This is a genomic window from Candidatus Cloacimonadota bacterium (assembly GCA_020532085.1).
In the GTDB taxonomy this organism is placed as follows: Bacteria; Cloacimonadota; Cloacimonadia; order Cloacimonadales; family Cloacimonadaceae; genus Syntrophosphaera.
This window is the reverse complement of the sequence record JAJBAV010000001.1, coordinates 173,015-230,685: the sequence shown is the minus strand read 5'-3', so window position 1 is coordinate 230,685 and position 57,671 is coordinate 173,015. Positions and strand designations below refer to the sequence as shown.

General features: G+C 58.0%; 38 protein-coding genes and 1 tRNA gene (2 of these 39 running past the window's edge). 31 read left to right on the top strand and 8 right to left on the bottom strand.

The window, feature by feature from the left end; all coding sequences use genetic code 11:
* The 7 genes in view from ftsH to manA are tightly spaced (at most 43 nt apart) and all read left to right on the top strand, a layout consistent with a single transcriptional unit that may run on beyond the window.
* A protein-coding gene (gene ftsH / locus LHW45_00890; GenBank protein MCB5284141.1) for an ATP-dependent zinc metalloprotease FtsH crosses the window boundary here: on the top strand, positions 1 to 405 show its end. 1,779 nt of this gene lie to the left of the window's left edge; the window shows 405 of its 2,184 coding nt (coding positions 1,780-2,184); its start codon lies off the left edge, out of view; it ends in the stop codon at positions 403 to 405.
* Positions 406 to 428: 23 nt separating this feature from the next.
* Positions 429 to 1,784 carry an MFS transporter gene (locus LHW45_00885; protein MCB5284140.1) on the top strand — a complete coding sequence of 452 codons (1,356 nt, stop codon included), beginning with the start codon at positions 429 to 431 and terminating at the stop codon, positions 1,782 to 1,784.
* Positions 1,781 to 2,470, top strand: a complete 690-nt coding sequence (locus LHW45_00880; protein ID MCB5284139.1) for a polyphenol oxidase family protein — start codon at positions 1,781 to 1,783, stop codon at positions 2,468 to 2,470. Before LHW45_00885 ends, LHW45_00880 begins: the two co-directional genes overlap by 4 nt.
* Positions 2,463 to 3,749 (top strand): FapA family protein, encoded by a 1,287-nt coding sequence (locus LHW45_00875; protein MCB5284138.1) that lies wholly within the window; start codon positions 2,463 to 2,465, stop codon positions 3,747 to 3,749. Before LHW45_00880 ends, LHW45_00875 begins: the two co-directional genes overlap by 8 nt.
* Positions 3,750 to 3,761: 12 nt before the next feature.
* Positions 3,762 to 6,914 (top strand): DPP IV N-terminal domain-containing protein, encoded by a 3,153-nt coding sequence (locus LHW45_00870; GenBank protein MCB5284137.1) that lies wholly within the window; start codon positions 3,762 to 3,764, stop codon positions 6,912 to 6,914.
* Positions 6,915 to 6,957: 43 nt separating this feature from the next.
* Entirely contained in the window at positions 6,958 to 7,830 is an 873-nt protein-coding gene (locus tag LHW45_00865; GenBank protein MCB5284136.1) for a tetratricopeptide repeat protein, read from the top strand.
* Positions 7,831 to 7,832: 2 nt separating this feature from the next.
* Positions 7,833 to 9,035 (top strand): mannose-6-phosphate isomerase, class I, encoded by a 1,203-nt coding sequence (gene manA, locus LHW45_00860; GenBank protein MCB5284135.1) that lies wholly within the window; start codon positions 7,833 to 7,835, stop codon positions 9,033 to 9,035.
* Here the strand turns inward: manA and LHW45_00855 are convergent.
* On the bottom strand, positions 9,026 to 10,630 hold the full coding sequence (locus LHW45_00855) for a hypothetical protein (GenBank protein MCB5284134.1): 1,605 nt from the start codon (positions 10,628 to 10,630) through the stop codon (positions 9,026 to 9,028). The genes manA and LHW45_00855 overlap by 10 nt on opposite strands.
* Positions 10,631 to 11,421: 791 nt before the next feature.
* Between LHW45_00855 and LHW45_00850 the strand changes: the two genes are divergently transcribed.
* The 9 genes from LHW45_00850 to LHW45_00810 all read left to right on the top strand — a co-directional run bounded on the left by LHW45_00850 (position 11,422) and on the right by LHW45_00810 (position 22,468).
* A complete protein-coding gene (locus LHW45_00850; GenBank protein MCB5284133.1) occupies positions 11,422 to 12,336 on the top strand; it encodes a hypothetical protein in 915 nt (304 codons plus the stop codon).
* A 234-nt stretch (positions 12,337 to 12,570) separates the two neighbouring features.
* Complete coding sequence (locus tag LHW45_00845) at positions 12,571 to 13,251, top strand: ABC transporter ATP-binding protein (protein MCB5284132.1); 681 nt, start codon at positions 12,571 to 12,573, stop codon at positions 13,249 to 13,251.
* Positions 13,232 to 14,467 (top strand): ABC transporter permease, encoded by a 1,236-nt coding sequence (locus LHW45_00840; GenBank protein MCB5284131.1) that lies wholly within the window; start codon positions 13,232 to 13,234, stop codon positions 14,465 to 14,467. The genes LHW45_00845 and LHW45_00840 overlap by 20 nt, the downstream gene beginning before the upstream one ends.
* 2 nt (positions 14,468 to 14,469) lie before the next feature.
* Positions 14,470 to 15,546 carry a YihY/virulence factor BrkB family protein gene (locus tag LHW45_00835; protein MCB5284130.1) on the top strand — a complete coding sequence of 359 codons (1,077 nt, stop codon included), beginning with the start codon at positions 14,470 to 14,472 and terminating at the stop codon, positions 15,544 to 15,546.
* The gene (gene purH, locus LHW45_00830; GenBank protein MCB5284129.1) at positions 15,543 to 17,087 is read left to right on the top strand and encodes a bifunctional phosphoribosylaminoimidazolecarboxamide formyltransferase/IMP cyclohydrolase; all 1,545 of its coding nucleotides are present in this window, start codon (positions 15,543 to 15,545) and stop codon (positions 17,085 to 17,087) included. Before LHW45_00835 ends, purH begins: the two co-directional genes overlap by 4 nt.
* A gap of 52 nt (positions 17,088 to 17,139) precedes the next feature.
* Positions 17,140 to 17,233, top strand: a tRNA-Ser gene (locus tag LHW45_00825).
* 55 nt (positions 17,234 to 17,288) lie between these two features.
* The gene (sppA, locus tag LHW45_00820; GenBank protein ID MCB5284128.1) at positions 17,289 to 19,007 is read left to right on the top strand and encodes a signal peptide peptidase SppA; all 1,719 of its coding nucleotides are present in this window, start codon (positions 17,289 to 17,291) and stop codon (positions 19,005 to 19,007) included.
* A gap of 35 nt (positions 19,008 to 19,042) precedes the next feature.
* A complete protein-coding gene (locus LHW45_00815) occupies positions 19,043 to 20,560 on the top strand; it encodes an Rne/Rng family ribonuclease (GenBank protein ID MCB5284127.1) in 1,518 nt (505 codons plus the stop codon).
* A 291-nt stretch (positions 20,561 to 20,851) separates the two neighbouring features.
* Positions 20,852 to 22,468: a T9SS type A sorting domain-containing protein gene (locus LHW45_00810; protein MCB5284126.1), complete on the top strand. Its 1,617-nt coding sequence runs from the start codon at positions 20,852 to 20,854 to the stop codon at positions 22,466 to 22,468.
* Between the two features lie 315 nt (positions 22,469 to 22,783).
* Here the strand turns inward: LHW45_00810 and LHW45_00805 are convergent, their stop codons facing one another.
* The 5 genes from LHW45_00805 to efp form a co-directional block, all read right to left on the bottom strand.
* Positions 22,784 to 26,974: a S8 family serine peptidase gene (locus LHW45_00805; protein MCB5284125.1), complete on the bottom strand. Its 4,191-nt coding sequence runs from the start codon at positions 26,972 to 26,974 to the stop codon at positions 22,784 to 22,786.
* A 9-nt stretch (positions 26,975 to 26,983) separates the two neighbouring features.
* A complete protein-coding gene (locus tag LHW45_00800; GenBank protein MCB5284124.1) occupies positions 26,984 to 27,889 on the bottom strand; it encodes a PorV/PorQ family protein in 906 nt (301 codons plus the stop codon).
* Positions 27,890 to 27,902: 13 nt separating this feature from the next.
* Positions 27,903 to 31,013, bottom strand: coding sequence for a M6 family metalloprotease domain-containing protein (locus LHW45_00795; GenBank protein ID MCB5284123.1), 3,111 nt, complete (start codon positions 31,011 to 31,013; stop codon positions 27,903 to 27,905).
* Positions 31,014 to 31,206: 193 nt separating this feature from the next.
* Positions 31,207 to 31,416, bottom strand: coding sequence for a hypothetical protein (locus LHW45_00790; protein MCB5284122.1), 210 nt, complete (start codon positions 31,414 to 31,416; stop codon positions 31,207 to 31,209).
* Between the two features lie 46 nt (positions 31,417 to 31,462).
* On the bottom strand, positions 31,463 to 32,026 hold the full coding sequence (gene efp / locus LHW45_00785) for an elongation factor P (GenBank protein MCB5284121.1): 564 nt from the start codon (positions 32,024 to 32,026) through the stop codon (positions 31,463 to 31,465).
* A gap of 158 nt (positions 32,027 to 32,184) precedes the next feature.
* On the opposite strand from efp, the gene LHW45_00780 reads away from it, so the two are divergent.
* On the top strand, positions 32,185 to 33,306 hold the full coding sequence (locus LHW45_00780; protein MCB5284120.1) for a hypothetical protein: 1,122 nt from the start codon (positions 32,185 to 32,187) through the stop codon (positions 33,304 to 33,306).
* A gap of 1,189 nt (positions 33,307 to 34,495) precedes the next feature.
* On the opposite strand, the gene LHW45_00775 is transcribed toward LHW45_00780, so the two are convergent.
* Positions 34,496 to 36,520, bottom strand: coding sequence for a peptidyl-prolyl cis-trans isomerase (locus tag LHW45_00775; GenBank protein ID MCB5284119.1), 2,025 nt, complete (start codon positions 36,518 to 36,520; stop codon positions 34,496 to 34,498).
* 189 nt (positions 36,521 to 36,709) lie between these two features.
* On the opposite strand from LHW45_00775, the gene LHW45_00770 reads away from it, so the two are divergent.
* From LHW45_00770 to LHW45_00710, 13 genes are all read left to right on the top strand, one after another.
* A complete protein-coding gene (locus LHW45_00770) occupies positions 36,710 to 37,141 on the top strand; it encodes a prepilin-type N-terminal cleavage/methylation domain-containing protein (protein MCB5284118.1) in 432 nt (143 codons plus the stop codon).
* Positions 37,142 to 37,156: 15 nt separating this feature from the next.
* Positions 37,157 to 38,215 (top strand): type IV pilus twitching motility protein PilT, encoded by a 1,059-nt coding sequence (locus LHW45_00765; protein MCB5284117.1) that lies wholly within the window; start codon positions 37,157 to 37,159, stop codon positions 38,213 to 38,215.
* Positions 38,215 to 38,670 carry a prepilin-type N-terminal cleavage/methylation domain-containing protein gene (locus LHW45_00760; protein MCB5284116.1) on the top strand — a complete coding sequence of 152 codons (456 nt, stop codon included), beginning with the start codon at positions 38,215 to 38,217 and terminating at the stop codon, positions 38,668 to 38,670. Before LHW45_00765 ends, LHW45_00760 begins: the two co-directional genes overlap by 1 nt.
* 77 nt (positions 38,671 to 38,747) lie before the next feature.
* Positions 38,748 to 39,284, top strand: a complete 537-nt coding sequence (locus LHW45_00755; protein MCB5284115.1) for a hypothetical protein — start codon at positions 38,748 to 38,750, stop codon at positions 39,282 to 39,284.
* A 30-nt stretch (positions 39,285 to 39,314) separates the two neighbouring features.
* Positions 39,315 to 41,201: a hypothetical protein gene (locus tag LHW45_00750; protein ID MCB5284114.1), complete on the top strand. Its 1,887-nt coding sequence runs from the start codon at positions 39,315 to 39,317 to the stop codon at positions 41,199 to 41,201.
* Between the two features lie 31 nt (positions 41,202 to 41,232).
* Positions 41,233 to 42,303 carry a pilus assembly protein PilM gene (locus LHW45_00745; GenBank protein MCB5284113.1) on the top strand — a complete coding sequence of 357 codons (1,071 nt, stop codon included), beginning with the start codon at positions 41,233 to 41,235 and terminating at the stop codon, positions 42,301 to 42,303.
* A 10-nt stretch (positions 42,304 to 42,313) separates the two neighbouring features.
* On the top strand, positions 42,314 to 42,919 hold the full coding sequence (locus tag LHW45_00740) for a hypothetical protein (GenBank protein ID MCB5284112.1): 606 nt from the start codon (positions 42,314 to 42,316) through the stop codon (positions 42,917 to 42,919).
* Positions 42,916 to 43,467 carry a type 4a pilus biogenesis protein PilO gene (pilO, locus tag LHW45_00735; GenBank protein MCB5284111.1) on the top strand — a complete coding sequence of 184 codons (552 nt, stop codon included), beginning with the start codon at positions 42,916 to 42,918 and terminating at the stop codon, positions 43,465 to 43,467. Before LHW45_00740 ends, pilO begins: the two co-directional genes overlap by 4 nt.
* Position 43,468: 1 nt before the next feature.
* Complete coding sequence (locus LHW45_00730) at positions 43,469 to 44,014, top strand: hypothetical protein (GenBank protein MCB5284110.1); 546 nt, start codon at positions 43,469 to 43,471, stop codon at positions 44,012 to 44,014.
* A 32-nt stretch (positions 44,015 to 44,046) separates the two neighbouring features.
* Positions 44,047 to 45,471, top strand: a complete 1,425-nt coding sequence (locus LHW45_00725) for a hypothetical protein (protein ID MCB5284109.1) — start codon at positions 44,047 to 44,049, stop codon at positions 45,469 to 45,471.
* Between the two features lie 11 nt (positions 45,472 to 45,482).
* The gene (locus LHW45_00720) at positions 45,483 to 47,741 is read left to right on the top strand and encodes a hypothetical protein (protein MCB5284108.1); all 2,259 of its coding nucleotides are present in this window, start codon (positions 45,483 to 45,485) and stop codon (positions 47,739 to 47,741) included.
* Positions 47,742 to 47,853: 112 nt separating this feature from the next.
* Entirely contained in the window at positions 47,854 to 49,563 is a 1,710-nt protein-coding gene (gene tadA / locus LHW45_00715; GenBank protein ID MCB5284107.1) for a Flp pilus assembly complex ATPase component TadA, read from the top strand.
* 18 nt (positions 49,564 to 49,581) lie between these two features.
* Positions 49,582 to 50,835, top strand: coding sequence for a type II secretion system F family protein (locus tag LHW45_00710; protein ID MCB5284106.1), 1,254 nt, complete (start codon positions 49,582 to 49,584; stop codon positions 50,833 to 50,835).
* Between the two features lie 348 nt (positions 50,836 to 51,183).
* On the opposite strand, the gene LHW45_00705 is transcribed toward LHW45_00710, so the two are convergent.
* A complete protein-coding gene (locus LHW45_00705) occupies positions 51,184 to 53,283 on the bottom strand; it encodes a M3 family metallopeptidase (GenBank protein ID MCB5284105.1) in 2,100 nt (699 codons plus the stop codon).
* A gap of 1,135 nt (positions 53,284 to 54,418) precedes the next feature.
* On the opposite strand from LHW45_00705, the gene LHW45_00700 reads away from it, so the two are divergent.
* Positions 54,419 to 57,671: the 5' portion of a lamin tail domain-containing protein gene (locus LHW45_00700; protein ID MCB5284104.1), read on the top strand. Its footprint extends 20 nt past the window's final position; 3,253 of the gene's 3,273 nt are visible here — the first part of the coding sequence; the start codon lies at positions 54,419 to 54,421; its stop codon lies off the right edge, out of view.

Genomic DNA, 57,671 nt, shown 5'->3' with positions numbered 1-57,671 from the left:
GCCAAAAAGATGGTCTGCTCCTGGGGCATGAGCGAAGCCTTCGGGCCGATGACCATCGGCAAGGAGCAGGGCGAAGTGTATCTGGGCAAGGAACTCATCGGCCGCGACACGCACAGCAACGAGACGGCGCAGCTGGTGGACAGCGAGATCCGCGGCTTCATTTCCCGCGCCTACGATCGGGCGCTGGAGATCCTGAAAAAGCGGCGCGGGCTGCTGGAAAAGCTGGCCGCCGAGCTCTTTGAAAAGGAAACCCTGGGCACCGAAGAGATCTTTGAATTTGTGCTGGCCGACATCGGCGGGGAAGACCGGGAGCAGGTGCTGGCCAAATTCAACAAGGCCAAAGAGATGCGTTTCGAGCACAGCGAGAGGCCGGAAACGGTAGAATCGCCCTCCGGTCAGGCTTGAGCGAAGGGGAGCGGAAAACCGGTATGAGCCTGGCGCGAGGTGGGGCGGTCAAAGCGATGAACTGGCTGCTGAGCAGAACGCGGGAGCGCTTCATCAGCCTCACCGTGCGCAACTACCGCCTCTTTTTTTCCGGGCAGCTGTTTTCCGTGATCGGCACCTGGGTGCAGCGTACCACCATGAGCTGGTTCATCTACCGGCTGACGAATTCAGCATTCCTGCTGGGTTTGATCGCTTTTCTGAGCATGATCCCCTCGCTGTTCGTGAGTCCCTTCGCCGGGGCCTGGGCGGACCGCTGGGACCGGCGCAAAACCCTGATCCTCACGCAATCCCTCTTCATGCTGCAGGCCAGCCTGCTGGCCGCGGGCGTGCTGAGCGGATACATCAACGCGCAGCGCTGGTGGCCGCTGATCGTGCTGGCGCTGTGGCAGGGGATCGTGGAGGGCATTGACGCGCCCTTCCGGCAAAATTTCGTGCTGGACCTGGTTTCCAAGCGCAGCCTGCTGCCCAACGCCATCGCCACCAACTCCGCCATGTTCAATTCCGCCCGCTTGGTGGGGCCCTCCATCGGCGGGGCGATGATCGTGGCATTCGGCGAAGGCATCTGTTTTCTGATCAACGCCGTTTCCTATTTGGCGGTGATCGCCTCGCTGCTGGCCATCCGGATCAGCTATCCGGCCCTGAAACCCACCGGCGCGCCCATCCTGAGCAAGATCAAAGAGGGCTGGAGCTATTCCTGGCGCAGCCTGCCGGTGCGCTGGCTGATCGCCAACCTGAGCGTGTTCATGCTCTTCGCCATGAGCTACGGCTCCATCATTCCGGTGTTCGCGCGCGACGTGCTGAAAGGCAATGCCGGCACGCAGGGCCTGCTGCTGACCTTTGCCGGGATCGGGGCCCTGGCCAGCGCCTTTTACATGGCGGGGCGCAAAACCATCAAAGGCCTGCCCTTCATCACGGCGGGACTGGGCTGCGTGGCCAGCCTGGCGCTGATCGGCCTGGCGCATAGCCGCAGCCTTCCGCTCAGCCTGCTGTTCATGGTCTTCATCGGCTTGGGCATGACCATGCAGATGAGCTCCACCAACACCATCCTGCAAAGCGTGGCCGATCCAGGCATGCGCGGCCGGGTGCTGAGCGTTTACACCATGACCTTCCAGTCTGTGATGCCCTTCGGCAGCCTGCTGATCGGTTCGCTCACCCGCAGGCTGGGGCCGCAGACAGCGCTGAGCATCGCCGCCGGCATTTGCCTGCTGTGGTCGCTGAACGCGCTGCGCAAGATCCCGCAGCTGATGAAGCACATCATGCGCATGCTGGTGACCAACCACAACACCGAGATCTACCGGCCGTTGAAAGTGACGGTGGAATACCCCGGGGTGGAAGGATGAACACCTGGCTGCACCTGGGCGAAAAAACCCCGGACTATCGCGGTGTGATGCGGGACCAGGGTGATATCCGGATCGGGGACAAAGTGATCCCCGCCTCCAGCACCGTGATCGCGGAACAGATCGCCGGTGACGGCATCCACATCTGCTCGGATCAAGACAGCGGCGCGGGCTGGGGCCGGCATCCCCAGATCGCGGCAGCGGACGCGCTGATCACCAAGCTGCCGGGGCAGTATCTGCTGATCCGCACCGCGGATTGCTATCCCGTGCTGCTGACAGACGCCCAAAACCGTGCCGTGGCGGCCATCCACAGCGGCCGCGAAGGCACCCGGCTGAACATCGCCGGCAAGGCCGTGCGAGCGCTGGAGAAGCATTTCGGCATCAGGCCCGCCGAGCTCACCGCCCACATTGGCGCCGGCATCTGCGCGCGGCACTATGAGGTGGACGCGGCAACTTGGGAAAGTTTCAACGCCAGCCTCAAAGCCATGGGCTGCGCCGCGGATCCGGCTGGATTTCGCCATCTTGACCTGCGCCTGGCCATTTTCCGGCAGCTGATCGCGGCCGGGATCCCCTTTTACAACATTGAGCAGCAATTTGCCTGCACTTTGGAATCGGCTGTGCATCATTCCTACCGGCGGGACGGCACCCGCAACCGCCAGATGAACATTATCGGAATTGAACATGAGTAAGACCCTCACCAACCGGGCCGGCACCCTGAGGCTGGAGCTGCGTGATGACAGGCTTTCGGCCTGGCTGACCATCCGCTCCGGCGGCAGGCTGACCGACGAGCAGGACATCCTGGACCTGATCGAAGAAGCCGGCATCAAAACAGGCTTTGAAGAAGCCGCCAGATACATGCGCAAACACGGCCTGGAAAAGGATTTCGACGTGGCCTTTCCTGTGGCCATGTGCAACCGCGTGAAAGGCGAAAGCAAGCTGAACTACTTTTTCGACCTCGATCAGGCCAAAAACTTCAGCGGACGCGTGCGCCCGGAGGAACTGGCCAGCCTCACCTGCATCGAAGCCGGTACCGTGATCGCGGATTACAACAGCAACATTTTTGACCGCCAGGGCTCCATCTACGACATCTACGGCGAAATGCTGCAGGACGAGGAATTCGACCTGGAAGCCGCGGGACTGGTGGCCGGCGACAACGTTACCTTCAGCCTGGACAGGCGCCGTTTCGTTACGGAACGCAAAGGTTTTGTGAGCGTGGATGAGAGCGGCCGCATCGGAGTGGTGGAAAAACTGGTGGTGGAGGGCGACATCCAAGACGCCGCGGACGAACTGCGCTCTCCGGCGGACCTGGAGATCCGCGGCAGCCTCGGCAACAGCTCGCTTTTCTGTGCCGGGAACGTGGAACTGCGGGGCGACCTGAGCAACGCCACGCTGAGCTGCCGGGGCGACCTGAGCCTCAGCGGCGAGATCCGCAACTGCCGCCAGCCGGGGGTGGAGGTGGGCGGAAACCTTAGCTGCAAAGGGATCCAGGCCTCCCGGGTGCTGTGCCGGGGCAGGATCCGCTGGGAGGACAGCGTGGAAGGCTGCGAGATCGTGGCCGACGGCGGCCTGGAAACTGAAAACGGCTTCCTGCGCGGTGGACAGGCGGAATGCGGCGGCAACCTGATGCTGCATGAACTGGGCGATCCGGCCGGCAGCGAAACCCGGGTGGAGATCACCATCGGGCCCTATCACAAAGCGCTGCTGATGCAGATGACGCGGGAACTGATCCGGCTGAAAGACGCGCCGGGCGATAACCAAAGCCAGATCGACGCCCTGAACGAGCAGATCAAGGCCTGCGAGGCAGAGCTTGACGGCCAGCTGAACACTTTTTTAAACCGCCCGGGCGACCAGAGGCTGGGCCTGCGCGTGCTGGGCGAGGTGCATCCTCCCGTGAGGGCACGCATCCTGAAACACGAATACTATCTCCAGCGCCGGCAAAACGGCTTGGAGATCTGGGAAAAAGATTAAAGGACAGAGGACATGAAACATTTATTTATGGTGATCCTGGCGCTTGCGGCCGCCCTGGGCTGGGCCCTGGAGCCGGAGTTCGCCTCCGATCCGGCCATCTCGCCGGACGGAGAGCAGGTGTGCTTTGTTTATGACAACGACCTGTGGTTGGTATCGTACAACGGTGGCGAAGCGCGCCGGCTGACGGCCACCGAGGCGGGGGAATGGGGGCCAAGCTGGTCTCCGGACGGAGCTTGGATCGCTTTCAACTCCAACCGCGAAGGCCTCACGCTGCCCTATCTGATCGAGCCGGAGAGCGGGGCCACCCGGCCCCTCAGCCGGGAAAGCCTCACCATCAGCGATTGGTTCGCCGACGGCCAAAGCCTGCTCTGCACACGTTACAGCCCCAGTTTTGGCAGCTCTTTTTTCCGGATGCCGCTGGACGGCAGCCGGCCCGTGCTGCTGGCCGAGATCGGCGACCGCTATGCCACCCTGTCCCCAGACAACCAAAGCCTGGTCTTCAACCGCGACGGCAACCCCCACCGCGAAAGCTACCGGGGCAGCATCGCCGGCGAGCTCTGGAGCATCGATCTGGCCAGCAAGAAATACACCCGGCTCACCCAGACCGACTTCACCGAGCGCTACCCGCGCTATTCGCACCTGGACGGAGCGCTCTACTTCTGCGCCTCGGATGGCCAGCGCTTCCAGATCTTCCGGGCGGACAACGGCAATTTTGCCGCCCCGCGCCAGCTTACCAACTTTCCCCTGTGGTCCGCGCGCGACCTTTCCATCGCCAGGCTCAACGACCGCATCGTGTTTGAGCACTTCAACGAGATCTGGCGCTGGCATCCCGTCTCCGGCGCGGCCAAGCTGGAGATCAACATCAGCTCGGACCTCTGGCGTCCCGACCTGCGCCGGGAAAAGATGAAGGACAACTTCGAGGCCTTCGCCATAGCGGACGACGACCTGCTGGTGGGCTTCAAATACAAGTACGACACCTTCTTCATTCCCCGCAAGGGCGGCGAGGTGAAGCAGATCAGCCACGACCAAAGCTCCATCGGCGACCTGGCTTTCTCCCCAGACAACCGCACCCTGGTGCTGCAGATGATGGACAAGGGCATCAACAAACTCTACAGCGTAACCTGCGACAGCCTGATGCAACTCAGCCAGGTGGAGTGGTTCGGCGCGGACAGCCTGGACGTGGAAGGCCTCACCCGTGATCCCAGCGGTAAATGGATCGTGCGCTACGGCGACAAGCGCCTCAGCGGACGCGTCGCGGTGGCCGATTCCAGCCTGGCGGACCTGCGTCCCTTGGAAGTCAGCCGCCCCATCGCCAGCAACTTTGCCATCAATTCCAGCGGCGACTATGCCGTTTACGCCACCACCCGCGAGGATGTGTGGATGCGCGAGCTCTGGCTCTACGATTTTGCCGCCGGAACCCACCGCAAGATCATGAACGACGATTCCTGGATCCGCGGCCTGGCCTGGACCAGCGATGACCGCTCCATCCTGATGGGCCGATCCAACGGCATTTACCGCCTCGATCTCATCCCCCGCGACGAATACGAGTTTGAGGTGGACAACTGGAAAGAGATCTTCTGCACCACCACCGGCGAGGACGGTGAGGAGCTGATCCTAAGCGACCAGGAGCTGGACATCACAATAGAAGCGGAAACGGACACCCTGGCCACGGTGGCGGAAGCTGAACCGGCCCCGCGCCAAGAATTGAAGGTCGTTTGGGAAGGCATCGAAAAGCGGATGTTTGAAGTGCTCAGCGAACCGGAACGCTGGCTGCGCGTGGAGCGCGTGATCAGCGACAGCACATTTTATTACGTTTCCGACGGCTATGGGGAGGAGGGCAGCCTCAAGCTGAAAAAGGCCAATATCTTCGGAGAAAACATCAAGGAGGTCCAGGACCTTGGCAAAGACGCCTCCAGCCTGCGCTGGGTGGGGGAGAAGCTCTACTATTTGCAGGGCGGCAAGGTGCGCTGGCACGATCTGGACAAACGCAGCAAGGGTGAACTGAGCACCGAATTCGATTACACATACAGCGCCAGCCTGCTAAACACCCGGGTCTTCGAAGAGGTCTGGGGAGTGTTTGGCCTCAATTTCTACGATCCGAACATGCACGGCCAAAACTGGCGGGAGTTCTACGACCTCTATCATCCCTACGCCAGCCGGGCCCGCTCTATCGAGGACATCAGCGCCATCGTGAATGAGATGATCGGCGACGTGAACGCTTCCCACACAGGGTTTTATCCACGCCGGGAAGGCTATTCCCCGCGCGGGGGACAGCCCGCCTGGCTGGGGGTGGAATTTGACCACAGCGAGGTTCTGCCCCAAGGGGTCCGCCTCCTGACAGTCTATCCTACCTCACGCCTGGCAACGCTTTACGGCATCAGAGCGGGGGACATCCTCACCCACATCGACGGCAGCCTGATCACACCGACCACCCCGCTGGATTCGCTGCTGGCGGACAAGACCGGCAAACGCATCCGGCTGATTTTTTTGGCCAGCGGCGAGGAAAAGGAAGCCGTGACCGAAGGGTTGAACTGGAGCCAGAACCGCGCCCTGCACTACGACTACAAGGTTGGCCGCAGCCGCGCCGAGGTGGAGGACCGCACCGGCGGACGGGTGGGCTACATCCACATTCCGGCCATGGGAGACGGCGATTTTGCCAACTTCCAGCGCGAGCTGTTCCGCGACAACGCGGACAAGGAGGCCCTGATCATCGACGTGCGCGGCAACTCCGGCGGCCACGTGCACGATCAGATCATTTCCCTGCTCAACCAGCAGCCCTACGCCTATTCCACCTCCCGGCGCTACAGTGGGCAGCAGAACCAGGAACCCCGCCGGGCCTGGACTCGCCCCAGCATCGTGCTGGCCGACGAGAACTCCTTCTCTGATGGCGAGATCTTTCCCACTGTCTATCAGGAACTTAAGCTTGGCAAGGTGGTGGGCCGTCCCTCCAGCGGCTCCGTGATCGGCACCTGGCAGTATTATCTGCTGGACGGCTCATCCATGCGGTTGCCCGGCTCCGGCTGGTACAAGCTGGACGGCACCAACATGGAAGGCACCGGAGTGCGGCCGGATATTGTGGTGGAGATCAGTCCCGAGGACGAGATCGCCGGCCGCGACACCCAACTGTGGCGTGCCATCGAGGAGATCCTCAAGGAACTGCCGTGATCCGCTGTGACTGCCGGGAACAAATTGGTTCGGGAGCCGCCTGATGGGCGACCGTGACCTGCAAAACCTGATCCAGCGAGCGGAAGCGCTGATGAAGACCAACTGGATCCACGCGGTGCAGCTGCTGATCCGGGCGGCGGGGGAAAATCCCCAGGACCCGCGTCCTTTGATCGCGCTGGGTGATTTTTACCAGCAACGCCAGCTCTACGACAAGGCCGTGAAGAGCTATCAAACCGCGTTGAAACTGAAGCCCGGCGACAATCAGCTAAAGCTGATCATCGGCAACACCTATTTCGCCCAGGGCGAGTATCAGCTGGCGATCGTCTATTACGACCAGATCAGCGATCCCCACTCGGATGTGCGCTACAACAAAGCCCTGGCGCTGGCCTATCTGGGCCGGAACCGCGAAAGCATCGAGATCATGAAGGACCTGATGACGGTGATCGACAACAATCCCTTCATCTATTTCCTGCTGGTGGAACAGCTGCTGCGCGTGGAGGATTATGAAGCCGCTCAGCAATACATCGCCCGGGCCGAGGCCAAGATCGGCCCCCACCGCCATCTGCTGCTGCTCAAGGGGCTCACCTACGCCCATTTCCAAAACTGGCTGCTGGCCCTGAACGCTTTCCGCGCCTACGACCGCAGCGGCGCCCTGATCCAGACCGAGCATGTGCTCATCTATGCCGATTGCGCCGTGAAATGCGGCGCGCCGGCTTTGGCCATCCCGCCGCTGGAACGCGCCATCGAACGCAACCCCTATTCGATGGGGCTCTACGAAGAGATCATCCGCCTGCTCATCCAGCAAAAACACACAGACAAAGCCCGCCACTACCTGAACGAGGCCAAACGCTACTTTCCCCTGCTCAGCCCGCTGCTGCAGCTGCTGCAGTCCCGGCTGGGCAAATTGGGGGGATGAAGATGGGACTTTACAAGCTGAACAATCCGCTCAAGCACTACGCCTGGGGCTCGCCGGACTTCATTCCCCGCCTGCTGGGCAGAGAGCCGGACCCGGCTCTGCCGGTGGCGGAAATGTGGATGGGGGCCCATCCCGCGGGATCGTCCAGTTTGCGCACGCCTCAGGGCGAGATCAGCCTGAGGGATTTCATCGCCGCCGCTCCGGACAGGATCCTGGGCCGGGGCGCGGAACTGGCGGAGGGGCAACTGCCCTTTTTGCTGAAAGTTCTGGCGGCGGAACGTCCGCTTTCGATCCAGGCGCATCCTTCCGCGGCGCAGGCCCGGCTGGGTTGGGAACGGGAAAACAGCCTGAACCTGGCAGCGGATTCGCCCCTGCGCAATTACCGTGATCCCCGGGCAAAACCGGAACTGCTCTGCGCGCTCACCGAATTCACCGCCCTCTGCGGTTTCCGGGCCTGGTCCGAGGTGGCGGAAAACCTGCGCGCGGCGGGCCTGGCCACCTGCCTCAAAAGCTATCTTGCGTTTGCCACGCATCAGAACCGGAACTGGTTTCAGCGCCTGGCCCTGGAACTGCTCAGCCTGCGTGAAGACCCGCTCCGATCTGCACTGGCGGCGCTGAAACGCGCCCTCCAGGATGGTTCCGGACTCGATCCGGCCATCCGGGACTGCTGCCTGCTGCTGCTAAAATTCTATCCGGAGGATGCCGGGGTTTTCGCCCCGCTCTATCTGAACCTGTTCACGCTACGCCCTGGCGAAGCGCTGTTTTTGGCAGCCGGAGTGCCGCACGCCTATCTGCACGGCGCGGGCATCGAGATCATGGGAAATTCAGACAACGTGCTGCGGGGTGGACTCACCCCCAAACACGTGGACGGGGAGGAACTGGCCCGGATCCTGGATTTTGAGCCCTACGTCGGGAAGCCGGTCGAAAAGGACGTGGTAAGTCCTTTCAGCTGCATTTACCGAACCCCCGCGCGGGAGTTTGAGCTGAGAAATGTAACGCTGGTTACAGGCTGGAGCCTTGTCGACAATGAATTGCGCGATCCGCTGATCGTCTTTTGCGGGGAAGGCTCTGCCACCCTTTCAAGCGGTGGTGAAAATTTGGATCTGGAAACAGGCGAAGCGGCTTTCGTAACCGCGGATTCCCGGGATCTGAGCATGCACGGCTGTGCCGAACTCTGGCTGGCCATGCTGCCGGGTCAGAACTGAAATTCGATCCCCAGGCTCAGGGATTCGATGATCTCGTCCTTGCCGGCGATGGCGCCGTCACCGTTGGCGTCCTGGTAAAATTCCCGGTATTTGCAGATCAGGTTGTAGGATTCGTTGTAGCCGTAAACGATCACGCCGTTGATCTGGGCGTTGGCATTGCGCCAGTTTTTCAGGTCCAGCCTGTCCACATCGGTCTGGGCGTAGTAGAGCGAGGCTTCGCGGAGCTTGGGGAATTTCTCGGGCAGGAAGGAAAGCTTGGCCCAGAGTGATTGTCCCTTGGTCGCGCCAGTGTTGAACTTGTCCTGATAGGCCACCTTGAGGTGGGCGAAATTGGCGATGTTACCCTTCAGATAGCCGAACCAGCCGAGGCTGGATTCCAGCCCGGCCAGGTCCTCGTCTTTGGTGCGCAGGCTGTAATAGCGGCGTCCGTCCGCGCCTTCGATCCCGGAATAGACCACCTGGCAGCGCTGTTCGTCATACAGATAGTTGAAGTAGGCCGGCAGGAAGCGATCGGTGAAACTGCGGAATTCCAGCTTGACGTCGAAGATCAAAAATTTCGCGGCCAGGCCCGGCAGGATAAGGCCGCTGCCATGATCCTTCATCACCGCGTATTCGGCATAATGGCTGAGGCGAAAGTGCTCGCCGTCCACGATCGGCAGTTCATAATCCACGCTGTAAACCCACATTGGCCGGGGATCGGCATAGCTGGCCGCGGAATCTGGAAACACGGCTGTATCGAAGGGATAGTCCGGATAGAGCTGCGCGATATTGGGAAAAACCTCATTGACATAGGGATTGAGGTCGGGATGGTCCAGCACGGAATTGCCGTTCAGATCTATGTCGCTTTGATCCGGCACCTCGTCGTCATCGGTGTCCAGCCAACTGTCGGGATCGTGGGGAAATTTGTCGTAGACGTCGGGATAGCCGTCTCCGTCAGCATCGGGGTATTTGCCGTAGGGATCGCGGTCCGCGCCCAGGTTCAGGCCCAGGGAAAGGTTTTTGAGGAAGGGCAGGCCAGAGCCCAGCAGCGGTTTGATGGCGGCTCGTCCGGCCACCACCTCGTTTTTGCTGATGTCGTGAGTGTAGATCTCAAAGCCGAAGCCATAGGCGTTGGTGTTGGCACCCAGATAACCGCCGATCGGCTTCTCCTCCGGGTAGCGCAGTATGTTTGAATAGTCGTCGAAGATCAGGCCATGGCCCAGGGTGTAGTCCGGAATGCAGCCAACCTTGAAGTAGAGCGAGTCGCGACGGTCGGCAAAGCGCAGGTAAAAGATCTTTTTGGCCACGTCCTGCCAGGATTCCCAGCCCTTGCGGCGCAGCCGGCCCTCGCTGTCGAAGAGCAGGTCGATGTCCATGCCGATGCCCACCTTCCAGATCGCCACCTCCGGGCGCAATCTGATCTGTGAATACCAGTTGTCATCCACCAATATGTTGCCCAAAAGCCCACCCAGATCAAAATCCGGCTTGGTTAGCACCGGATAGGTGGGCTCTTCCCAAGCTTCGTCGCCGGGGAACATATAGTCGTCATTCAGGCTCTGCGCGCCCAGCAGGACGGGCAGCAACAAGAAAACGAACAGCCAGGTTCTGGGTGCCATTGGTGGTATTTTATTCCTTTTTGGCATTGCTTTCGCCCTTTCCGCTTTCTGTCAAGCAAAAACTTCTCCCAGGCTCTGCTTCTGTCTCTTGTCTGTCCACAAATTTCACGAATTTACACACATTTTTAAAACATGGGGACAGAGTCGCAGAGAGCACAACCCCATCATCTCAGCTGTCCACGATTTCACGAAGTCACACTAATTACCCCGATTCCAGATCGTCTTTGGGATCCCCTGATCACTCTATCGCTCTGGATCAAAGTTATGGCTCAAGTCCATTTATGGTGGGTAAACCCGAGTCGTCATTCCAGCGCAGGCTGGAATCCAGGTCTTTTGACAGAGATTTTTCAACCCAGAGACGGGGAGACACAGAGGCACAGAGGGGGTTTTGAGGCTGTGTCGGGGTGGCATGGTGGGGTGAAAGGGTGAAAGGGTGTAACACCGTTTGTAGCGTTTTCACCTTAAGGATTGAACTCTTTGTCATTCCAGCGCAGGCTGGAATCCAGGTCTTTTGACAGTGTGGCAGAGTCTGGAGTCCAGCGAGCCTGTGAGCATGGACTACTGGAGGTTTCCTACTGTCGATGCTCCTACACCGCTCGACGCCAGCGGAACTATTCTGGATCCCAGCCTGCGCTGGGATGACGGCCCGGGGCAGTTATTCACCCCGTCACCACGTCACCACGTCACCCCGTCACCACTTTCACCCCTTTCACTCCCCAAGCACGATTTTCCTTGACAGCTGAGGCTAATTTCATTTATGATTCGGGCAGACTGACAACACAGGAGTAATCATGAAATTACCGAAAGAACTAACCGACTCCATCCTGCAAGGAGTGGTGGAAAAAGTGATGGACGAAATAACCCCCGGGGACGACACCCCGGACGATGACGACGGTATCCTGGGCGTGGTGAAAAGAGGCATCTCGCCCGATCAGGACAAAGATTCAGGCGTGATGAACGTGATGATGAGCGCCCTGTCCGGCTCCGGCGGCGGTGGCTTGGCAGACATCCTGGGCGGCCTGCTTGGCGGAGGGCAACAGGAGCCTGAACCGCAGCCAGCTTCGCAGCAACAGCAAAGTTCCGGTGGCGGCCTGATGGACATTCTGGGCGGCCTGCTTGGTGGCGGGCAACAAGAGCCTGAACCGCAGCCAGCGCCACACCAACAGCAAAGCTCCGGCGGCGGCCTGATGGACATTCTGGGCGGCCTGCTCGGCGGCGGGCAACAAGAGCCTGAACCGCAGCCAGCTTCGCAGCAACAGCAAAGTTCCGGTGGCGGCCTGATGGACATTCTGGGCGGCCTGCTCGGCGGCGGGCAAAAGGAGTCTGAACCGCAGCCAGCGCCACAGCAAAAGCAAAGCTCCGGCGGTGGCTTGATGGACATTTTGGGTGCGCTGTTGGGCGGCGGCGCGCAGACCCAGCGCGCGGCGGCAGCCAAGGACAACGGACTGCTGGGCACCATCACCGACGCCATCGGCGGCGAAGGTGTGGTGGGTGACCTGCTGGAATCCGTACTCCGCGGCAAGAACATCACAGCCAGCAATCTGGCGGAAAACCCCAGCCTCATGGACAAGGTGAAAGACATCGTGGTCGAACTGCTCAAGGACTTTGTGGTCGACAAGGTGAAAGCCAGCCTGATGAGCAACAGGGCCCAGGGCCAGGGCCTGAACCTGAACAAGATTATCGACCTGCTCACCCCGGACAACTGATCCAGGCTGGGTTCGTCCACAAATTACACAAATTCAAGAATTTTGTTCTCTTCCAGGTTCCATTTCGTCCGCATATTAAACAAATTCAAGAATTTTGTTCCCTTCCGCGTTCCATATCAGCCCACAAATCACACGAATCGGCACAAATTGGTTTGGGATCACCGCAGGGACAGTCCGTTTTTTGATTGACATTTTGGCGAGATATGGATTTATGGCGTATCTGAGTGGAGAAATATGATAATCAGCACGAAATACCTGATCAAGGATTACAGCCTGGGCAAGGTGAAGGTCCGCGCCCTGAACGGCGTGAACATGAGCATCGAGGAGGGTGAGTTTGTGGCCATCATGGGTCCCTCGGGTTCCGGAAAAAGCACCCTGATGCACATCATCGGCTGTCTGGATTCGCCCACTGGCGGCGAGTACCAGCTGGACGGCGTGCTGGTGAGCGAGCTGGACAAAAACGAGCTGGCGCTGATCCGCAACCGCAAGATCGGCTTCGTGTTCCAATCCTTCAATCTGCTGCCGTACCTGAACATCCTCAAGAACGTGGAACTGCCGCTGATGTATGGCGGCATTGACCCCAAAACGCGCAACCTCAAGGCGCGTGAAATTTTGGCCAGCGTGGGGTTGAGCGACCGCCTGAAACACAAGCCCGCCGAGCTTTCCGGGGGCCAGAGGCAGCGCGTGGCCATCGCCCGCGCCATCGCGAACGACCCCGCCATCCTGCTGGCGGACGAGCCCACCGGCAATCTCGATTCCCAGGCCGGAGGCGACATTCTGGAAATTTTCAGCAACCTGCACGCGCAGGGCAACACCGTGATCATCGTAACCCACGACAAAGCCGTGGCGGACCGCGCCAACAGAGTTATCCGCATCATGGACGGAAAGATCGAAGATGGCGATCTCGCTGGCTGAATCCCTCTCGCTCGGCCTGGCCGACATCCTCACCCGCAAGGTGCGCAGCATCGTGACCATCATCGGCATCATCCTGGGCGTGATGAGCATCATGGTGGTGCTGGCCATAGTGAACGGGATGAACAAATCCACCCTGGACTGGATGGGCCAGCGCGGGGGCCTGAACAAGGTGGAGGTGCGGCAAAACTGGGCTTGGGACCTCAGCCGGGGCGGCGAGCCGAATTTCAGCCTGCGCGAGATCAACCAGATCCGCGGGCTGCTGCCGCCGGTGGAGGCCTTCAACCCCCAAACCCAGCTGCAGCCGCAGGAAATGCTTGTGGGCGAACTGGGTTTCGTGGTGAGCCTGCTGGGCGTGTTTCCGGACATGGAAAAGGTGGAGGACTGGCAGGTGGCCAAAGGCCGCTTCATCAACACTTTGGACATCGACAACCACAACAACGTGGTGGTGCTGGGCAGCACCACCGCCCAGGAGCTTTTCGCCTCGCGCGATCCGCTGGGCCAGTATGTGGGCTTTGGCGGCCAGAAACTGCTGGTGGTGGGGGTGATGGAAAAAAAATACATGGCCGCGCAGGGCGGCGGCAGCGCCTTCACGGACAACGCGCTGGAATACATGAACCAGCGGGCTTTCGTGCCGCTTTCCACGCTGCTCAGCAAGATCGACCCCAGCCAGAAGGTGAACAGCCTCAGCCTGCAGGCCGCCAGCCCCGAAGCGGCCAAAGAACTGCGCAAACAGGTGGAGGGCGTGGTGCTGAACATCAAGCAGGGCAAGAAAGTGTTTGAGGTGAGCGCGGCGCAGGAGCAGATGGAGCAGATGAAACAGAGCTCGATGATCTTTTCCGCCGTGTTCGTGCTCATTGCCGTGATCTCGCTGCTGGTGGGGGGCATCGTGATCATGAACATCATGCTGGCCTCGGTGAAGGAGCGCACGCGCGAGATCGGGGTGCGCATCGCGGTGGGGGCCAGGCGCCGGGACATTTTCACGCAGTTTTTGGTGCAAACCATCCTGATCACCGCCCTGGGCGGGGTGCTGGGCATCATTCTGGGCTTTTCGGTGCTGCGGGCCGTGGGCTCGTATCTGGACCTGCAGGTGGTGGCCTCGTTGCAAATGATCTGGGTGGCGCTGCTGGTCTCGGTCGGGGTGGGCCTGGTTTTTGGCCTCAGCCCGGCGATGCGGGCCAGCAATCTGGACCCGGTGGAAGCCTTGAGGGAGGAATGAAGATGCGGGACAAAGCCAAAACAGGTTTTTTTGCCAATCTCTGGGCGCTGGTCAGCACTTCCAGCAAAGCCGCGATGATGGACCTGAAAAAGTTCTGGAGCTATCTGAGCGAACCGGCCAGGCGCCGGCAGGTGCTGGCGGAGTTCTGGGATTTTCTGCTGCGCTGGTTTCGCCTGATCGGCCGGGAACGCGTGATGCGCGAGGCGGGATCGCTCACCTACATCACCATTCTGGGCTTCGTGCCCTTCGTGGTGTTCCTGCTGCTGATCGTGCCGGATTTGCCCTTTTTGAACCTGCGGGAAAGGGTGTTCGAACTGATCTCGAACAACCTGATGCCCACCTCGGCGCTGGCCGTGAACAACGTGATCGAGGGCATGCTGGAAGGCCGGGCCGGCTTCAACGTGATCAACTTCATCGTGATGATCATCTCCTCTTACTCGCTGTTCCGCACCATCCGCGATTCCTTCGACCGCATCCTGAAGATGGAGTATCACACCAAACAGGACCTGGTCAGCCAGGTCATCAAGTTTCTGGGCACCATCATCCTGGGCGTGTTCATCCTGGTGGTGCTGATCTCCAGTTCCTCGCTGCCGCTGATCTCGCGGCTGCTGAAACTGCCGCTGCTGCGCTGGCTCACCTATCTGGTGCCGTTCGTGCTGCAGTTTCTGCTGCTGGTGTTTCTCTACACGCTGATGCCCTCGATCAAGGTGCAGCGGATGTCGCTGGTGCGGGGGGCGTTTTGGACCGCGCTGATCTGGATGCTGGTGAAAAGCGGGTTTGACACCTATATCCTGCGCATGACCAGCTACCAGAAATTTTACGGCACCCTCTCCGCCCTGCCCATCTTCCTGCTCTGGATCTACGTGAACTGGCTGATCGTGCTAAGCGGGATCGTGATGGTGGCGGTGTTTGAGAACAAAAAACGCGGCGACCCGCCCCCCAGCGGTTCCGGCGAGATGATGCGCCTCACTTTGGAGGTTTACGGCCAAGGAAAAATGCGGCGCAATCTGGACAAATTCATCAGCCGGGACGAGCTGAAGGAGATCCTGGACGCTCCGGACGAAGAGGAGGAAGGGTGAAAAAACAAGCCCTGATCTCGGTTTCGGATAAAACCGGAGTGGCAGCCCTGGCGCGGGCTCTGGCGGAGCTAGGCTACAGCATCATCTCCAGTTCCGGCACGGCCGGATATCTGCGGGAGCAAGGTTTGGAAGTAAGCGAAGTGGAAGCCGTGACGGGATTTCCGGAGATCCTGGGTGGCCGCGTGAAAACCCTGCATCCCCACATCCACGCGGGCATTTTGGCCGACCGCTCCAACCCGGAGCACCTGGAAACCCTGGCCCGGCTTGGCATCGGACGCATCGACCTGGTGGCCGTGAACCTCTATCCCTTTCGCGCCACCCTGGCCAGAGCGGGTGCCACAAGGCAGGAGCTGATCGAAAACATCGATATCGGCGGTCCCTCACTGCTGCGGGCGGCGGCCAAGAACCACGCCGGAGTGGTGGTGCTCTGTGACCCAGAAGATTACGCCAGCGTCTTGCGGCAGCTTCAGAACAGCGGGGAACTGCCGCTGGAAAGCCGGATCCGTCTGGCGCGCAAGGCCTTCGCGCACGTGGCGGCTTACGATGCCGCCATTGCCGGTTGGCTGGGCGGCCAGGAAGATGTTGATTCGGAGCCGGAACTGCCTGATCAACTGGAAGTTAGCCTGCCCCGCGTGAGCACTTTGCGCTACGGCGAAAACCCGCATCAGCGCGCGGCGCTGTACGCCGCAGGCCAGGGCGGGCTGAGCCTGCTGCACGGGCTGGAACTTTCTTTCAACAACCAACTGGACATCGACGCCACGCTGCGGGCCTTGCGGCTGTTCGCGGCGCCCACCGCGGTGATCACCAAGCACTGCAATCCCTGCGGCATCGGCTGCGCGGAGCGGCTTCAGGACGCATACCAAAAGGCGTTGGCGGCGGACACCGAATCCCCCTTTGGCGGGATAGTTGGCCTCAACCGCCCTCTGGATCTGGAAACCGCCCGGCAGATCAACCAGATCTTCACCGAGATCATCATCGCCCCGGATTATGAGGACGGAGTGCTGGATTTTTTGCGCAAAAAGAAGAACCGGCGCCTGATCCGCTGGGAGGCCCAGGTTTTGGAACCCGGGCAATATCCCTGGGAACTGAAACAACTGTTGCAAGGCTGGCTGCTGCAAGAGCGGGACCTCGTGAATGAAGATCCCGCCACCTGGCGCGTGGTGACCAGACGGGAACCCGCAGCCGCAGAGCTTAGGGCGCTGCAATTTGCCTGGAAAGTGGCCGCGCTGCTGCGTTCCAACGCCATCGCCCTCACCGGCGCGGACCGCGTGTTCGGCCTCGGCGCGGGCCAGACCAGCCGCATCGACGCGCTGCAGCTGGCGGTGATGAAGGCGCGCAAGTTCGGCCACAGCCTTGGCGGCGCCGTGTGCGCCTCCGACGGCTTTTTCCCCTTCCGCGATTCCATCGACGCCCTGTGCGCCGCGGGCATCCGCGCCATCATCCAGCCGGGCGGTTCCAAAGGCGACGCGGAAGTGATCGCGGCTTGCGACGAACTTGGCCTGGCCATGGTTTTCACGGGTTGCCGCCACTTTCGGCACTGATATTTGATTTGACAGATTATGAGGCTTTAAAAAGATGACGTTCCACACGCGCGGAGATGTGTCCGAGCTGGCTGAAGGAGCACGATTGGAAATCGTGTATATGTGCAAAACGCGTATCCTGGGTTCGAATCCCAGCATCTCCGCCACTCACTTTTACAATCACCCCCTTTCGCACACGATTTTAAACAAGGAGTTTTTCCCATGAAAACAAGCACTGGCATTTTGCTCGGTTGCGGACTTGTGCTGCTCATCCTGATCGGCGCTTTCGCGGCGGGCTACTTCATCGGGCGGCCTTTCATGTCCGCCACGGCAACTTCCGCCATATCCGGCGGCACCTGGCTGGTTTTGGACCCCTCCGGCAGCGTGCCGGACTACACCGAGGTGCTCGGTTCAGAATTCTGGGGCTTCGGCCCCCTGAGCGCTGAGGACATCAGCAGCCGGATCCGCAAAGCGGCCAAGGACGGCAAGGTGAAGGGCATCATCATTAAACCCGCGGGCGTGGCGATCAACTATCCAAACCTGAACGAGATCGGCGCCGCGCTGGCGGAATTCAAGCAGAGCGGAAAACCCGTGATCGCCCACGCGGAAATGCTGGGCCAGAGCGACTATCTGCTCTGCGCGCTGGCGGACAAGATCTACATGGACCCCTCCGCCTCCGGCGGCCTGCTGCTGCAGGGCGTATCCAGCAACATCCTCTTTTACAGCGAAGCCCTCAAAAAACTGGGGATTAAGATGCACGTGATGCAATCCGGTGACTACAAGGGCGCCGGCGAACCCTACACCCAAACCTCCCTCAGCCCCGGCACGGAAGCAAATCTCCGCCGCGCGCTGGAAAGCCGCTACGCACTGCTGCGGGGTGACATCAGCCGCACGCGGGGGCTGGATTCCACCCTGGTGCGGGACATCTACGAAAACCGCGAGGACCTCTTCATCAGCGGGAAAGAAGCCAAAACCTACGGCCTCGTCGATGCCGCCCTCACCTGGGACGAAATGCTTGCCCAGTACAAGATCGGGGATGATGACCGGGTTTCTTTTTCGGATTACGCCTCCCCTGCCGACGCAGCGGTTTCCGGCAACCGGATCGCAGTGGTGAACCTTAGCGGAAACATCGCCGCCACAGAAGGTTACAGCGCCGAAGGAATGATCAGCGCGCACAAAGTGGACCGCATCCTTGACGACATCGAGGACGACAGCTCGGTCAAGGCCGTGGTGTTGCGCGTGAACAGCCCCGGCGGCTCAGCCCTGGAATCCGAGCTGATCTATCAGAGGGTGAAAGCGTTGAAGATACCGGTGGTGATCTCCATGGGCGGGATCGCCGCTTCCGGAGGATATTACATATCTTGCGGCGGGGATTACATTTATGCCGATCCGCACACCATCACCGGCTCCATCGGCGTGATCATGGCCCTGCCGGAAGCAGTGGAACTGGGCAACAAACTCGGCATCGACAGCCAGACCCTCAGCTACGGCAAATACGCCGGCTTCGGCAGCGTGTTCGAGCCTTATGGGGAAGAGCTGCTGGCCTCGCTGAAACGTGAGTCCGTGGGCGTTTACACGGAGTTTCGCCAGCGCGTGATGGAAAGCCGCAAGATCTCACCGGAGGCCATCGACGCCGTTTCAGAAGGCCGGGTCTTCATCGCCGCGGATGCTCTGGACAACAAGCTCATCGACGCCATCGGCGGCCTCGGGGAAGCGGTGAAGAAAGCTGCCGCCCTGGCCAATGTAAGCGATTACAAAGTAAGCAATTATCCCCAGCGGATCAGCGTTTGGGAGCTGTTCCGCGACCGCGGCCTGTTCCGCAGCGCGGCCTCCCTGCTCAAATACCGCGAAGCCAGCCTGGAAGAACGTTTGCTGGCCACATTGCGCGACACCCTGAAACCCCGCCAGTGGCTTTATTTCTGCCCGCTGGAACTGAATTAGGGCGCCGCCGGACCCGACCCACAGGAAGTTTAACCATGAGAAAAGATAAATTCAATACCGAGATAATAGTGAACGTGCACCCCCTGGAAAAACGGGTGGCCGTGCTCGAGGACAACAAACTGGTGGAGCTCTTCGTTGAGCGCAAGGACAAGCAAAACATCGTTGGCAACATCTACAAGGGCTTCGTGAAAGACGTGCTGCCCGGGATGGGCGCCGCCTTCATCGAGATCGGGCTGGAACGCACCGCCTTTCTGCACTATTCCGACATTGTGCTCGATTTCCTGGACATCTTTGAAAACGAAAAACAGCGCCCCAGATTCAATCCCAAGGATTCCTCCCAGATCGGCAACCTGCTCAAATCCGGCCAGGAGATCGTGGTGCAGGTGCACAAAGGGCCGATCGGCAGCAAAGGCGCTCGCCTCACCGGCCAGATCTCCATTCCGGGCAAATACTTGGTGCTCTTCCCCAACAAACACAAGATCGCCATCTCCCGCAAGATCTACGGCCAAAACGAACGCAACCGCATCCGCAACCTGCTCACTTCCTTCAAGGACCCGGATCATGGACTGATCGTGCGCACCGAGGCCGAGGGCTGCGACGAGGACGATCTGCGCAACGAATACAACGCCCTGGTGAAAACCTGGAAGCTCACCGACAAACAGATCAAGCACCTCAAAGGCCCCGTCTGCGTCTTCGAGGAAAACGCCCTGGAAAATTACCTCATCCGCGACCTTTTCGGCGATAACGTGGACCGCCTGGTGATCGACGACAAAGCCTTCGCCAAGAGCATCATCCGCCATCTGGAGGACTTTTCACCGGACCTCATCCCCGCCGTGGAGATCTACAAAGAGGATTCGCCCATCTTCGACGCCTGGGGCATCGAAAAAAAGATCGACACCATCTTCCACTCCCGCATCTATCTGCCTAGCGGCGGCAACATCAAGATCGAACAAACCGAGGCCCTGGTGGCCATCGACATCAACACCGGCAGCTTCACCGGCAAAACCCATTATGAGGAAACGATCAAGAAAACCAACGTTGAGGCCGCGGCCGAGGCGGCCCGCCAGATCAGGCTGCGCGACCTCTCCGGGGTGATCATCATCGATTTCATCGACATGGTGAACGAACAAAACAAACAGGAAGTTCTGGAAACCCTGCGCAAAGGGCTCAAGCGCGACCGCGCCAAAAACAAGGTCTATAACTTCACCGAACTCGGCCTGGTGGAGGTAACCCGCAAGCGCATGCGCTCCACCCTCATCGCCAAATTCTCCGACGCCTGCCCCACCTGCAACGGCAGCGGCCGCGTGGTTTCCAAGGATACCATGCTGATGCGCATCCACCGCTGGCTGAGCCGCTCGGACTACTTCATCCGCAACAAGAAACTCCGCATAGTGGTCCACCCGGAACTACTGGAACACATCAAAAACAACAGCGGCTATTTCAGCGCCTACAAGGACCAGGTGGAAACCCAGGCCGATCCGGACATGCGCATCGACCAGTTCAAGGTTTTCAGACTGCCCGGCCTGGAGGATATCACTTCCAAGTTCAGTTAAGCTGATCCGGGTGGACCAACCCCCGGCCACGATAAGCATTCCGCGTTCCGCCATCTGGCTGGGACGCGGTTTTTTGAGCTTGGGCGGAAGCTGGCCCCGATTCGGTTTTCCCCATTTCGCCCCCAGTATCAATACGGGATAAATACGGGATCAATACGGATGAAATCCGTATTGATCCCGTATTTATCCCGTAATGATCACAGGAGCCGATAAGGAAATATTCTAGTTGACACATTTGCCCAGATCTCACCAGAGTATTTTAAGGTAAATGACAAACCTTGGGAAGGAACAATGAGATTATTTATTGTCATGGTGGCTGTTATTATGTTTCTTACATTGCAGTTAAGCGCCATAGATCACCTGGACCTGATGAACACCCTGTACGGGGAATTCAATGGCTCCTGGTTTGGAGAACGGGTAGTCTCAATGGATTACAATGGCGATGGCTACGATGATGTGATTGTTTCTGCCCCCTACTGGAATCCCAACGGAGTGTACAACAGCATGCAATGTTGGGGGAAAATCTATTTCTATTGGGGCGGCCCGAATATGGACAATGTCCCGGATTTCGTGATGGAGGGAACGCAGAATTGGGAACTATATCCGGCTGGTCCTTATAATGGAGGCGATATCAATGGCGATGGGATTGACGATCTGGTAACCACCCTGCCTGTAGATCCTGCTTGTGTGATCGCAGTCTATTACGGAACGGCCAATCCCACCGGGATACCTGATTTGACTATCACCATTCCATATGAAGTAAGTGATTATATAGTGTCATGGCCGCTTGGCGACATCAATGGAGACGGTAAGGATGATTTGGTGATACACTGCCCGCTTTGGGGTTACCCTTATATCCATAGATTAATAATCTGGACCGGTAACGATGCCCCATTTGTAACCCTTGCGGAAACGACTAATGGTTCAGTATCAAGGTCGGCAATTGGGCTTGGTGATGTAAATGGTGACGACGTGGATGATTACCTTCTCCAGTATGGTATTCCCGGAGGAACAAACATGAACAGCAGGATAGTCTTGTATTATGGAAGCACGAATTTTCCACAAGTAGATAGCCTGGTGATATCGGAAAACACTAATATTATAACCGCAAGAAGTGCAAGTCCATTAGGCGACTTGAACAACGATGGATTTGCGGATTTTGAGTCGTATGTGGGTAAAGTGTGGTTTGGGGGAACAGATCTGACGCCGGTCAATGATCTGGAATTGATTTATAATAACCCACCCTACCATGAATGGTTCAACCCAGACCGTAATGTTAGTAATCCATTTATTTACGGTGATCTGAACGGAGACGGTTATGACGACGTGATCGGATCGACGTATCAAATCAATTACTATCAGGGAGAGGTTGGCATCTGGGTGGGCGGACCCAACATGGATGGGTTAATTGACTTGTACCAGTACCCGCCAAGTGACTACGGCACCAGGCAGTATGGGTATGCCAAAGCAGCGGGAGACTTTAACGGAGATGGACTGTGTGACCTGGCGGTTTCAGCTCCTATGTTCTATTCGGCTCCACAAATTGCCACCGGAAGAGTGTTTATCTATTCTGGCAATGCGGCATTATCAGACACGGTGGTCGCAATTGATGATCCAGTTGAAGCCGAACCAGGCTGGGAGCTGAATGTTTATCCCAACCCTCTGCGTGCTACGGATAATATCAATGTAACTTTAACTGGGCCAGGCAATAAGAAATACCTGCCGAGTGGCTTGGAATTGTATAATATAAGAGGAGAAAAGGTCAGCAGCGTCGGACATATCGGGGAAGTGCTAAACGGGACAACCCTCACTATGCCTGTCCCCAATGTAGCCAATGGTTTATACATTCTAAGGGTTGTATATAACAGTAGTTCTGCCACAACCAAGAAAATCTGTATTCTAAGATAGGAGGAACAAGGAAAAACCCCTCAATAAAGACTTTCGTAGGATTCATAGACGCTGATCGGAGTCAGTGTTTAACCCTGATTTGCCCCCTGGCACTTCAGTTATGGCTCTACGAAATGAGATAAACATTGTAACAACCCTTACACCAAAACCTCCAAAACGTCCAAATAGTACCATGACACAGCCTGAACCCAGTCCTATCCATCTCACAATTCTATGAACAGTTACGTGTACTTAGACAGTGGAAACCCATTTGCATGTTTGGGTGTCACTTTATACCCGGAGCGCTGATGAGGCCTGGTTCCGGGCGATAATCGCTTAGTTGATGATCGCTATTTTGCCGCGGGCGGTCTTACCGTCCATTTCCACCACATAGAAATACACGCCGGAGGCCACTTTGAGGCCGTTGTTGTTTTTCAGGTCCCAGCTCCAGTCAACGTTGTTGACCACAGGATCGAAGGGTCCGATGGCGGCTGTGCGGACCAGGCTGCCGGCGCTGTCGTAGATGCGCAGGTTGCCGGTTTTTCCGGAAGGGAAATTGATGAGGCTGCACTGTTTGGAATCCGCGCGCACGGGGTTGGGATAGACCACCAGGTGTTTGAGGTCGTGGTTGTTCACCAGATAGAAGCGGGCGACGTTGTTTTGGGGCGAGATCAGGTTTCCGGACAGGTCGCGGAGATTATGGACGGTGATCGTGTAAGCTGAAGAGCCGTAGCGGACCTTGTGGGCAAGGTGGATAAGCACCGCGTTTTCCTCGTGGACAACCCTAACGATCGCGTTGTCGGGATCGTTGGAATGGTTGTGGAGGATGTAGTGGTCGATGAGTTCCGGGTTGGGGTTTTGCGCTGCGATGGCTTCGCTGAGGCTGATCCGCACGGTCTGCTGGTCTGCCAGCACCAAAGCTTCCACCACGCCGGGGGCCACGGTGTCCTGCTGCCAGTTGAAGGTGTACTCCACCTGGTCCAGCGGGATGTTCTGCGCGCTGATGATGTTGCTGAGGGTGAGGGTGAAACTCTCATCGATGGCTGGGAACTGGCGGTTGAAGAAAAGCTGGGCGCCGTAATGGGCCGCGGTGCTGTTCACAGAGGAAGGCCGGCCCATGCCGTGGCTGACGTGGTAGAGATTGGGATTCAGGATCTGGCCGGACATGGGCTGGTCGAAGCTGATCAGCAGGGTGTTTGAGCCGGTCATGGTGACGCTGCTCACCTGGGGCGCGTCGTAGGGAACAACGTCCTGCCAGACCGTGGGGACGCTCTCCATGGGCGCGTAAGCCGGGTCACAGGCAGTGACGGCGTAGGTGTAGGTGGCCCCGGCCTCCACCTGCAGGTCCATGTAAAAATCAGCCGTAACATCGTCCAGAACAACTGTTTGGCCATCCTCATCCCGCCGGTAAAGGCGGTAGAACTGCGCCCCGTTGTCGATCCAGGAGAGATGGACCGTGTTGCCGTCCAGCGCCCGGGCCTGGAAATTGGCCGGAGTGGACGGGCCGGTGAAGGGGTCTTCGGAGGTCCATTCCACAAAGATCACGGAATCCGGCTCCACCTCGTAGTTGGTGAGGAAATAAGAGCGGTTGTTGGCGTCCTTGTAAGCCATGAGGGCATAGTTGCGGAAGCTCTGGCCGTAAAACTGGGGCTTGAATTCGCCGTCCACATACTTGACGGTGTAGAGGTTGGGGGCGATGGCAAGGATGAGCTCGTCCTTGCCGTCGTTGTCCAGATCATGGGCCAGAACGGCGTTTTGAGAGGTGACTTCATTGAACATGATGGAGCCCATGCTGGTGTAGTTGTTGTTGGAAACGTTCCTGAAACCTTCAAAGTACCAGAAGTTCTGGTTGGGGTCCAGGTTGTCCTTGTAATATCCGCCGATGAAGAAATCCTGGCGGCCGTTGCCGTCGAAATCGCCGCTGGCGATGCTGTAGGTGTTGCCGATCGGCATCCTGTGGCTCCAGGCCAGTTCGTGCAAATTGTCGTTGCGGATCTCATAGATCATCACGTCGCCGTCAGTATCGGCGGTGAGGATGTCAAGATAGTTGTCATTGTCAAAGTTCTTTACAGTGATGGTGGGGACGAAGGTGTTGTAGAAGTCCGTTTCGGAGTCGTTGTCGAGCTGGTTTTTGGCCTCGAAGGTGTTCCCGGAGCGTTTATAGGCCTGAATGACGCGTTTGGTGGGCAGGATCTTCACCAGCAGGAGGTCGCCGATGCCGTCGCGGGAATAATCCGCGATCACGCCTCCGGTGATGGAGGTGTCCTCCCAGAGCGGCAGGTTCGGATAGGTGCTGGTGAGCTGGCTTTCCATCAGCACCGCTGTTTCGCCTTTGAGCATCAGGATCTCCTGGCCCAGGTCGTTGGTGTTGCCCGCGCCCAGCAGCCAGAAGGAATCGTTGAAGGAGTGCTTGAGCACATGCCCGCCGGCCTGGGGCTGATAGACAAAGACCCCGCCGTATCCAGTTTTGGGCAGGTCCATGGCAATGTATTCCTTGTAACCGTCTGCGTCATAATCGTAGGTGAAGTTCAGCGGCACGCGGGGTTCGCCGACCTGCTGCCAGCTGTAACCGTAGCTGGGCACCACTTCGTAGCTGATGTCCAGAAAATCGGGCATGACGGGGGAGAGGTAATCCGCGTTGCTGATGTTGCTGGCCCTGATCTGAATGCTGATGGGGCCCTGCGGGAGCTGGGGCGGGATCGCCCAAACGTGCGTGCTGTCCATCAGGGCGCCGTAGATGCTGTACTGCGTACCCGCGGAATCGGTGAGCATAAGCTCGGTGCGCACAAACTCGTTGAACACCGCCGAAACGTAGTAGCGCAGGTTTTGTCCGTCGTAGCGGCTGAAGCCCATCACGGACTCGTCCCTCAGGATGGGGGCGGTGCGGTCGTAGATGAAGGTGCGGAAGTAGTTGAATTTCTTGCCCGCGGTGCTTTCATACTGCACCCTTACAGTGTATTGGTCCTCGGCAAAGGCTTCGGGGATGTGGAAATGGGCCAAAACGCCGTTCTGAACTTGCTGGAGATAGTGAGAGGGATAGTTCTGGTGGGTCTGCACATCATACCAGTCCAGAATGGTGGGCACCTTGGCGTTGGTGTACATCACGCTGTAGCGAAAGAAATCGCTTCCGGCCACAGTTCCCGTGATGTCCACACTGCCCGTGATGCCGGAGTGGTCCAGCGGCTGGTCGATGTAAACCAGAGGCGGCTGGGTGTTTTCAAGCAGTTTTTTGGTGTTGAGCAGCCCGTGGCCGTAGTAGAGGTCAAAACCGGGGGTGCCGAGGTCATCGGTGGAGGTGAGCAGCCGGGCGCGCACTTCGTCCGGAGAGAGGTTGGGATGCAAAGACAGCAACAGAGCCGCGGCTCCGGCCACATACGGCGAAGACATCGAGGTTCCGCTTTGCAGGAAGTATTCTTCTCCCAAGTCTGTTTTGTATGTGCTGAGCACCATTTCGCCCGGGGCCACCAGATCGAGGTCCGGGCCGTAGCTGGAGAATCCGGCGATGTTGCGGTTGCGGTTGATAGCGCCCACAGAGATCACGTTGGACAGCTTGGCGGGATAGCTGAGCACGGGCCCGGGATCGTTGCCGGCTGAGGCCACGATGGTCACGCCCTTGAAATGGGCGTAGTTGCAGGCGTCGCTGATGATGGGAGAGTAGTTTGGGTCGCCCCAGCTGAGGTTGAGCACGTGGCAGCCATTGTCGGCGGCGTAGATGATGGCGGCGGCGGCGTCGTCATCCTGCAGGTAGCCCTGGCCGGCGGTGGTGCGAAATCCCGCCCGGATGGGCATGATCTTCACGTTCCAGCATACACCGCTCACGCCGATGCCGTTGTTGCCCACCGCACCCACGATCCCGGAGACGTGGGTGCCGTGAAAGTTTTCGTCCTCCACATCGTTGTCCTGGTCAAGGTAATCGCCCACTGCGGTATCCGAAAGTTCCGGCGCGTCCGAGAAATCCCAGCCGCACCAGTCGTCTATGTAGCCGTTGCCGTCATCGTCGATGCCGTTGTCGTGCAGCCCCAGCGCGGGGTCTTCGCCGGCATTGATGTAAATGTTGGCGCTCAGGTCCGGATGGTTGATGAGGCAGCCGGAGTCGATGATCCCCACCACCACCTGGGAGCTGCCGGTGGAATAATTCCAGGCCTGGGGATTGGCCACCACGGTGTGGAATTGTTCCGGATAGAGGGGGTCGTTGGGTTCGATGTGGAAGCTGGACAGGTAGTTTGGCTGGATGTATTCGATGCCGGGAAAGCTCGGCATTTCGCCGCGCAGGGCTTGCCAGTCCGGTTCAAGGGCCAGATCGACCAGAAAATACCCGGGCTGGTGCATGCCCGTGATCGGGGCCAGGCTCAGGGCGCCGTGAGTGTCCAGCCAGGCGTCGAACTCAGCTAGCCCGGTGCGGTTGGATTTGGGGTCCAGGGGCTGGCTGGTTTTCACGATCAGCTGGCCCGGAGTTAGATTCAAGGCCGGCAGCAGCGTGGTGATCAGCAGCAGCGCCAGCAAGGGGAAAATATGTTTGGAGCTCATGTTCATCGCTTAGAAATGGTAGCTGAGGCCGAGGGAATGCACGTCGCTGAGTTGGCTGGAAAACGTGGCCCAGCCATAGTCGATGCCCAGGCTTTTCCAGCGCAGGCCCAGGCCGGCTGTGAGGTCCTCGGCGTCGTGGTTGATCTTATAGCCGGCGCGCAGCAGGGCCAGGCCGTGGAGGTTGAACTCCGCGCTTAGAGCGCCCTTCCAGTTTTCGTCTATGGCCTTGATCCCGCTCAGTTCCACTTCGATGGAGTTTTCCCCCAGCTCGAATTTCTTGCTGAGGTCCATTTCCAGGCTTACGGGGAAGAGGGTGCGTTCCTCGTTCATGGCGGAGGAAAAGCCCAGGTTGCGCACGGCCAGGTTGAATCTGCTGTCTTGCACGGGTGTGAGCCAGGTGATGCCCAGATCGGTGTGGAGGCCATAGCTGGAATCGGTGTTCAGCTTTTCATAGGCGATCCCGGCGTTGATCCCGGCGTAAAGCGAGGGTGAGACCCGCAGGGCGTAGTTTCCCAACAGATCCACATTCAGGGGTGAATAGCTGCCGAGCAGTTCGCCGTTTTCGTCGCGGATCTCCAGCACGCCGTAATCCAGGGTGCGCAGGGCCAGGCCGAAGTGGGTCCTGCGGTCGGAAACGGAGTAGTAGAGGTTGTTGGCGGCCGTGTCTTCCAGCCAGAGCATATGGCTGGCACCCAGGGCGCGATGGCTGCTGAGGGCAGAGGCTGCAGGCTGGCGCAGGAAAGCCGCAAGGTCACTTCCGCTGCCGATGCCCCGACCGGCCAGGCCCAGGGCCACGGGATTGCTGCTCACGTCCAGGAACTGGTAGCCGTATTCGCCAGCATGGCCATGGATTCCGGCCGGCAGAGCGCTAAACGCGGCCAGCGCCAAAACTATTGTCAGGAGTAGGTTTTTCATCTGTTTTGCTCCGTTATTTTTCCACCGCGAATTTGATGCTGCGGGAGTCCCGGTCGCCTGAGACCACGCAGATATAGACGCCGCTGCGTAGCCTGTCCGCCGGGAGGTCGATCACATCGCGGTTGCGCAGCCAGGCCTTGGCGGTGCTGGACTGGCGGTAGATCAGGCTTCCGTTGATATCGAAGATCTTTACTTCCAGGGCGGTGTCGCGGCTGGTCATGACGTTCAGGGTGAGTTGTTGCGCGTAGATGGATTTGAGGGGATTGGGGAAGATGTAGAATTCGCCGGGCACGAAAAGTTCCGTGGTCTCATACTGGTTTGGGAATTCGCTGCCGTCACGGCTGGCCTGGCGGAGCAGGGAGCCGTATTCAGCGTTCCAGCCGGACTGGAGGTCGGCCAGGGAGGCTTCCGGCAAGGCCTGGCGGTAGATGGAGCCGTCGTCCGAAGCCAGCCAGGCGTAGATAAGGCCGTCGGACCCCGGGGCGATGAAGGGCAGGTTGCGGCTGCGGCGCCCGAAGGAGACAGGGTAGCCGGGTTTGGCGCGGAAATTATCTTCCCAGCAATGCAGCCGGTTGAACCCGAAGGAGCCGAGCAGCTCTTTTTTCCCGTCGTGATCGATGTCCGCGGCCAGCACTCCGGAGCTGAAGGCCAGTGAATCCGAAGCGGCCAGATTGAGCGCAGCCGGGCTCATGCGCGAGCCGGCATAATCGATCACCGCCACACCGCGGTCGGAGGAAATGAGCAGGTCCAGGGTGCCGTTCACGTCCCAGTCCTCGATGCTCAGCGGCGCGGTGGACCGCAGATCGTGAACATAGGGAAACCCCGGCAGGAGGTTGTTGTTTGAGTCAAAGGCGTAAATGGAATTCAGGCACTGGACGATCACCTCGCCCTGGCTGGAAGGGTTCTGCGGAGTGATCGGCGCCACGAAAACCGCCACCACGGTGGAGTCCGAAGGAACGTCCAGAAGGCGGCAATCAGCGATCATGGGGTAATTCGGGGCCAGTTGCCAGACACAGAACATGCTTTCCTGCCGGGAAGGGATGTAGAGTTGGTCGCGGAACCAAGCTAGATTCGATATGATCGGGTATTCAAACTCAATCAGGGCGTCCACTCCGGCTTCGCCCGGCTCGTACTGGTAGATCCAGCTGGCCTGGGAGTTCACGTCGTTCAGGGGCAGATACAGAATGTTATCGTCGCTGAGGGGATGGGTGGCCCAGCGTTTGTTTCCGAAGGTGTGCAAGTATTCGCCTCCGGAGGAGCTCAAACGGTAGAGCCGGGCCAGGTTTTCCACCTGCATGGGAAAGTAGAAATCGATGCCGTCCCAGACGTAGGTGTATTCGATGGGGTCGCGGTAGAGGGGAAATCCCGGCAAGGGCAGCTCGTCCTTGAAAATGTGGATCGCTCCGTCGGGCTGGGGATAAACCAGCTCCGGGCCGCCGTCACCGTCGAAATCCACGCTGCAGGCGTTGATGTGGTTCTCACCGCTGTAGCCGGTGGAAAGCCTCCAGCCAAAGCTCACGGAGAAGGTCATGTTCTTGCCGCTGGCGCTGATGTCGTAAATTTCCACCGGGATGCCGCCGTAATAGCTGGCCGCGGTGGGCAAAGAGAGCATCCCGTTGTGGGATTGCATCCCGAAATAGTCGTTGTTGCCGGCGCGGAAGCTGTCGTAAGGACTGCCGTACTTGTACTGGTCGGCCGCCGCGACGTCCAGATGCTGGATGCCGTCGGCTTCCTCAAGGTCGATGCCCTTGTGCTGGGCATGGGCGTTGATGGTGTTGAGGTCGAAATTGGCGGTGAAATTCTGGGCGATCACGTTCTCATCGATGTGCCAGATCAGCAGCCCGGAACCGTCCACGGGTATGGAAGAGCCGGTGGGGATGGGCCCGCCCAGGCCGGGCAGCATGAAATCCCACTCACTGCCTTTGTAGCGGTTTTCCATGAAATTGAAGTAGGGCAGTTCCGGATAGTTTTCATAGTAGTCCTGCTCGCCTTCGGGCAGCAGGTTGAAGCTGTAGCTGGGCTGGAAGCTGTAGGGATCGAGGCTGCCGTCGGGGTTCTGCTGGCGGTTTTCCACCAGGAAATACTCGCTGTCCGAGATGGGGATCTTGTAAACCCGGTCGGAAACCAGCATGTGGTTCAGGAAGTGCGATACGGAAAGGTTGGCGGCCGATTCCGTGATGGTAACCGGTGTTTCCCAGCCCAGCAGCGTCCGGCACCAGGGGCTTACCTGCGCGGGAACATAGCCGCTGGCGTTCCAAATTCCCGTTCCCATCAGGCCCCAGTTGCCGATGCCCTGCGAACTGCCGTTGCTGGAATCGTTGTCAAAGAGGCTGGGCAAGCCCAGAACGTGGCCGAACTGATGGGCCAGCACACCGTAGATGCTGAAGAGGTAGGCTTCGGCGTTGTCCTCGCCTTCACTGGGAAAATAGTCTTGAAACTCGTGTTCCGGCACGATCACGATGTTGGTGAGGTGGGTTCCGTCAGCCGGATAGCCAGGATAGGCGTCGTTTTCCTCGTCAAACCAGAGTTGCAGCCGTCCGCGGGTGAGGAAGGTGGACCAGATCTCATCTTGGTTGTAGCCGTTGATGTCAGATTCCTGGCCCGCCCCGGCGTGAAAGACGATCAAGCCGCCAAACTGGCTGAAATCTATCTCGGGATCGGCCAGTTGGATCAGTTCCTGCGTGAAATCCTTCAGGCCCGCGTCTGTGGTGTCGGCCACGTCATGCCCGTAATGGGCCAGGGGTTGGGACAGGGTGAAGACGTTGGGATGCAGGGTGTAGCTCAGCTGGTAGGCGCCGTGGGAGGCGTCGTTGAAATAGTCGCCCAGATGGAGCATCCAACGGTCGAAAAAGACCTCATTGTGTGCCAGTTGGTCCGGATACTGGGGGGTGGAGATGAACTGGACGTCGCTGAACTGCACCCTCAGCACCAGAATGTTGTTGGGAAGCTCTTTGGGCGTTTCCGCCGCCCGGAGTGAGCCAAGTTCGGAAACCGAAAGCCGTGTGGACCGGTAACCAGGCGGAACATGGCCGTGCCGCGGATGCGGAGGCACCATAGCGCCCAGCAGGCCCGCCAGCGCGAGCGCCGTGATCAGGCACAAGGCCTGTTTTGTTCTTGAAAGCATTTAAAAGCTCTCCCTGACTGCAAGATTTTTTAAAAACATAAACCCATTCCGCCACGCGCGGCGCCAAATAAAGAAACACAAAACCCATAAATCCGCCGCGCCAAAGCCTGTCAATAAAAAAACCCGCCCATCCGGAATGCTGAAGCCGGACCAGGCGGGTCCAATTTGCGGCGTCATCGCCTTGGCTGTTGTCTTACAGGGTTTTACCAGCCAGGAAATCCGCCTCGTTGCACTTGCAGACTTTGGCAAATCCATAGCGCGGGGTCCAGCCCTCGCTGCCTTTTTTGCGGTTCGAAATGACCTTGACCTGTTTGATCTCGGTGTTGCACACCGGGCAGATCATCTTGCCTTCGTTGGATATCTCGTGAGCCAGTTTGGCGGCAAAGCTCTTAACTTTTCCCATGGTTTCCTCTCTCGCGCCGGGCGGCGCTTGCCTTATATGTTATTGTTTAGTTCGCTCTTTCTAAATATTCGCCGCTGCGGGTGTCGATCTTCACCTTGTCTCCGCTGTTCACGAAGAAGGGAACGATGAGCCGTAGCCCGGTTTCTGTGTAAGCGGTTTTGCCACTGCCGGAAGCGGTGTTGCCTTTCACGTTCGGTTCGCATTCGGCGATGGTCTGCACCACGTTCACAGGCAGTTCCAGGCCCAGGATCTCGCCGCTGGGGGCAAACATGATGGTGAGTTCCATGTTTTCCATCATCAGCTTGGCCAGGTCGCCGATCACATGGCTGTCAACGGTAAGCTGTTCGTAGGTTTCGGTATCCATCATCACGTAGAATTCACCATCGCGATAGAGATATTCCATCTTGCGGCGTTCCACGCGCACTTCGTTGAAATTGTCGCTTTCGCGCCAGGTGTTGTCCACAACCTTGCCTGTGCGAACGTTTTTGAGCTTGCTGCGCATGAACGCGGGGCCTTTGCCCGGTTTCACGTGCAAAAATTCGACCACTTCCCAGAGGTCGTCCTTGAATTCTATGATCATCCCGTTGCGGATGTCGGACATGGTTGCCATAGTGTTATGTTCCTTAAAGATTTATCTCAGAAAAGCCACAAAATCCGGCCCCGGCTTTTTGGCAAGGATTTTCTTGCGCGGATTTTCCCTTGACAGGATGGGCGCCTTTCCGCCAAAGTTCCTGAACTCTTAAATTACTTGCCCACAAAGGATGGACCATGCCCGTTACGCTCACCGAAGTAAAGACCCCCCGCGACATGAAACGCTTTGTGTACCTGCCCGAAGTGATCAACGCCGGCCGCCCCGGCTGGGTGCCGCCGCTTTATGATGACGACAAAGCCGTGCTCAATCCCAGGAAGAACCCCGCCCTCAGCTACTGCGAAACCGTGTATATGCTGGCCTGGAAGGACAGCAAGTGCGTGGGCCGCGTGGCCGCCATCATCAACCGCAAATACAACGAATACGCGAAGGTGAAGACCGGCCGATTCGGCTGGTTTGAGGCCATCGACGACCTCGAGGTGGTGAAAGCGCTGGTGGGCTTCGCGGAAAACTGGCTCAAAGAACGCGGGATGACCAGGATCGTGGGCCCGATGGGCTTCACCGAGGAAGATCCCGAAGGCCTCATCTTCATGGGCTACCACGAGAATCCCACCCTTGCCTGTTATCAGAACACCCCCGTGATGAACCAGTTTCTGGAGCAGCTCGGCTACGGCAAGGAACTTGACTGGTTCGTTTACAAGCTGGACATCGTGAAGACGATGACCCCGCTGTACAAAAAGATGTTCGAGCGCGCCAGCCGCAGCACCCTCTTCCGCCTGAAGGAATTCACGGCCAAAAAAGAGCTCAAAGCTTACATCCGGCCCATCTTCAAGCTCATGAACGACTGCTTCGTGGACATCTACGGATATTCCCCCCTCAGCGACCACGATGTGGACCATCTGGCCAAACGCTACATGCCCCTGCTGGAACCCCGCTTCATCAAGGTGGTGGAAACTCCCGAAGGCGAAGTGGTCGGCTTCATCGTCTCCATTCCCAACTTTTCACCCGGGATCGTCAAGGCCCGCGGACGCCTCTTTCCCCTCGGCTTCCTGTACATCATGAACGCTTCCAAGAAAACCACCCAGCTGGATAATTATCTCGGAGCCGTCAAACCCGAATTCCGCGGCAAAGGCGTGGACATCCTGATGGGTTACGCCCAGCTTAAAACCGCCGCCGCCGCTGGCTTCAAGATCATGGACAGCCACCATGAGATGGAGGAAAACACCCTCGTGCGCGCCGAAATGGAACGCACCGGCGCCGAGATCTACAAAAAATTCCGCCTCTATTCCAAGGACCTGTAGAACAAAGCCCCCAGCCGATAACAGCTATTCCGGCGATGCTTCCTCCAGTATTATGGGAAGTTCACCAAGCTTATGCCTCCCGCCTGATCCCCGCCTCAAGTGCGGGTATCGGGCGGGAGGCCTTCGAGGCCCGACCGATCTGGCTTTAGGACGCGACCGCCCATGTTGTTGCGTGGTTCCGGCCTCTGCCCACCACCGATGGGTCGATCGCCAATTTTTCCCATAATTCCAATAATTCCCCTGCCTTCACCCCCCCCCCAAAAATAATGAAATGGGGTTAACAGGGCGATATCCGTTAAGGTAAAGCCTCGCAGAAGCGGCAGAACGATAGCGAAGGTGTGTAAGCCCCCTTGTAAGGCGGATCGGGCCACCCCCAATAAGCCTCGCAGAGGCGACAGAACGATAGCGAGGGTGTGGAGGCGCGGCTCAGCCGCGGCGGAATCCCTCGTACACAGAGTATATCAAACCTTTTTCCAAGGCCACCACCCCACCCCGAAACGCACCGCGTTTTGGGGTGGGGTGGTGGCAATTTTCATTAATCATCGTTCTGCCGCGTTACGAGGGGCTCACGCACCCTCGCTATCGTTCTGCCGCCTCTGCGAGGCTCTGCCTGGGGTTGGGGGTTCGGGTGACGAGGGGTTCCGCCCGCTGCGCTCACGCACCCTCGCTATCGTTCTGCCGCCTCTGCGAGGCTCTGCCTGGGGTTGGGGGTTCGGGTGACGAGGGGTTCCGCCCGCTGCGCTCACTTCACACCCTCGCTATCGTTCTGCCGCCTCTGCGAGGCTCTGTGTGGGGTTGGGGCTTCGCGTGACGAGGGGTTCCGCTCGCTGCGCTCACTTCACACCCTCGCTATCGTTCTGCCGCCTCTGCGAGGCTCTGCCTGGATGCTGGCGCTGGCGTCGAGCGAAGAAAGAGCATTGACGACGGCAGATATATCCCGCCCTCCCTGCATGATACGCGTCTGGGACCATCTGGTGACAAAGCCAGCCTGTTCTTTCCCGGACGACAGCCACCTCGGCCGGTTACAATTGCTGTAGTCCATGCTCGCAGCGTTCGCTGGAAGCCAGGACCCGCCGGATACCATGATGCCGCGCCGGCATGACGGCTTTGGCGGCAGCAAACAGCTTTGGCGCAAGCAAAAAACCCCGCCGGAGCGGGGCTGATTATCTTCGGATAGCTGGGGGTTTGTTTATTCCTCGATCTCGAGAACGGCGTTGCCTTCCAGGGAGTCGATCATGAACTGGGCGGATTCGTTGAGTTCGCCGCTGGGATATTTGATCAGGAAGTCCTTGAAGAGCTGGAGGGCCTGGGCTTCGTCCTTGAGTTCCTCGGCGATCAGGAAGGCCTTCATGAAGGAGGCGCGGTAGTCGTCGGCGCCGTTGGCGAAATTTTTGATGATTTGGTCGTAGAAAGAGATGGCATCCTTGAAATTGCGTTGGCGGGCAGAGTTGTCGGCCATGGTGAAGAGGTCTTCGGCTTTCAGTTCCAGGCTGAGCTTTTCGGGATATTTCACCATGTTGAATTCTTCGAAGAGCTCTTGCGTGACCGTTTCCTGCTGGGTGGTCTGGCGCTGGTTCTTGAGCATTCCGTAGATGCGGGGTTCCAGTTCCGTGAAGCTTTGCGCGGTGGGCGGAGTTTCTTCCAGAGTGCGGAAGAAGAGGATGTCGCCGCTGGCGGCAGTGAAGACAGGGCTGATGTAGCCGACAGGGTTGTCCCAGACCATGTCGCAGAAAGCCTGATCGGGTCCGACGCCGGTGATGATGCCGTTGTCGTAGATGTTTTGCAGCACATTGAGCTGAGGTTTGGTCGATTTATCGGCTATGAGCTTGTCGATGCGCGTCTGGTCGTTGAAACCGGCGTAGAGGTCATACTTGCCGCGGGCTGTTTCCGCCTCACCGGCATCGGTGAACCAAAGGACCTCGATCTTGCGGTGGGCGGGAGTGGTGTATTCGCCGATGTGTTCGTCGTAATAGGCTTTTGCTTCCTCGCTGCTGATCTGGATGGAATCCACCACCAGCTGGCGGAAGGCCTTGTTCAGGATGTAGTAGCGCCTCATCTGCTCGAAATCGGGGTTGTCCGCCAGGTACTGGGTGTAATTTTGCTCCTTGGCGTCAGCGTAGAGCAGGCTGCGGATGAGTTCCTGGTCCAGCAGTTGTTGGGCGGCCTCGCCTTTGCTGAAGAAGAGCTGTTCCTGCTGCGAGAGCTGGGCATAGCGGTCCAGGAGGGTGGCCACGGTGATGTTGAGGTCGGGATTGGTGGAGGAGATGAGGTTGAGGTCCAAGATCGCTTCGTTTTTGGCGCGGTCCTTGAGGTCGATCTCGCCAACGCGGGAGGTATCCACCGCCACGGAGTACTTGGTTTTGAGGCGGCCGGTGAGTTCGTTCAGCAGCCTGGTTTCCACTCCCGGGCGGGCGCGTTGGTCAAGCTCGGGCATCACTTCCTCGACAGGTTTCTGGCGTCCGGCCTTGTAATCCAGGGTTTGGAAGACATGCCAGCCGCTGTTGGTTTTGAAGGGTCCATAGACTTCGGTGGGGCTGGGCTGGGAATCGGCGATGTGTTTTTCCAGCACGAGATCGTTGCCAACGCCGGGGATGTTGCCGTTGAGGCGGATGTTTTTGACCACGCCCTTGATCCCTTTGGCATAGGCGTTGATGCTGTAGGCGTCGGAAACTTCGGCCCAGCTTTTCCCGGCCTTGATCTCGGCGATGGCGGCGAGGGCATCAGCCTCATCCTTGGTTTGGATGTAGTTGATGGTTACATTGGGAAAATCGTAGAAGGCCTGTTTATTGTCGTCGTAGTATTTTTGTTTGTCGGCTGTGGTAACGATCACGAGGTCGCTCACGTTGCGCTTGTAGTATTCCTGGATGAAGAACTGGCGGGTTCCGGCCTCGATGAGCTTGAGGATTTCCGGGTCCTTGTCCACCCCCAGCTGGATCGCTTTGGCCATGAAGGCCTCTTCGACGGCCATGATGTCCAGCACCTGGGTCTGCCCTTCCACGGTGCGGTAGCGGCCCTGCTGGTTCACAGGCAGGTGGGAGATCTTGGCGTCCAGGTCCTTGCGGGTGATCACTCCTGAGTCCCATTCGGCGAGGACGTCAGCTTCGTTGAGCCGGTTCTGGTTTTTGAGTTCGGTGGGGGCGGTCTCTTCCGCGAAACAGGTGGCAATGCCCACAGCCACGATCAGGGCGAATGTAAGCCAACGCGATAAATGCATGTTTATCTCCTTAAGTAATCTGAGTGATTTTAAAGCAGATGCAAAAAAAAGATTGGACAAGAATGCGTCAAGATATTTATTGGAATCTCATGGATATGGAAATTTCCCTGAGAATTGGCACGCAACGTGCAAACGTGAAAGCAACCTGAAAAAAAGTTCCGCAAGGAGGAAATACAAATGCTCAGGAAACTGAAAAACCAGAAGGGTTTCACCCTTATCGAAGTTCTTGTGGTGGTGATCATCGTCGCCATCCTGGCAGCCCTGGCCGTTCCGATCTACATGCGCTACGTGGAGAAGTCCCGTTCCGCGGAAGCTCAGACCGCCATTGGCGCCATCCGCAACACCTATAAAGTTTACGCCCAAACCTATGGCAGCACTCAGGATTACACCATTGAGCGCGCCCTAAAGGAAACCAACCTCGACGCCAGCACCACCCGGTATTGGAAGTTTGAAGTAACCGGCAACCCACCCAAAAAGTACATCGCCACATCCCAAGAAGAATTCCCCGGCGGACCGGACAAACAGGTGTGGTTCGACGTTGATGAAGGCAAGTTCCACGGTTATGGTGTGGACCAGTTCACCGATCCGAACACGGAAGGAGTGGAAGCCGACACCGAGTAACCTGGAGGGATCAACTTGACTATCCACGAATTGTTACGCTTCACGGCGGAAGCCGGGGCCTCGGACCTGCACATCGCGGCCGGCGCGCATCCCATGGTGCGCGTGAACGGCAAGATGAAAAGGCTGAACCTACCCATCCTGTCGGTGGAAGAGGTGGAAACCCTGGTCTTTGGGGTGATGAACGAAGTCCAGCAGGAAATGTTCAAGGAACACCTGGAGATCGACTTTTCCACCAAGCTCAGCAACGACGTGCGCTTCCGCGTGAACGCATTCCATCAGATCAACGGGATATCCTGCGCCTTCCGCGTGATCCCGAACGAGATCAAAAGCTACGATGAACTGCATCTGCCGGACATCCTGAAAAAGCTTACGCACAAGGAAAAGGGACTGATCCTGGTGACCGGCCCCACCGGCAGCGGCAAATCCACCACCCTGGCCACGATGATCGATTCGATCAACGACAACCGCTATTGCCACATCATCACGGTGGAAGACCCCATCGAGTTTGTGCACAAAAGCAAGAACAGCCTGATCAACCAGCGCGAGCTGGGGCACGACACCTGGAGTTTCACGGCGGCGCTGAGAAGCGCTCTGCGTGAGGACCCGGACGTGATCCTGGTGGGCGAAATGCGCGATCTGGAGACGGTGTCGTTGGCGTTGACAGCCGCCGAAACCGGCCATCTGGTTTTTGCCACCCTGCACACCGGCAGTTGCACCAAGTCCATCGACCGCATCATCGACATGTTCCCCAAGGAACAGCAACAGCAGGTGCGCTCGATGCTCTCCGAATCCCTGGAAGCCGTGCTCTCCCAAACATTGCTGCCCACCAAGGACGGCAAGAGCCGGGTGCCCGCCCTGGAGATCATGGTGGCCAACACCGCGGTGCGCAACCTGATCCGCGAGGAAAAGACCTACCAGATCCCCTCGATCATTCAGGCCAGCACCAAGGAAGGCATGCAAACCCGCGACCAGTCGCTTTACAACCTGGTGATGAACAACCTGGTGGAAAGGACCATCGCGGAGGAATTTGCCGAAAATCCCAAGCAGTTCGCCTCCGGCGCGGGATTTAACTGATGCATGAACATGAATTAAGCACGGTGAAGCCGCTTGGCCTGCTCAGCAGGCAAAGCGGCATCACCCTTTTGGAAACCCTGGCGGTGGTGGCCGTGCTCGCGGTGATGATCGTCACCGTGTACATCGGCATCGTTTACGCGGAGCGGCAACTCCTCACCAATTACCGCGACCGGGTGGCCACCCTGCTGGTCACAGGAGAGCTGGAGATGGAATATTACCGCCATTCGCGCAGCAAACCCTTCGAACTGCAGGTGAACAAGCAGTATGTCCTCGACGACAACAACCCGGACCGCGTTGTGCGCGGCAACATGACGATCGTGAGCCGCAACGCCCAGGAAACATCCAACGAGCAGTTGCTGAACTACATACAGCTGGAGGCAACCTTCAGGTGGATCGATCCCGGCTCCCGGAACGAACGCTACATCCGCATGCGGGAAGACTATTTCATCCCCTGAATAATATGAATACCAACGAAACTTTTAGAAACTCACTGCTCGGCCGCCAACGCGGCGTTACCTTAGCTGAGCTTATCGTGGTAATGGCGATCTCGGTGATGCTGATCTTTGTGGCAGCGGTGGGCATTGGCACCTTTTTCAGCAAATACCGGGAACTCACCGCCTGGGCCGAGCTGCAGAAGGACGCCTTGGACTGCCTTAACCAGATCAAGAACGGCGTGCCGGTGGGCAACGTGCAGGACATGGAATATTATGGGGTGGCCAACGCCCTGAGGCTGCGGCTCACCAACACCACCACCAACTCCGCCACCGGACTGCGCGTCACCCCGCCCACGGACAAAGGCCTGGAAACGCCAGATTACGCGCACTTTTACCTCTACGACGGGGCGGTGCGTTGCACCTACGTGCACCGGGGAGTTCAGGTGGCCTCGCCGCTGTACATCTTTCCCAAACAGGAAAACCTGGATGACATGATCGTGGACAAATTTTTGTTCACCAAGGTCAATCCGGATCAGGACGTGCTGGCCGTGCAGGTGGAACTGCACGCGCGGGTGAGGACCGGCGAGGACAAGTTCCGTGCGGTGAAATTCACCACCAAGATGGTAAAAAAATGAGTAAGCCAAAATTCCTGAAAGGGAGGTTTCATGTTTAAGATGTTCCAGCGTCCCAGCGGAAACATCGCCATCGCGATGCTGCTGGCGGTGATCGGGGTCATGTCCGGATTCACCCTGTCCAGCCTGGCCATGCGTGACGTGGTGGCTTTCCAGTTCGATTTTGAGGGCTTCCAAAGCATGATCCTGTTGCGCAGCGAGGCCTACCGCGGCCAGAAGATCGCGCAGAAGATGGGCACCGTGCTCATTCCCGTGCGCACTTCCGAACGCAGCGTGGAGATCGTGAACTCGGCGATGCGCAAGACTTTCAGGATCCAATCGCTGCTCTCCAAGGGCGGACTGAACATTATCACGGACGACGTGGTGATGGGCGACCAGGCCCAGCAGACCCAGGTCAAATCGCTGGTCCGTTCCAAATCCGGGATCGGGCAAACGGCGATGATGAACCCCAAGTTTTCCCTGATCCGCAAATATGGCATCTACACCCTGGAAACCGAGACTTTTGCCAAATACATGTATTTCACGGACACCGACGAATCACCCAACGCCACCAACGTTTACTTTCACGGCCCGGACATCCTCCACGGCCGCGTGCACAGCAACACCGACATTTGGATCAAGAAGACCTCCGGTGGCGTGAACAACGGCTGGCCGATCTTCTACGGCTGGGTTTCCACCAACGGGGAGGTGATCTCGTTCTCCGGCTCCTATTCTGAGAGCGAGGTTTTCCAGGGCGGCCTCTCGGAAGGCTACGCCTACACCATTTTCCCGGACGAAGCCTCCAGCATCCGCCGGAGGGGCAACACTGTGGGCCCCGCCTATTTCGATCCAGACCACATCATGTATGTGGATGTGGAAGGCGCCGGCTACACCGCCTATCTGGGCGACATTCAGGACCCCTACCGCCAATACGCGGACGTGCACAATCCCTATCCGCCCGTGGACCCGGACACTTATCTGTACCAGAATCAATACGACGTGCGCGACACCGTCTGGTCATTCTTCAACAACGGCACCGCCCTGAACACCTCCAAGTGGGTGCACAACAAACTTTGGCTCAAGGGTAACTTCGGTTCTTACCAAACCTGGGGCTGCGGCGACACCCTCTTTCTTCTGGCTGACATCACCCTGGTGAACACCACTCCGGGCACCAGCCCCATATCCAACCGCACCGACGTGGTGGGCCTGGTTGCCGAAAAATCGATCGTGGTAAAATATGGTTACCGGGACCCGATCGATTCGCTGCGCGTGCACGGCACCTCCGGTTCCGACACGGGCTTCGGCGGCATCTGGATCTACGCGGCCATGGCCGCTTTGGGCGATGACGGGCCGAACAGTTCGCACGGGGACGGGGTTTTCACCTTTGAATACCAGCATCCCCATCCTTCCGTGCCGGATGTGACGGTGAACAACGTAACCTACACCAAGATCGACCTGCATCGCTACCGCTTTCCCCACACCCCGGGACAGCTTTGGGCCACCAACACCCCCGGCAACCGCAACCTGAGGATCGACTACCCCTGGTACAATCCTCTCTGGCCGGAGCGCGTGCCCTATCTGGAACGTGGTTACATCAACGTTTACGGCTCCATCTCCCAGCGCCGCAGGGGCTTCGTGCACCGCAGCTACTACGACACGGAATGGCCTTCGGACAACAACTGGAACCAGCCCCTGGATTACTGCGGGCCTTCCAGCTCGCCGCAGGCGGTGGGTCACAACGATCCTGTCTTTGGGTTCCAACTCACGAACGTGAACTATACCGGGGCCACAGGATCGGGCACAGGCTACAAAAAGAATTATTATTACGACGACAGGTTCTACCGGATCTCACCGATAGATTTCCCGGAAGTGAACCGCGAGGACGAAACGCCTTTCTCCGCGGTGAACTGGGTGATCAAACGCCCGCCGGAATTCCTGTGATGATATTTAAACGTCAGAGATAAGAGGAACGATGAAGAAAGCGAAAACGACCAAGATCAAAGAATCGGTCGGGATCGACATCGGCAGCCACAGCGTTAAGGTCGTGCATCTGAAAAAGCTGCACGAAGGCTTCAAACTGCTGAATTACGAGATCCGGCCAACAGTGCCGATTGGTGTGGAATACGTGCCCAGCGATCTTCGCCCCGATCGCTTCGCCCCGGTGATCATCGAGATCATGAAAACCCTGCACATCAATCCCAAAAAGATCCAGCATCTGGTAACCTCTGTGGGGGGGGACAACACCAGCATCAAGCAGATCAAGACCATTTTCCTGCCTGATGACGAACTGGAATCGGCCCTGTTCTTCGAGGCTAAGAAACACATCCCCATCAGCGGCACGGACATGGTTCTGGACTTCCAGGTGCTCGACGTCGAGGAGAAAACGAACAACATGAACATCCTCCTGGGCGCCACCTCCAAAGAACTGCTGAACGAACACACCAACACCCTGGTGACGGCCGGATTGAATCCCAACATCGTGGATATTGATTCCCTAGCCGTGGCCAACAGCTTCGCCCTCAACGCCTTTGTGGAGGAAGGAGTGTACGTTTTGCTCAATCTGGGGGCCCACCGCACGAACATGGTCATCTGGGGTCCGGATTCCAAGCTGTTCGCCCGCGACATCCCCTTCGGCGGCTACAACTTCACCCGCGACATCATGCGCAAACGCCAGATGGAATGGGAAGCGGCCGAAAACTACAAGCTGGAATTCGGCCTTCTGGACGATCCCAGCGTGGCCAGCAAGCAAACGATCAGCATGCTGGACATCTCGGAAAAATCCACCGAAGACGTCATCGTGGAAGAACTGCGCCGTTCGCTCCGTTTCTACGTCAAGGAAGCCGGCAACAGTGACTTTCGCAAGCTTTACCTCATGGGCGGAACTGCCAAGCTTAACGGCCTCCGCGAATACATCGAGGAAAAGGTGAGCATTCCCACGGACATTTTCATGCCCTTCATCAATGTGGAAATGCCGGAAAAATTCGCAGACAAAAAGGATCCGCAGCTTGCCCTGGCCATAGGCCTGGCCATGCGGCAGGAATAGGGATGTGAGTATGACACCAAACTTTTTCTTCAGGATAAACCTCAACAAATATGGCGAGATCAAGCTGCAAACCGAGCGGGAAAACAAAGCCTTCCGCAATGCCGTCATCGGCTTCCTGCTGGGGGCTTTGATCATGTTCGCCGGACTCCTGTTGCTGAATAATTCCCTCAAAAAGAAAGTGGATAACCGCAGGAGCTACTATACCAAGATCAATTCACAGCTGAATGAATTTGAAACCAGCGGCGAGTACCTTTCTGTGAATGACGTCACCAAGCTGGCCGAAACCTTCAATGACCGCATCTTCTGGACCAAGAAGCTGGAAGCCCTCAGCCAGGAGATCGACAAGCAGCTGGCCGTGCGCAAGTTCCAGTTCAGCAACGGCGTGCTCACTCTCAACGGGATCATTGAAGTGGACCGGCGCATCCAGGAAGGCGACGTCACTTACGACTTCGTCCAGCGCTTGCAGGCCAACCCTGAGATCAGCAACGACTTCCCCGCGATCAAATCCGGCTCAAAAAACCGGCAGATGGCCAAGGACACCGAGATTCTGGAATTCCTGATCGAATGTTACAGCCGCGATTCGGCGGCCCTGGGCCAGAAGGCGGTGGAACAATGAGAGAGAAATACCTGGTCTTCATCCTGGGCATGATCCTGATCTCCGTGCTGTTTTTCATGCTGGCCGGAAATTCCCTGAAAAAGAATCTCGGCGAGATCGAAAACTATGACAAGAAGATCAAGACAACCCTGGAAAAACTGAACAGCGCCATGATCATGGACCAACAGCTCAGCCAGTTCCGCGAGATCCTCGACAACAGCCTCACCACCGAATCCAAGTTTTCGGTGGACGAGCTCAACAACTTCCAGCGCGAGATCGAAAGGTTGCGCGACCAAAACCAGATGAAGCTGGTCAAGATTTCGGACTCCAACAAGTTCACCCAGTCCGGCATGATCGAAACCACCTACACCATCGAACTGCAAGGCACTTTCCGGCAGATGGGGCAATTCATCTCCGAACTGGAAGCCCAAAACCACATCATCAAGATCCAGTATCTGGATGTGGCGCCGCTGCAGGCAACGGAGAAAAACCAGGCGTCATCCGGCAGTGCCAACATCTACCGGATCACCATGGAACTGTCCATCTTCAAGGTTAAGAAGGAGGCCTGACATGCAATTCAGATATCTCAAAGACCTCGCCATCGCCTTGCTTTTCATTGCCCTGCTGGCCTACGCCATTCGCCTGGTGACTTACAAAGCCCAGAACGACAAGGTGCTGGACCAGTCCAAATACACCAACGAATCTGTCTCAGACACCCTGCGCAGCAAGATCATGTCCATCGAGGAATCCATCCTGGAGCGCAAGAACACTGTCTTCACGGTGGCCTACGATCCGCTTAGGCAGGGCAACATCATCAAGGACCGCTTCGACCTGGCCAAGGAATTCGAAAACGCCCTGCGCAACACCTTCCGCCCCACCGGAACCTACATCGACGAGGAAACCGGGAAACGGCTGGTCACGGTGGAATACCAGGACAAGATCTACACCGGCGGTGTGGGTGACGTGATCGAGGGACGCCGCATCACCTGGATCAATGAACAAAACGTTGGTATTTTCTATGGCGGGCCGCAGACCCTGAGCATTCAGGCCCGTCCCGAAATGCCCGATTTCTCGCAAGAGGATCTCAGGCAACAAAACACCGATCAAAACTATTAATCATGAAAAAATACAACGAAGCTGGAGAAAATATGTTGAACGCCTTCGTGTCCAAACGCTTTATGATCTGCACTCTGATCCTGAGTTTCCTGCTGGGGATCGCAGCCCTGGGTGCACAATCGAGCGCTCTCAGAAAACCCGTGACCCTCAACAGCGTGGACGAACCCCTGTCCTCTGTGCTCAGCACACTGGCCCGTCTCAGCGGCACCAATATCGTGCTGGCAACCGACCAGTCCACTGGTACCGACAGGGAACAGAAACGGGTGACCGTTAGCATCAAGGACGTGCCCATCGAAACCGCCGTCTCACTGGTGGCCAAATCCGCTGGCCTGTCCTACAAGATCTATGGAGAAAACACCTTCTTGGTGGGAACCCAGCAAAACATTGCCGAATCTTCCGGTCAGCGCAGCCACATCATCTACCTTAAGAACCTCGACGCCACCAAGGTAAGCGACGCGCTCACCAACTCCGAGGTCTCCGTGGTCCCGTTGGAAGGCCAGAACGCCATCATGGTCTATGGCAACACCGACACCTTTGAAAGCGTGCGTGACCTGGTGCAGCAGATCGACGTGGCGCAGAAGCAGATCGAGATCCGGGTGCGCCTGATCGAGATCAGCCTCACCGATGCCAAGAAATTCGGCATCGACTGGAGCCGCCTCAACCACCTCACCACCATCATCGCTGAAGATCCCGTGAACGCCATGGGAACAGGATTACCCTACAACTTCAGCGATCCGGACGGCTACCTGCCCTACGGCAACCCCACCGATTTCGAGATCCTGCCGGACCAGCAGTACTTCCAGAGGATCAACGGCTTCAACGACATCGGCCATTTCAGCCGCCAGCTCACCGCCTTCGACATCACCATCGACTGGCTGCTGGAAAACAACGCCGCCAAGCTGCTCACCGACACTCGCGTCACCGCCCTGAACGGCAACGAAGCCCAGATCCACATCGGTGAAGTGGTGCCCTTCGTGGTTACCGACAACGACAAGCAGATCCAGGTGGAGCGTGAGGAAGTGGGCATCATGCTTACGGTTACCCCCACGGTCAACGACGAAGGCCAGATCACCGCGCACATCGCGCCGGAAGTTAGTTCTGTCACGGAACTGGTGGGCGGCTATGTGCCCCGCACCAAGGTGCGCCGCATTTCCTCCACGGTCACCGTGCCCAACGAGCACAAGATCATCGTGGGCGGCCTGCTCAGTTCCAACATCACCCAGAAAGTGAACAAACTGCCGCTCCTGGGCGACATTCCCTTCATCGGCAGGCTTTTCCAGCACCGTCAGGAGCTGGTGGAAAACTCCGATCTGATCATCGAGATCACGCCCCGGCTGATCACTGCCGACCAGATCCGCCTCGATCCCGAGGTTCAGAAATACAAAGACATGGGCGATCCGGTTGTGGACGAACGCCTCACCCGTCGCCTGATTAAATTCGAAAACGACGAAAACTAAGGGGAGATACCATGAAGAAGTTTAAAAACCTTTTACCCCTTTTAACCCTGCTGGTGATTGCACTGGCGGTTTTCTCATCCTGCGACCGGCGCTTGCCGCCGCCCACCGGTGGCCCTTCCACCGATCCCAATGAAATGAGGGTCATCACCAAGATCTCGGCCTCCCCGGATACCATTTATGCCGACAACAACATCACCTATTCCGACGTCAGCGTAACCGTGAAAAACGGGGAAGGTTTCGGCGTGCCCTCGCAGATCGTGAATTTCCGCACGGACCGGGGACGCATCCTGGCCGCGGTTTCCACCGACAGCAGCGGCGTGGCGACCACCACCTTCTGGGATGATGGAGAAAACGGCCTGGCCACCATAACGGCCGTGGTGCGTAACTATTCCGACACCGACACCAATGTGCTCGCCGCCGCCGATACTGCCGAAGTGCAGGTCTTCATCGACGAAGTGCCCCAGGTCGAGAGTGTCACCCTGAACTTCCTTTCTCAGGCCAATCCCTACCCCATGAACGTGATGCAGACCACCGAGATCAACGCCATGGCGATGAACGTTTTGGGCAATCCTGTCCCGGACAACACCCTGATCACATTTTCCTGTACCATGGGCAGGTTCGTGGACGACGCCGGCAACGTGCTTGGAGTTTCAATGGTGGGAAAAACAATTAATGGCCGCGCCTACATGAAATACAATGCCGGGGCGGTGGCCACCACCACACCGGGAGTGGATAATGCCTTCGTAACGGCAACCATAGGCAATGTGAGCAGCACCCGGGAAGTGCTGATCAGGCCCGGAAGTCCCTTCACGATTGGGCTGCAGTCCTTTGTGGAGGTGGATGGCGAGCTGATCGAAGCAGACACCAGCTTCGTGGCCAGCCCCAACCACATCTTCATGCGCGCCACCCTGAACGATCCCCACGGCAACCCCTGCCAGATCAAGCCGGTGCGCTTTGAAACGGACCTGGGCACCTTTGTCAACACCACCCAGTCCGTTACCATCAACACCGACACCATGGGTGAAGCCCAGGTGCGCTTTACGCCTGGCCTCACGGCCGGCGCGGCCACCATCAAGGCCTTTGCCAACAACGACACCCTGCAAACCCAGCTGATCTTCAACGTAACTTCCGACGACATCCACTCCATCTCCTTCACCCAGGAAAACCAGATCGAGCTCGATGTTGCCAACACCGGCGGCGACGAGTCAGCCATCCTCAGGGTGAAGCTGAAAGACATCAACGGCAACCTGATCGATTCTCCGCAGGACGTGTATTTCCGCATCATGAACACCACGCCTCCCGAAGGGGCCAACCTGAATAACTATCCCGTGGGGGACAGCGTGCTGGTGGTATCCACCGGAGGCGAAGCCCAGATCTCGGTAAACAGCGGCACTCAATCAGGGATCCTGATCATCAGGGCTTCCTGCACCTCCGGCAGCGGCAGATGGGTGCGCGCCACCAAGGCCAACATCCTCATCCAGGCCGGGCCGCCGGCAGAGGTGATCCCCTCCATCGGCCTCTTCAATACGGGTGAAAACATGGGCGGCGGGCTCTGGCGCGTCATTGCCCAGGCCGTGGTCAAAGATGTTTACGGCAACTCGGTCGGGAACAACACTTCGGTGTTCTTTGAGCTCATCAACAACATTACCAACTGCCAGATAGGCGCCAACGCCTACACGGGCAATGTGAGCGTGGATGAAGACTCCTTGGCCGGAGTGGCTTTCACCACCATCACCTACTCGGGCATCTACACCTACGACTGGATCACCATCCGGGCCAGCACCGGCGCCATGCAGGGTGAAGGCGTGGACGGCTATGCCACCGTGCAGCTGCCGCTCAACGATCCCCGCTTCGAGATTCAGGCCGTGCCTGCCTCGCTGATCTTTGGCGACACCGCGCCCGACTGGAAATCCGCTGATATCTACGCCGTGCTCACCGATGGACAGGGAGCGCCTGTGGGCAATGCGTCCATCATGCTGCTCTGCACCAAGGGGCAGTTTGTGTCCATACCGGGATTCAACAACAACTACCCGGCTGATCCCAATTGGAAGATCATTACCGACGACGGGAGTTACGGCACCGGCGAATACGCCGGCTGGGCCTGGGGACAGATCCGCTATCACCGGCTGGAGTGTCCCGCCGGCGATCCCATGACCCAAACCCCCGGCCAGACCAGCGGCATCATCATCGGCCGCATCCTGGGCACCAACGTAACGGCGGAAACGAACGTCGCGCTCTACCGCTACTGGACGCCCAATCCCCCGTTCTAAATACTTGGCCCTTTGTGCGGAGGCGGCCCCGGCCGTCTCCGCCGTCCGGGCTTCAAAAAGATAGCGCCAAAGGCTGCCAAACCGGTTCGAATACACCATAAGGAAGATTTAAATGACATATAACCCGCAGTTTGCCCGCTTCGGCGAGATCGTGGTCCACGAAGGCCACGCCACCGAGGATCAGGTCAAAGAAGCTCTCATCAAGCAGACCAATTTCGGCCTCAAGATCGGTGAGACCATGATCAAGCTTGGCCACATCACCGAGTCCCAGCTGCTTTCCGTGCTGAACATGCAGCTTGGCTACGAGATCGCCAGGGAAAATGAACTGATGGACCTGGACCTCGACGTGGTCAGAATGATCCCGGAACCCTACGCCAACCAAAACCGCGTGATCGCCCTGCGTGAGGACGCCGACGGTGTGGTTGTGGCCATGGCCGATCCCGATGACCTCACCGTGTTGGACAGCCTCAAGAAGATCCTGGGCAAAAACGTGAAGCCCAAGCTGATCTCAGAAACCGCGCTGCACGATACCATCGAAAAGCACTATAAGAGCATCCGCACCACCTCCGAGGTGGAGGACGCCGTGGGCGGCTTCGATTTTGTGGCCATGGACGACGACGAGAACGAGATCACCATCGCCTCCGCTTCCGGAGAAGCCGACGCCCCCATCGTAAAACTTTTGAACCTCATCATCAACGAAGCGATCAAGTCCAACGCCACCGACATCCACATCGAGCCCCTGGTGAAAAACACCCGCGTGCGCTACCGTGTGGACGGAGCCCTGCGCGAAGTGATGACCCCGCCCATCGGCATGCACCCGGGCCTGATCTCGCTGGTGAAAGTGATGTCCAAGCTGAACATAGCGGAACGCCGCCTGCCCCAGGATGGCCACATCGCCCTTAAAACCTCGCTCAAGAGCGTGGACGTGCGTGTATCCATCACTCCCACCGTGCTGGGCGAAAAGGTGGTGATGCGTCTTCTGGACAAGGGTGAGTTCGGCTTCAAGCTGGGCACCCTCGGTTTCGAACAGGAAGACATGGACATCTTCACCCGCATCATCCGCCGCCCTTACGGGATCATCATCGTTTCCGGCCCCACCGGCAGCGGCAAATCCACCTCGCTCCACGCCGCCCTCAAGGAGATCGAGGATGTGGAAACCAACATCATCACCGTGGAAGACCCGGTGGAATATCGCCTGGAAGGCATCACCCAGATCGAGACCAAGGAACAGATCGGCCTCACCTTCGGTTCCGCCCTCCGCTCCGTGCTGCGCCAGGACCCGGATATCGTGCTCATCGGTGAGATCCGCGACGAGGAAACCGCCGACATCGCCATCAAGTTTTCCCTCACCGGCCATCTGGTTTTTTCCACCCTGCACGCCAACGACGCCGCCTCCACCGTCACCCGTCTCATCGACATCGGCATCAAGCCCTACCTGGTGGGGTCCTCGCTCAGCCTGGTGATGGCCCAGCGTCTTGTGCGCAAGATCTGCTCCTACTGCGTTACGGACTACAAACCCACCGAGCAGGAGATCAGCGATTGCGGCCTCACCCCCGAGGAAGCGGCCAAGATCAACTTCAAGATAGGCCGCGGCTGCGTGCACTGCGACAATACCGGTTTCTCCGGCCGCACCGGCATTTTCGAGCTGCTTACGGTCAACCCTGAGATCCGCAGCATCATCTATGACGGCGGCAACCAGGACCTGGTTCGCGATGCCGCCCTCCGCGCCGGCATGCGCACTCTGCACGATGCCGCCATGGCCAAGATGGTCAAAGGTGTCACAACCATCCGCGAAGTCATCAAGATGACCATCGTGGACTAATTTCGAAAGGTTCAGCCAATGCCGAATTTTGCCTATATCATCAAGGACGCCAAGGGCGCCAGGGTCGAGGGTATCCTTAAAGCCGATTCCCTGGACCAGGCCGTGGACAAACTGGCCAAGGAAGGCAGCACCATCATCTCGGTGAAAGCCGCCTCCGAAGGCGCTTTCAAGGGCAAGATGTCCCTCTCCGACAAGATCATGCTCTCCATCTACAAATGGCGCACGGGAGTTTCCCTCAAAACCCTGGTCTTCTTCACCCGCCAGCTCTCCACCATGTTCTCCGCCGGCCTCACCATCGAGAAATCCATCACCGATCTGGAAAAGGCTGAAAAGAACGCCAAATTCGCCAAGGTATTGCGGCGCCTTTCCGACGATATCCGCAAAGGTTATTCGCTCTCCGAATCCATGGAACAGCATCCCGGCGTGTTCAACCCCCTCTATGTGGCGCTGGTCAAGGCCGGCGAGGTTTCCGGTACCTTGCATACCATTCTGGATGAGCTTTCAGATTATCTGGAAAAGATCGAAGACACCCGCCGCAAAGTGCGCTCCGCCATGGCTTATCCCATCTTCATCCTCATCTTCCTGGCCATCGTGGTCTGGTTCCTGTTCTACTACGTGGTGCCCATGTTCGCTGAAGTCTATGAGGGCTTCGACGCCGAGCTGCCCGTGCCCACCCAGATCGCCATCGCCATCAGCAATTTCATCACCAACAACGTGTTTCTGGCCATCCTCGCCGTGCTCGGCGTGATCGTGTCCCTGTGGGTGATCAACCTCACCGACAAGGGCCGCTACGTTTGGGACAGCATCAAGCTGAAACTGCCGGTCTTCGGCGGAGTTACCGTAAACTCCATCATGAGCAAATTCTCGCGCACCTTCTCCATCCTCATGGCCGCCGGAGTGCCCATCATGGATACCATGGAACTCACCGAAAACGTGGTGCAGAACGCCGTGATCGAAGGCGGCATCCGCCGCGCCCGGGTGATGGTGAAGGAAGGCTACGGCGTGGCCAACGCCTTTCGTCGCACCGGGCTCTTTCCCCCCACCCTGCTGCAGATGATCGGCACCGGTGAGGAAACCGGCGACATGGACAAGCTGCTCGGCAAGGCCGCCCAGTTCTACGAAAAGCTGGTGGACGCCGTGATCGAGCGCCTCACTTCGCTCATCGAGCCCATCCTCATCATCATCATGGCCGCCGTGGTCGGCAGCATTATCGTGGTGATCTACCTGCCCATCTTCAGCCTCGGCGAAGCGATGACCCAAGGCATCAAATAATCCATTCAACCAAAATGTCTTGCAAGGCCGGGTACTCCCCGGCTTTTTTGTTTGCCAAACTTCGCTCTCCTCTTCGCCAGTTTGATCCGCGTCATGCTCATGTCCTGCAGCCGGTTTTGGTCTCCGGGCCGGGGGTGGCAATTCTCATTGATCATCGTTCTGTCGCGTTACGAGGGGTTTCGTTTGCTGCGCTCACTCCACACCCTCGCTATCATTCTGTCGCCCTCACGGGCTGCACCCACTTGGTTTGAAAGAGGGCCAATTGATTGAATTGATAAACTGTCTCTCCGGCCGCCAAGAAAAAACGCCGGCGAAATCACCGGCGTTTCATCACTGACTGGCAGGGGCTCAGGCTGGAGTGGGGATCAGTCCGTCGCGCCTCAGCAGGGCATCGGGGTCCGGTTTGCGTCCCCGGAAGGCCACAAAGAGGTCCATGGGGTGGAAGGCGTTGCCGCGGGCCAGGATGTATTTGTGGAAGGCCTCGCTCACCTCGGGGTTGAAGATGCCTTTTTCCTGGAAGAGGCTCCAGGCGTCGGCTTCCAGCGCTTCAGCCCATTTATAGGAATAGTAGCCGGCGGAATAGCCTCCGGCAAAGATGTGCGCGAAGGCGCAGGAGATGTTTGCCCCCTCGATCGGAGGCACGATCTGGAAGCGCGCGGTGGCCTGTTTCTCAAAGGCGTCCACGTCCGTGATCTTGCTGGGATGGGTGGTGTGCCAGGCCAGGTCCAGCATGGCGTAGCGCAGCTGGTTGATATTGGCCAGGCCCGCCTGGAAGTTCTTGGCGGCGATCACCTTGTCCAGCAGTTCCTTGGGCAGTGCTTCCCCGGTTTCATGGTGCTTGGCGAAGAGGTTCAGCGCTTCTTCCTCCAGCAGCCAGTTTTCCATGATCTGGCTGGGGAGTTCCACAAAGTCCCAGAGCACGCTGGTGCCGGAAAGGCCCTGGTAATGGCCGTCCGCCAGCAGGCTGTGCAGCGCGTGGCCAAATTCATGGAAAACGGTGCGCGCTTCGTCCAGGCGCAGCAGCGAGGGTTGGTCTGCCGTGGAGGGGGTCAGCGAGGCCACGATGGCCACGTGCGGACGGCGCAGGCCGTCGGAGTGCAGCCCCTGTCCTTGGAAGGAGGTCTGCCAGGCCCCGCCGCGCTTGGTGTCGCGCGGGAAGAGGTCCATGTACATCAGGCCCATGAACTCGCCGGCCCGGTCATAAACTTCCCAGGTCGTCACATCCTTGTGCCAGGTGGGAATGTCGGTCACCTGCTTCACTTCGATGCCGTAGATGTGCCTGGCCACCGTGAAGAGGCCTGCCAGCACGTTTTCCACCTTGAACCAGGGGCGCAGTTCCTCCGGATCGTAGGCGTAGCGGGCTTCCTTGAGCTTGTTGGAATAGTAGCTCATGTCCCAGGGCTGAAAATCCGTGATGCCATCTGTCTCTCGGGCGAAATCCACCACTTCCTGGTATTCTTGCTTGGCGGCGGGATAGGCCACGCTGTAGATCTTTTCCAAAAACTCCGTGGCGGTCTGCACGGATTCCGCCATGCGGTCGGAGAGCACATAGTCCGCGTGGGTGGGGAAGCCCAGCAGGTCTGCCCGCTGTTGCCGCAGTTCCAGGCTGCGTTTGATCAGCTCCTGGTTGTCAAAATCGTCTTTGAAAGCGCGCGAGGCATAGGCCGTCTGGCTCTGGCGGCGCAGTTCGCGGTTCTGGCAATAGGTGAGCAGCGGCACCATGCTGGAAGGCTGCAGGTTGAAGAGCCAGCCGCCCTCCTTGCCTTTCACCTTGGCCAGATGCGCCGCGCCGGCCAGCACGCCGGCAGGCATGCCTTCCACGTCGGCGGGAGCGGTGACGTGCAGTTCCCAGGCGTTGGTGGCGTTCAGCACGTTGTCGGAAAATTGGGGTGACAGTTTGGAAGATTCCATCGCGATGGCGGTGAGTTTTTGCTTGTCTTCCTCGTTCAGCAGCGCTCCGCCGCGGATGAAGCCTTTGTAAGCCCGGTCGGTCAGGCGAAAGCGTTCCGCCCGCTTCAGCGCCTCGCGGTCGTCCAGATCCTTCGGCAGCTCAGGTTTCGGGCGTCCCTCCACCTCTTGCTCCCAGACCTTTTTCACCCGCGCGAAGATCGCTTCGTCGGTGGCGATGCTGCTGTTGAACTGGGCCAGCAGCGGTGAGATCTGCTGCGCCAAAGCCTTGAACTCCGCGTCGGATTCGGCGGAAAGCAGGTTGAAATAGATCCCGGCCACCCTGTCCAGCTGTTCGCCGCTTAGCTCCAAAGCCAGGATGGTGTTCTCAAAGTCAGGCGTGGCGGGGTTGCTCTTCAGCGCCTCGATCTCCGCCCGCGCGGTGTTCAGGGTTTCCTCGATCGCCGGCATGAAGTGCCCGGTCTTGATCTCGTCGAAGGGAATGGCCTGCAAACGGTGCCCGCTTTTTGGCCTCAACAGGGGATTGGTGGATTGTGTCATCTGGATGTCCTTTTCATTATTGTCATTTACGTACACGATAATCCAAAGCCCCCGCCCTGTCAATCCGTTTTTGACTCCGGCCGGGCTGTTCGATTGCCTTACGCCCCTGCGCGCAGGAACCCGGCGCTTTGGCGTCAGCTTTAAGAAAAATACATTGACGGATATCCGCGCCCGTGAGATTTTGCCTATTGGGGGAAACTGCCCCCGCTTGTTGACGCAACCGCATTTTTTCATATTGTGTTATGGCTTGGCCAGGGGCCGCCGCCCCGCCAAATCCCTGGTTATTTTGTTTCAATATCTGCAACGCTGCCGGTCAGAGACCCCGGCAACACTAGATTTTAATGACTTAAGCAAGGAGATGAACATGCTTAAAAGAAATCTGATCTTCATGATCCTGCTCTTATTGGTAGGGTCAATGAGCGCAAATCTTCTGTTCGAAGAAAACTTTACCGGGACACCGGGGAACACCTTGACTACTTATGGTTGGACGGCGCACAGCGGTTCGGGAAGCAATCCCGGGCAGATAGGCACTGAAAATCTGACCTACACTGGTTACACTCCTGCATCGGGATATAGTGCGGAAACAGTGTTTACGGGAACTACATCCGCCGAAGATGTCCACAAGTCATTTGGGGCACAAACCTCCGGCACTGTTTACGTTTCCCTTTTGGTGAAAGTGCCCACCACAACAAATGCCAGCAGCGATTATTTCTTTCATCTTGCACCAGAAACAATCGGAACCGATTTCAAGGGCAGAATTTTCTGGAAAAAGGATCCGGCTGGTAGCAACATAGCATTTGGACTGGCAAAGGCAGTGAATGCTGCTGCGGCTGCCTATACTGGATTCAACTATCAATTTGACACGACTTATCTCATAGTGATGAGATATGACATTATCACGGGTACAGCAAATGACGTGGTCAGTCTGTGGATAAATCCCGCAACTGGTTCAGAGCCTGCCGCGGATCTTTCCGCTCCGGACGTGACAGGAACCGATATTGGCAATGTAGGCTCCGTAGCGATTCGGCAAGGAAATCCCACTTCTCCGATCAAGATCGACGGAATCAGGGTAGGAACGACCTGGACGGACTTGTTTGGCAGCACCGGTAATATACCACCCAGCATTACTTCAATTGTGCAAACCCCCTCCATCGATATTCAGGCCACAACCACCGTCTCAGTTTCCGCGGACGTTACAGATTCCGACGGAACGGTATCCCTGGTCCAGTTGAAATGGGGAACCACCACCGGCACCTATCCCAACACGATCAACATGGCCGTGGGCACAGCCCCCACCTACACCACAGTGAGCAACATCCTGGCCCAACCAGCCGGAACCACTGTCTATTACGTGGTCTATGCCGTGGATGACGACACGGACTCATCCACTTCTTCCGAGCGCAGCTACACCGTGATCGCGCCCGCCACCACCACCATTCCCTACACCGAGGACTTCTCCGCCGGTTGGGGCGACACCTACAGATACGACGTGGCCGGCACCCATCCCTGGTATGTTTACAACAGTGACAACGCTTCCTGCAACGGTTACGGCAGCACCCTGGAAGAGCACTGGCTGGTCCTGCCCGCCATCAATTTCAACAACTACACCCAGGAAAGGATGACCTTCAACACCATCGCCACCTTTGGTGTGATCGATGCCAACAACTATCTCAATCTGATGTATTCCAGCAACTACTCAGGCCTTGGCGACCCCAGTTCAGCCACCTGGACACCGATCCCCTTCACCAATGGCGGCGTTGGCGGCGGCGAAACCCCCTCCGGCGTGCTGGACCTCTCAGGCATCTCCGGCACCAATGTCTATCTGGCCTTCAAGTACTATTCCACCGACAATCCCTCCCGCTGGGAACTTGACGACATCAACATCTATATTGCCAGCGTTCCGGTGATCACGGCCGCTCCGGCCACCCTTACGGGCTTCACCTATGAAGGCACCGGTCCTTCCGCCGCCCAGACCTTCACCGTCAGCGGCGCGGACCTGACTGCCGACATCGTCCTAACGGCACCCACCAACTACGAGATCTCCCTCAGCGAAACCTCGGGTTACGTCTCACCGCTAACCCTCACCCAGACTGGCGGCACAGTTGCTGCCACCACCATCTACGCGCGCCTGAAATCCGGCCTGGCCGTTGGCGAATACAACAACGAGGTGATCAACATCACTTCCACCGGCGCTGCCCCCCAAACCGTCACCTGCAGCGGTGAAGTAACCGCTCCTCCGCCTCCGGACGCCCCAGTCGCACTGGACGCCACCAACGTGGGCGGGACCAGCTTCACAGCCAATTGGTCTGCCGTGACCGGAGCCACCGGCTACTATCTGGATGTTTACACTGTGGGAGGAGCGGCTGCCACCGATTTGATCATTTCGGAATATGTCGAAGGTACCAGCTACAGGAAAGGCCTGGAAATCTACAATGGAACAGGGACGGCGGTCGACTTGGCCAACTATTCACTGATGAAGCAGACCAATGGTGCTGGGGATTTTGGCAATGAATTGGTCCTGAGCGGTACCTTGCCAAACAACGACGTTTACGTGATCGCCTATTCCAGTGAAAGCGCTGGGGATTACATCATTGGCGATTATGTCGACCTCTACACATCAAGTTCAGCGGTCAATTACAACGGCAATGATGCTATTGCGCTTTACAACACTGGCGTCCAGACCGATGTGGTTGGCATTGTCAATCAGGTTACCCCCGATTGGGGAAAGGACGTCACCCTGGTCAGGAAATCCACTATAACTATGCCCACGGCCTCCTATTCAATCGATGATTGGGATGTCTATGACGTCAACACGCTGGATTACCTCGGTTACCACCTGATGGGCTCCATCAACTACGTGACCGGCTACCAGAACCTAGACGTGGGCAACGTTACCACCTATCCCGTTACCGAACTCACCGCCGGAACCACCTATTATTACGTGGTGCGGGCCTACAATTCCAATGGGACCAGCGACAACTCCAACCCCATCAGCGTGACCGTGGGCGCGGAAATTGCCCTGACAGTGATCAACGAAGCCGAACTGATCAACATCCCAGGCTACCCCTCAGATGAATATTCCACCTATCAGGTGGTGGGAAACTATCTGAGCGCTCCGATCACAGTCACAGCCCCGGAACACTTCGAAGTTTCAACGGCCACGGACACCGGCTATGCCCCAAGCATTGAACTGGCCTACAACTTCAATGGGAACATCTACGTGAGGATCAATTCCTTGGTGGTGGGGGAACACTCCGGTGTATTGACCCTCTCCAGCGATGGCGCGATGGATGAAACCGCTCAGTTGATCGGCGAAACAGTTGAACCTCCCATCACTTGGAACATCACCGAGAACCTTACTGCCTTCTCCCATGAGGTGGGAACGCCTTCCGCTTATCAGAGCTACACTCTGAGCGCGACCGGCGCTTATTCCAGCTCCACTCTTGACCTTACGGTGGACGGACCCTTCGAGATCAGCTCCTCCGCTTCCGGACCCTGGTCCGCCACTCTCGAACTGGCCTACAACTTCAATGGCAGCGTGTATGTGCGCATGAATTCCAGCGTGGCCGGCAATTTCACCGGATCCATCCTGCATGAGACCACCGACGCCAGCCCTGCCACCATCGACCTGGAAGGAACCGCCACTCCGCCTGCCGGCAACTTCGCCAGCGACCTCTTCTTCTCCGAATACATCGAAGGCTCCAGCAACAACAAGGCCATCGAGATCTTCAACGGCACCGGCGCGGCAGTTGATTTGAGCAACTACTCGGTCAAGCTCTACGCGAACGGAGTAACATCCCCCCCTACCTCCACCTACACCGCTCCAACAGGCACAACACTTGCCCACGGAGAGGTTTGGGTGATCGCCAACGCGTCAGCCAACGCCGAGATACTGGCCATTGCCGACATCACCCACGGAGTTGCCAACTACAACGGCGACGACGCTCTGGAACTGATCAACAATGGCACTGCCGCCACCATCGACATCTTCGGCTGCATCGGTGAAGATCCCGGAACCGAGTGGGGCACCGAACCTGAATGGACCATCAACAAGACCATGGTCCGCAACTGCGCTGTCACCGGCGGCGTGACCGTCAATCCCGCTTCCGGCTTCCCCACCCTCACCACTGAATGGACCTTCTACGATATCGACACCATCAGCTATCTGGGCAGCCACGTCTTCTGTCCCGGCGGCGGCGACCTCGATACCCCAGTGGTGCAGATCATCCAGGCCGGCGGGACCATCACCCTCAGCTGGGACGCCATCATCGGCGCCACCTACTACGAGATCTGGTCCGCCAGCGATCCCTACGGCACCTACACCCTCGCCGAAGCTAATTGGACCGGCACAACCTGGAGCGAAACCTCCGCTGTGATGAAGTTCTACA

What these genes read in the sequence shown, in the direction of transcription:
- LHW45_00885 (MCB5284140.1), top strand. Translation starts at nt 429, where the DNA reads ATGAGCCTGGCGCGAGGTGGGGCGGTCAAAGCGATGAACTGGCTGCTG.
- LHW45_00880 (MCB5284139.1), top strand. Translation starts at nt 1,781, where the DNA reads ATGAACACCTGGCTGCACCTGGGCGAAAAAACCCCGGACTATCGCGGT.
- LHW45_00875 (MCB5284138.1), top strand. Translation starts at nt 2,463, where the DNA reads ATGAGTAAGACCCTCACCAACCGGGCCGGCACCCTGAGGCTGGAGCTG.
- LHW45_00870 (MCB5284137.1), top strand. Translation starts at nt 3,762, where the DNA reads ATGAAACATTTATTTATGGTGATCCTGGCGCTTGCGGCCGCCCTGGGC.
- LHW45_00865 (MCB5284136.1), top strand. Translation starts at nt 6,958, where the DNA reads ATGGGCGACCGTGACCTGCAAAACCTGATCCAGCGAGCGGAAGCGCTG.
- manA (MCB5284135.1), top strand. Translation starts at nt 7,833, where the DNA reads ATGGGACTTTACAAGCTGAACAATCCGCTCAAGCACTACGCCTGGGGC.
- LHW45_00855 (MCB5284134.1), bottom strand. Translation starts at nt 10,630, where the DNA reads ATGGCACCCAGAACCTGGCTGTTCGTTTTCTTGTTGCTGCCCGTCCTG.
- LHW45_00850 (MCB5284133.1), top strand. Translation starts at nt 11,422, where the DNA reads ATGAAATTACCGAAAGAACTAACCGACTCCATCCTGCAAGGAGTGGTG.
- LHW45_00845 (MCB5284132.1), top strand. Translation starts at nt 12,571, where the DNA reads ATGATAATCAGCACGAAATACCTGATCAAGGATTACAGCCTGGGCAAG.
- LHW45_00840 (MCB5284131.1), top strand. Translation starts at nt 13,232, where the DNA reads ATGGCGATCTCGCTGGCTGAATCCCTCTCGCTCGGCCTGGCCGACATC.
- LHW45_00835 (MCB5284130.1), top strand. Translation starts at nt 14,470, where the DNA reads ATGCGGGACAAAGCCAAAACAGGTTTTTTTGCCAATCTCTGGGCGCTG.
- sppA (MCB5284128.1), top strand. Translation starts at nt 17,289, where the DNA reads ATGAAAACAAGCACTGGCATTTTGCTCGGTTGCGGACTTGTGCTGCTC.
- LHW45_00815 (MCB5284127.1), top strand. Translation starts at nt 19,043, where the DNA reads ATGAGAAAAGATAAATTCAATACCGAGATAATAGTGAACGTGCACCCC.
- LHW45_00810 (MCB5284126.1), top strand. Translation starts at nt 20,852, where the DNA reads ATGAGATTATTTATTGTCATGGTGGCTGTTATTATGTTTCTTACATTG.
- LHW45_00805 (MCB5284125.1), bottom strand. Translation starts at nt 26,974, where the DNA reads ATGAGCTCCAAACATATTTTCCCCTTGCTGGCGCTGCTGCTGATCACC.
- LHW45_00800 (MCB5284124.1), bottom strand. Translation starts at nt 27,889, where the DNA reads ATGAAAAACCTACTCCTGACAATAGTTTTGGCGCTGGCCGCGTTTAGC.
- LHW45_00795 (MCB5284123.1), bottom strand. Translation starts at nt 31,013, where the DNA reads ATGCTTTCAAGAACAAAACAGGCCTTGTGCCTGATCACGGCGCTCGCG.
- LHW45_00790 (MCB5284122.1), bottom strand. Translation starts at nt 31,416, where the DNA reads ATGGGAAAAGTTAAGAGCTTTGCCGCCAAACTGGCTCACGAGATATCC.
- efp (MCB5284121.1), bottom strand. Translation starts at nt 32,026, where the DNA reads ATGGCAACCATGTCCGACATCCGCAACGGGATGATCATAGAATTCAAG.
- LHW45_00780 (MCB5284120.1), top strand. Translation starts at nt 32,185, where the DNA reads ATGCCCGTTACGCTCACCGAAGTAAAGACCCCCCGCGACATGAAACGC.
- LHW45_00775 (MCB5284119.1), bottom strand. Translation starts at nt 36,520, where the DNA reads ATGCATTTATCGCGTTGGCTTACATTCGCCCTGATCGTGGCTGTGGGC.
- LHW45_00760 (MCB5284116.1), top strand. Translation starts at nt 38,215, where the DNA reads ATGCATGAACATGAATTAAGCACGGTGAAGCCGCTTGGCCTGCTCAGC.
- LHW45_00750 (MCB5284114.1), top strand. Translation starts at nt 39,315, where the DNA reads ATGTTTAAGATGTTCCAGCGTCCCAGCGGAAACATCGCCATCGCGATG.
- LHW45_00745 (MCB5284113.1), top strand. Translation starts at nt 41,233, where the DNA reads ATGAAGAAAGCGAAAACGACCAAGATCAAAGAATCGGTCGGGATCGAC.
- LHW45_00740 (MCB5284112.1), top strand. Translation starts at nt 42,314, where the DNA reads ATGACACCAAACTTTTTCTTCAGGATAAACCTCAACAAATATGGCGAG.
- pilO (MCB5284111.1), top strand. Translation starts at nt 42,916, where the DNA reads ATGAGAGAGAAATACCTGGTCTTCATCCTGGGCATGATCCTGATCTCC.
- LHW45_00730 (MCB5284110.1), top strand. Translation starts at nt 43,469, where the DNA reads ATGCAATTCAGATATCTCAAAGACCTCGCCATCGCCTTGCTTTTCATT.
- LHW45_00725 (MCB5284109.1), top strand. Translation starts at nt 44,047, where the DNA reads ATGTTGAACGCCTTCGTGTCCAAACGCTTTATGATCTGCACTCTGATC.
- LHW45_00720 (MCB5284108.1), top strand. Translation starts at nt 45,483, where the DNA reads ATGAAGAAGTTTAAAAACCTTTTACCCCTTTTAACCCTGCTGGTGATT.
- tadA (MCB5284107.1), top strand. Translation starts at nt 47,854, where the DNA reads ATGACATATAACCCGCAGTTTGCCCGCTTCGGCGAGATCGTGGTCCAC.
- LHW45_00710 (MCB5284106.1), top strand. Translation starts at nt 49,582, where the DNA reads ATGCCGAATTTTGCCTATATCATCAAGGACGCCAAGGGCGCCAGGGTC.
- LHW45_00705 (MCB5284105.1), bottom strand. Translation starts at nt 53,283, where the DNA reads ATGACACAATCCACCAATCCCCTGTTGAGGCCAAAAAGCGGGCACCGT.